51 protein-coding genes and 1 pseudogene (1 of these 52 running past the window's edge) are annotated in these 56500 nt (G+C 70.8%); 23 read left to right on the forward strand and 29 right to left on the reverse strand.

Features of this window, described 5'->3' with window-relative positions:
- Window positions 1-136: 136 nt before the first annotated feature.
- A complete protein-coding gene (locus tag ACZ5C2_RS16910) occupies window positions 137-2662 on the reverse strand; it encodes an ATP-dependent Clp protease ATP-binding subunit (RefSeq protein ID WP_360410015.1) in 2526 nt (841 codons plus the stop codon).
- Window positions 2663-3094: 432 nt separating this feature from the next.
- Here ACZ5C2_RS16910 and ACZ5C2_RS16915 point away from each other — a divergent pair, with 432 nt between their 5' ends.
- The gene (locus ACZ5C2_RS16915) at window positions 3095-3775 is read left to right on the forward strand and encodes an SCO3374 family protein (protein ID WP_468791103.1); all 681 of its coding nucleotides are present in this window, start codon (window positions 3095-3097) and stop codon (window positions 3773-3775) included.
- Here the strand turns inward: ACZ5C2_RS16915 and ACZ5C2_RS16920 are convergent.
- The 10 genes from ACZ5C2_RS16920 to ACZ5C2_RS16965 form a co-directional block, all read right to left on the reverse strand.
- On the reverse strand, window positions 3754-4089 hold the full coding sequence (locus ACZ5C2_RS16920) for a histone-like nucleoid-structuring protein Lsr2 (protein WP_468791105.1): 336 nt from the start codon (window positions 4087-4089) through the stop codon (window positions 3754-3756). The genes ACZ5C2_RS16915 and ACZ5C2_RS16920 overlap by 22 nt on opposite strands.
- A gap of 225 nt (window positions 4090-4314) precedes the next feature.
- Window positions 4315-4848 carry an amino-acid N-acetyltransferase gene (locus tag ACZ5C2_RS16925; RefSeq protein ID WP_468791107.1) on the reverse strand — a complete coding sequence of 178 codons (534 nt, stop codon included), beginning with the start codon at window positions 4846-4848 and terminating at the stop codon, window positions 4315-4317.
- Window positions 4849-4857: 9 nt separating this feature from the next.
- Entirely contained in the window at window positions 4858-5256 is a 399-nt protein-coding gene (locus tag ACZ5C2_RS16930) for a BlaI/MecI/CopY family transcriptional regulator (protein WP_468791109.1), read from the reverse strand.
- 147 nt (window positions 5257-5403) lie between these two features.
- Entirely contained in the window at window positions 5404-5595 is a 192-nt protein-coding gene (locus tag ACZ5C2_RS16935; RefSeq protein WP_468791111.1) for a hypothetical protein, read from the reverse strand.
- 26 nt (window positions 5596-5621) lie between these two features.
- A complete protein-coding gene (locus tag ACZ5C2_RS16940) occupies window positions 5622-6251 on the reverse strand; it encodes a hypothetical protein (RefSeq protein WP_468791113.1) in 630 nt (209 codons plus the stop codon).
- A 180-nt stretch (window positions 6252-6431) separates the two neighbouring features.
- Window positions 6432-7229 carry a type III pantothenate kinase gene (locus tag ACZ5C2_RS16945; protein WP_468791115.1) on the reverse strand — a complete coding sequence of 266 codons (798 nt, stop codon included), beginning with the start codon at window positions 7227-7229 and terminating at the stop codon, window positions 6432-6434.
- Between the two features lie 8 nt (window positions 7230-7237).
- On the reverse strand, window positions 7238-8212 hold the full coding sequence (nadC, locus tag ACZ5C2_RS16950) for a carboxylating nicotinate-nucleotide diphosphorylase (protein WP_468791117.1): 975 nt from the start codon (window positions 8210-8212) through the stop codon (window positions 7238-7240).
- 5 nt (window positions 8213-8217) lie between these two features.
- Window positions 8218-9963, reverse strand: coding sequence for an L-aspartate oxidase (locus ACZ5C2_RS16955; RefSeq protein WP_468791519.1), 1746 nt, complete (start codon window positions 9961-9963; stop codon window positions 8218-8220).
- 11 nt (window positions 9964-9974) lie between these two features.
- On the reverse strand, window positions 9975-10964 hold the full coding sequence (gene panC, locus ACZ5C2_RS16960; RefSeq protein WP_468791119.1) for a pantoate--beta-alanine ligase: 990 nt from the start codon (window positions 10962-10964) through the stop codon (window positions 9975-9977).
- Between the two features lie 70 nt (window positions 10965-11034).
- Window positions 11035-12009 carry a Rossmann-like and DUF2520 domain-containing protein gene (locus ACZ5C2_RS16965; protein ID WP_468791121.1) on the reverse strand — a complete coding sequence of 325 codons (975 nt, stop codon included), beginning with the start codon at window positions 12007-12009 and terminating at the stop codon, window positions 11035-11037.
- Window positions 12010-12179: 170 nt separating this feature from the next.
- On the opposite strand from ACZ5C2_RS16965, the gene ACZ5C2_RS16970 reads away from it, so the two are divergent.
- Both ACZ5C2_RS16970 and ACZ5C2_RS16975 read left to right on the forward strand, forming a co-directional pair.
- The gene (locus tag ACZ5C2_RS16970; protein ID WP_468791522.1) at window positions 12180-13397 is read left to right on the forward strand and encodes a threonine aldolase family protein; all 1218 of its coding nucleotides are present in this window, start codon (window positions 12180-12182) and stop codon (window positions 13395-13397) included.
- A gap of 149 nt (window positions 13398-13546) precedes the next feature.
- Window positions 13547-14653, forward strand: a complete 1107-nt coding sequence (locus tag ACZ5C2_RS16975) for a DUF5937 family protein (protein ID WP_468791123.1) — start codon at window positions 13547-13549, stop codon at window positions 14651-14653.
- 21 nt (window positions 14654-14674) lie between these two features.
- On the opposite strand, the pseudogene ACZ5C2_RS16980 reads toward ACZ5C2_RS16975, so the two are convergent.
- From ACZ5C2_RS16980 to ACZ5C2_RS16990, 3 genes and pseudogenes are all read right to left on the reverse strand, one after another.
- Window positions 14675-15312, reverse strand: a pseudogene (locus ACZ5C2_RS16980) (ATP-binding protein).
- Between the two features lie 40 nt (window positions 15313-15352).
- On the reverse strand, window positions 15353-16024 hold the full coding sequence (locus ACZ5C2_RS16985) for a response regulator transcription factor (protein ID WP_468791125.1): 672 nt from the start codon (window positions 16022-16024) through the stop codon (window positions 15353-15355).
- An 81-nt stretch (window positions 16025-16105) separates the two neighbouring features.
- Entirely contained in the window at window positions 16106-17308 is a 1203-nt protein-coding gene (locus ACZ5C2_RS16990; RefSeq protein ID WP_468791127.1) for a sensor histidine kinase, read from the reverse strand.
- A 150-nt stretch (window positions 17309-17458) separates the two neighbouring features.
- On the opposite strand from ACZ5C2_RS16990, the gene ACZ5C2_RS16995 reads away from it, so the two are divergent.
- Entirely contained in the window at window positions 17459-18466 is a 1008-nt protein-coding gene (locus tag ACZ5C2_RS16995) for an SAM-dependent methyltransferase (RefSeq protein WP_468791129.1), read from the forward strand.
- A gap of 12 nt (window positions 18467-18478) precedes the next feature.
- On the opposite strand, the gene ACZ5C2_RS17000 is transcribed toward ACZ5C2_RS16995, so the two are convergent.
- The gene (locus ACZ5C2_RS17000) at window positions 18479-19630 is read right to left on the reverse strand and encodes an NADH-quinone oxidoreductase subunit D (protein WP_468791131.1); all 1152 of its coding nucleotides are present in this window, start codon (window positions 19628-19630) and stop codon (window positions 18479-18481) included.
- 31 nt (window positions 19631-19661) lie between these two features.
- On the opposite strand from ACZ5C2_RS17000, the gene ACZ5C2_RS17005 reads away from it, so the two are divergent.
- Both ACZ5C2_RS17005 and ACZ5C2_RS17010 read left to right on the forward strand, forming a co-directional pair.
- On the forward strand, window positions 19662-20207 hold the full coding sequence (locus ACZ5C2_RS17005; RefSeq protein WP_468791133.1) for a PH domain-containing protein: 546 nt from the start codon (window positions 19662-19664) through the stop codon (window positions 20205-20207).
- The gene (locus ACZ5C2_RS17010; protein ID WP_468791135.1) at window positions 20204-21538 is read left to right on the forward strand and encodes a PH domain-containing protein; all 1335 of its coding nucleotides are present in this window, start codon (window positions 20204-20206) and stop codon (window positions 21536-21538) included. Before ACZ5C2_RS17005 ends, ACZ5C2_RS17010 begins: the two co-directional genes overlap by 4 nt.
- A gap of 134 nt (window positions 21539-21672) precedes the next feature.
- Here ACZ5C2_RS17010 and ACZ5C2_RS17015 read toward each other — a convergent pair whose 3' ends face one another.
- The gene (locus ACZ5C2_RS17015) at window positions 21673-23001 is read right to left on the reverse strand and encodes a hypothetical protein (RefSeq protein ID WP_468791137.1); all 1329 of its coding nucleotides are present in this window, start codon (window positions 22999-23001) and stop codon (window positions 21673-21675) included.
- Window positions 23002-23480: 479 nt separating this feature from the next.
- Between ACZ5C2_RS17015 and folP the strand changes: the two genes are divergently transcribed.
- From folP to ACZ5C2_RS17040, 5 genes are all read left to right on the forward strand, one after another.
- The gene (gene folP, locus ACZ5C2_RS17020) at window positions 23481-24392 is read left to right on the forward strand and encodes a dihydropteroate synthase (protein ID WP_468791139.1); all 912 of its coding nucleotides are present in this window, start codon (window positions 23481-23483) and stop codon (window positions 24390-24392) included.
- Window positions 24389-24907, forward strand: a complete 519-nt coding sequence (locus ACZ5C2_RS17025; RefSeq protein ID WP_468791141.1) for a nuclear transport factor 2 family protein — start codon at window positions 24389-24391, stop codon at window positions 24905-24907. The genes folP and ACZ5C2_RS17025 overlap by 4 nt, the downstream gene beginning before the upstream one ends.
- A 168-nt stretch (window positions 24908-25075) precedes the next feature.
- Complete coding sequence (folB, locus tag ACZ5C2_RS17030; protein WP_215207680.1) at window positions 25076-25435, forward strand: dihydroneopterin aldolase; 360 nt, start codon at window positions 25076-25078, stop codon at window positions 25433-25435.
- Entirely contained in the window at window positions 25432-26043 is a 612-nt protein-coding gene (folK, locus tag ACZ5C2_RS17035; RefSeq protein ID WP_468791143.1) for a 2-amino-4-hydroxy-6-hydroxymethyldihydropteridine diphosphokinase, read from the forward strand. The genes folB and folK overlap by 4 nt, the downstream gene beginning before the upstream one ends.
- A gap of 61 nt (window positions 26044-26104) precedes the next feature.
- Entirely contained in the window at window positions 26105-26593 is a 489-nt protein-coding gene (locus ACZ5C2_RS17040; RefSeq protein WP_468791145.1) for a DUF3180 domain-containing protein, read from the forward strand.
- A 331-nt stretch (window positions 26594-26924) separates the two neighbouring features.
- Here ACZ5C2_RS17040 and folE read toward each other — a convergent pair whose 3' ends face one another.
- The 6 genes from folE to dacB all read right to left on the reverse strand — a co-directional run bounded on the left by folE (window position 26925) and on the right by dacB (window position 34879).
- On the reverse strand, window positions 26925-27530 hold the full coding sequence (gene folE / locus ACZ5C2_RS17045; protein ID WP_468791147.1) for a GTP cyclohydrolase I FolE: 606 nt from the start codon (window positions 27528-27530) through the stop codon (window positions 26925-26927).
- A gap of 139 nt (window positions 27531-27669) precedes the next feature.
- Window positions 27670-29709, reverse strand: coding sequence for an ATP-dependent zinc metalloprotease FtsH (ftsH, locus tag ACZ5C2_RS17050; protein ID WP_468791149.1), 2040 nt, complete (start codon window positions 29707-29709; stop codon window positions 27670-27672).
- Between the two features lie 188 nt (window positions 29710-29897).
- Window positions 29898-30458 carry a hypoxanthine phosphoribosyltransferase gene (gene hpt / locus ACZ5C2_RS17055; protein WP_037933814.1) on the reverse strand — a complete coding sequence of 187 codons (561 nt, stop codon included), beginning with the start codon at window positions 30456-30458 and terminating at the stop codon, window positions 29898-29900.
- Between the two features lie 68 nt (window positions 30459-30526).
- The gene (gene tilS / locus ACZ5C2_RS17060; protein WP_468791151.1) at window positions 30527-31552 is read right to left on the reverse strand and encodes a tRNA lysidine(34) synthetase TilS; all 1026 of its coding nucleotides are present in this window, start codon (window positions 31550-31552) and stop codon (window positions 30527-30529) included.
- Window positions 31553-31744: 192 nt separating this feature from the next.
- Complete coding sequence (locus ACZ5C2_RS17065) at window positions 31745-32878, reverse strand: zinc-dependent metalloprotease (RefSeq protein WP_468791153.1); 1134 nt, start codon at window positions 32876-32878, stop codon at window positions 31745-31747.
- Window positions 32879-33253: 375 nt separating this feature from the next.
- Window positions 33254-34879: a D-alanyl-D-alanine carboxypeptidase/D-alanyl-D-alanine endopeptidase gene (dacB, locus tag ACZ5C2_RS17070; protein WP_468791155.1), complete on the reverse strand. Its 1626-nt coding sequence runs from the start codon at window positions 34877-34879 to the stop codon at window positions 33254-33256.
- Window positions 34880-34958: 79 nt separating this feature from the next.
- Between dacB and ACZ5C2_RS17075 the strand changes: the two genes are divergently transcribed.
- Both ACZ5C2_RS17075 and ACZ5C2_RS17080 read left to right on the forward strand, forming a co-directional pair.
- The gene (locus ACZ5C2_RS17075; RefSeq protein ID WP_468791525.1) at window positions 34959-35450 is read left to right on the forward strand and encodes an inorganic diphosphatase; all 492 of its coding nucleotides are present in this window, start codon (window positions 34959-34961) and stop codon (window positions 35448-35450) included.
- Between the two features lie 134 nt (window positions 35451-35584).
- The gene (locus ACZ5C2_RS17080) at window positions 35585-37279 is read left to right on the forward strand and encodes a threonine/serine exporter family protein (RefSeq protein WP_468791157.1); all 1695 of its coding nucleotides are present in this window, start codon (window positions 35585-35587) and stop codon (window positions 37277-37279) included.
- Between the two features lie 35 nt (window positions 37280-37314).
- On the opposite strand, the gene ACZ5C2_RS17085 is transcribed toward ACZ5C2_RS17080, so the two are convergent.
- Window positions 37315-38166: a DedA family protein gene (locus ACZ5C2_RS17085; protein WP_468791159.1), complete on the reverse strand. Its 852-nt coding sequence runs from the start codon at window positions 38164-38166 to the stop codon at window positions 37315-37317.
- 192 nt (window positions 38167-38358) lie between these two features.
- On the reverse strand, window positions 38359-39120 hold the full coding sequence (locus tag ACZ5C2_RS17090) for a MerR family transcriptional regulator (protein ID WP_468791161.1): 762 nt from the start codon (window positions 39118-39120) through the stop codon (window positions 38359-38361).
- Between the two features lie 225 nt (window positions 39121-39345).
- Between ACZ5C2_RS17090 and ACZ5C2_RS17095 the strand changes: the two genes are divergently transcribed.
- From ACZ5C2_RS17095 to ACZ5C2_RS17120, 6 genes are all read left to right on the forward strand, one after another.
- Entirely contained in the window at window positions 39346-40755 is a 1410-nt protein-coding gene (locus ACZ5C2_RS17095) for a glutamate decarboxylase (protein ID WP_468791163.1), read from the forward strand.
- A 390-nt stretch (window positions 40756-41145) separates the two neighbouring features.
- Entirely contained in the window at window positions 41146-41823 is a 678-nt protein-coding gene (locus ACZ5C2_RS17100) for a hypothetical protein (protein WP_468791165.1), read from the forward strand.
- A gap of 31 nt (window positions 41824-41854) precedes the next feature.
- Entirely contained in the window at window positions 41855-44113 is a 2259-nt protein-coding gene (locus ACZ5C2_RS17105; RefSeq protein ID WP_468791167.1) for a DNA methyltransferase family protein, read from the forward strand.
- A 101-nt stretch (window positions 44114-44214) separates the two neighbouring features.
- Entirely contained in the window at window positions 44215-45864 is a 1650-nt protein-coding gene (locus ACZ5C2_RS17110) for a class I SAM-dependent DNA methyltransferase (RefSeq protein WP_468791169.1), read from the forward strand.
- On the forward strand, window positions 45864-47084 hold the full coding sequence (locus ACZ5C2_RS17115; protein ID WP_468791171.1) for a restriction endonuclease subunit S: 1221 nt from the start codon (window positions 45864-45866) through the stop codon (window positions 47082-47084). Before ACZ5C2_RS17110 ends, ACZ5C2_RS17115 begins: the two co-directional genes overlap by 1 nt.
- Window positions 47081-50359, forward strand: coding sequence for a type I restriction endonuclease subunit R (locus ACZ5C2_RS17120; RefSeq protein ID WP_468791173.1), 3279 nt, complete (start codon window positions 47081-47083; stop codon window positions 50357-50359). Before ACZ5C2_RS17115 ends, ACZ5C2_RS17120 begins: the two co-directional genes overlap by 4 nt.
- A 12-nt stretch (window positions 50360-50371) precedes the next feature.
- Here ACZ5C2_RS17120 and ACZ5C2_RS17125 read toward each other — a convergent pair whose 3' ends face one another.
- Together ACZ5C2_RS17125 and ACZ5C2_RS17130 are read right to left on the reverse strand one after the other, a co-directional pair.
- Window positions 50372-50593 (reverse strand): DUF397 domain-containing protein, encoded by a 222-nt coding sequence (locus ACZ5C2_RS17125; protein WP_468791175.1) that lies wholly within the window; start codon window positions 50591-50593, stop codon window positions 50372-50374.
- The gene (locus tag ACZ5C2_RS17130; RefSeq protein ID WP_468791177.1) at window positions 50544-51380 is read right to left on the reverse strand and encodes a helix-turn-helix domain-containing protein; all 837 of its coding nucleotides are present in this window, start codon (window positions 51378-51380) and stop codon (window positions 50544-50546) included. The genes ACZ5C2_RS17125 and ACZ5C2_RS17130 overlap by 50 nt, the downstream gene beginning before the upstream one ends.
- Before the next feature lie 121 nt (window positions 51381-51501).
- Here ACZ5C2_RS17130 and ACZ5C2_RS17135 point away from each other — a divergent pair, with 121 nt between their 5' ends.
- The 4 genes from ACZ5C2_RS17135 (at window position 51502) to ACZ5C2_RS17150 (ending at window position 54404) form a co-directional block, all read left to right on the forward strand.
- Window positions 51502-51828 carry a hypothetical protein gene (locus ACZ5C2_RS17135; RefSeq protein WP_468791179.1) on the forward strand — a complete coding sequence of 109 codons (327 nt, stop codon included), beginning with the start codon at window positions 51502-51504 and terminating at the stop codon, window positions 51826-51828.
- Window positions 51825-52175 (forward strand): hypothetical protein, encoded by a 351-nt coding sequence (locus ACZ5C2_RS17140; RefSeq protein WP_468791181.1) that lies wholly within the window; start codon window positions 51825-51827, stop codon window positions 52173-52175. Before ACZ5C2_RS17135 ends, ACZ5C2_RS17140 begins: the two co-directional genes overlap by 4 nt.
- A gap of 118 nt (window positions 52176-52293) precedes the next feature.
- Window positions 52294-53598 (forward strand): AAA family ATPase, encoded by a 1305-nt coding sequence (locus ACZ5C2_RS17145; RefSeq protein WP_468791183.1) that lies wholly within the window; start codon window positions 52294-52296, stop codon window positions 53596-53598.
- Between the two features lie 47 nt (window positions 53599-53645).
- Window positions 53646-54404, forward strand: a complete 759-nt coding sequence (locus tag ACZ5C2_RS17150; RefSeq protein ID WP_468791185.1) for an HNH endonuclease family protein — start codon at window positions 53646-53648, stop codon at window positions 54402-54404.
- Between the two features lie 11 nt (window positions 54405-54415).
- Here ACZ5C2_RS17150 and ACZ5C2_RS17155 read toward each other — a convergent pair whose 3' ends face one another.
- From ACZ5C2_RS17155 to ACZ5C2_RS17165, 3 genes are all read right to left on the reverse strand, one after another.
- Window positions 54416-55144 (reverse strand): ABC transporter permease, encoded by a 729-nt coding sequence (locus tag ACZ5C2_RS17155; RefSeq protein ID WP_468791528.1) that lies wholly within the window; start codon window positions 55142-55144, stop codon window positions 54416-54418.
- Window positions 55145-55179: 35 nt separating this feature from the next.
- A complete protein-coding gene (locus tag ACZ5C2_RS17160) occupies window positions 55180-56145 on the reverse strand; it encodes an ATP-binding cassette domain-containing protein (protein ID WP_468791187.1) in 966 nt (321 codons plus the stop codon).
- 76 nt (window positions 56146-56221) lie between these two features.
- A protein-coding gene (locus ACZ5C2_RS17165) for a PadR family transcriptional regulator (protein ID WP_468791189.1) crosses the window boundary here: on the reverse strand, window positions 56222-56500 show its 3' end. Its footprint extends 363 nt past the window's final position; the window shows 279 of its 642 coding nt (coding positions 364-642); its start codon lies beyond the right edge, outside the window; the stop codon is at window positions 56222-56224.

Raw genomic sequence — 56500 nt, forward strand, 5'->3', positions numbered from 1 at the left:
AGAAAAGAGGAAGGGGAAGTAGTAGGAGCAAAAAAAAAAAGACCCCCCCCCCCCCCACCCCCGCCCCCCCCCCCCCCCCCTCCCCCCCCCCCCCCCCCCCAGACCCCTTCTTCGTTCAGGCCGAGCGCCGCAGCGGCTACGCGTCCTTGCTCAGGTTCGGGCCGGCCCCGCCGGCCGCCTGCTCGATCGGCGGGACGTCGGGCAGGGCCGACTTCTCCTCACCACGGAAGGTGAAGGTCTGGGACTCGCCCTCGCCCTCGATGTCCACGACCACGATGTGACCGGGACGCAGCTCGCCGAAGAGGATCTTCTCCGACAGCGAGTCCTCGATCTCGCGCTGGATGGTCCGGCGCAGCGGACGGGCGCCCAGCACGGGGTCGTAGCCCCTCTTGGACAGCAGTTCCTTGGCCGGCTGGGACAGCTCGATGCCCATGTCCCGGTCCTTCAGCCGCTCGTCCACCTTCTCGATCATCAGGTCGACGATCTGCAGGATGTCGTCCTGCGTGAGCTGCGGGAAGACCACCACGTCGTCGACACGGTTGAGGAACTCGGGACGGAAGTGCTGCTTGAGTTCGTCCGAGACCTTGTTCTTCATGCGGTCGTAGTTGGTCTTCGTGTCGCCCGCGGCGGCGAAGCCCAGGTTGAAGCCCTTGGAGATGTCCCGGGTGCCGAGGTTGGTCGTCATGATGATGACCGTGTTCTTGAAGTCCACGACCCGGCCCTGGGAGTCGGTCAGGCGACCGTCCTCCAGGATCTGCAGCAGCGAGTTGAAGATGTCCGGGTGGGCCTTCTCGACCTCGTCGAAGAGAACGACCGAGAACGGCTTGCGGCGCACCTTCTCCGTCAGCTGGCCGCCCTCCTCGTAGCCCACGTAGCCGGGGGGCGAACCGAAGAGGCGCGAGACCGTGTGCTTCTCGCTGAACTCCGACATGTCGAGGGAGATCAGCGCGTCCTCGTCACCGAAGAGGAACTCGGCGAGGGCCTTGGAGAGCTCGGTCTTACCGACACCGGAGGGGCCGGCGAAGATGAACGAGCCACCGGGACGCTTCGGGTCCTTCAGACCGGCCCGGGTGCGGCGGATCGCCTTGGACAGCGCCTTGACGGCGTCCTTCTGGCCGATGACCCGCTTGTGGAGCTCGTCCTCCATGCGCAGCAGGCGGGACGACTCCTCCTCCGTCAGCTTGAAGACCGGAATGCCGGTCGCCGTGGCGAGGACCTCGGCGATCAGGTCGCCGTCGACCTCCGCGACGACATCCATGTCGCCGGCCTTCCACTCCTTCTCCCGCTTCGCCTTGGCGGCCAGGAGCTGCTTCTCCTTGTCGCGCAGGGAGGCGGCCTTCTCGAAGTCCTGCGAGTCGATCGCGGACTCCTTGTCCCGGCGGACACCGGCGATCTTCTCGTCGAACTCGCGCAGGTCCGGCGGCGCGGTCATCCGGCGGATACGCATCCGCGAGCCGGCCTCGTCGATCAGGTCGATCGCCTTGTCCGGCAGGAAGCGGTCCGAGATGTAGCGGTCGGCCAGGGTGGCGGCCTGGACCAGGGCCTCGTCCGTGATGGAGACGCGGTGGTGCGCCTCGTAGCGGTCGCGGAGACCCTTGAGGATCTCGATCGTGTGCGGCAGGGAGGGTTCGGCGACCTGGATCGGCTGGAAGCGGCGCTCGAGGGCCGCGTCCTTCTCCAGGTGCTTGCGGTACTCGTCCAGCGTGGTCGCACCGATGGTCTGCAGCTCGCCGCGGGCCAGCATCGGCTTCAGGATGGAGGCGGCGTCGATGGCGCCCTCGGCGGCACCCGCACCGACCAGCGTGTGCAGCTCGTCGATGAACAGGATGATGTCGCCGCGGGTGCGGATCTCCTTGAGCACCTTCTTCAGGCGCTCCTCGAAGTCACCGCGGTAGCGGGAGCCGGCGACCAGGGCACCGAGGTCCAGGGTGTAGAGGTGCTTGTCCTTGAGGGTCTCGGGCACCTCGCCCTTGACGATGGCCTGGGCGAGGCCCTCCACGACGGCGGTCTTGCCGACGCCGGGCTCACCGATCAGTACCGGGTTGTTCTTGGTACGGCGGGACAGCACCTGCATGACCCGCTCGATCTCCTTCTCGCGCCCGATGACCGGGTCGAGCTTGGACTCACGAGCGGCCTGGGTGAGGTTCCGGCCGAACTGGTCGAGGACCAGGGACGTGGAAGGCGTGCCCTCCGCAGGACCGCCGGCGGTGGCGGTCTCCTTGCCCTGGTAACCGGAGAGCAGCTGGATCACCTGCTGCCGCACGCGGTTCAGATCAGCGCCCAGCTTGACCAGGACCTGGGCGGCGACGCCCTCGCCCTCACGGATCAGGCCGAGCAGGATGTGCTCCGTGCCGATGTAGTTGTGGCCCAGCTGAAGGGCCTCGCGGAGCGACAGCTCCAGAACCTTCTTGGCACGGGGGGTGAAGGGAATGTGACCCGACGGGGCCTGCTGGCCCTGCCCGATGATCTCCTCCACCTGCTGGCGGACCGCCTCGAGCGAAATCCCGAGGCTCTCAAGGGCCTTGGCGGCGACACCCTCACCCTCGTGGATCAGGCCCAGGAGGATGTGCTCGGTGCCGATGTAGTTGTGGTTGAGCATCCGGGCTTCTTCCTGAGCCAGGACGACAACCCGCCGCGCGCGGTCGGTGAACCTCTCGAACATCGTTAATCGCTCCTCAGAGCGGTCAGGCAGTGGGGGGAACTTCCCCTCCCTGTCCTTCCGCAGCTTAGTCCCGCAAGCGGGGACCGCTCATTCCAACTGCCGACACCGTCGATGGCCTCCTGACCCCGCTCACGCCGACATCTCCTCCAACCCGATGGTGCGAGACGATGTTCCCGCAGGCCAGGCAGTTACCCCCATCGCCAGTACGCCCGTGGCGAACGGGAGGCGTGCCGTCCTGCGTGTCGCCCCCTCCCACTAGGGATGTCTTACCCCCTGCTACGGACAGTCCATGCCGAGTGCACGGGTTCCCTCCGCTACGGGCGAACAACCTTGCGCCTGCCCGCATCCCCGCGCGCTCCCTCGTTCGCCACTCCCTGCATGCGCGTACACACCCAGCGTAACCTTCCCTGCCTTCGCACAGTTGCGCGGGGCATGGTTGGCATCCACTCCGCCGGCGTCCCGCGCCCCCGCCGGCCGCTCACACCGAGTGACGACGAGGTCAGGCACTGGTACGAGAACGTGCTGGACTGGCCCACGGTGCCCGGGGCTCCGGTGCGACTGGCGGTGGGGGTGCTGTTCGACGTGCTCGACGTGCCCGTCGAGGCGGGGTACCCGGCGCTGGAGCGCCTGGGGCGCTTCGGTCGGGGCTTCCCGGTGGCCCTCTCCGGCGGCCGGATGCGGCTGCTGGTGGCCGCGGGCAGTGCGGAGGAACTGCCGGGGCTGCTGGAGTGGCTGGACTGGGGCGCACCGCCGGAGCTGGACCTGACGGCGATCGGGGCCGGGGGTCTCATGGAGGCCCCCTGTCCCGTCGGCTCCGGCGCGGACGGCACCGGGGACGGGGCCCGGCCCCGCGGCACCCGCGCGCGCGTGGGGGACGGTTCGCAGGGGGCCGCCGTATGGCTGCGGCCCCCCGGGCCGGGACTCGAGGCCGAGGCCTCGCTGCCGACGCTGTCGGCGATGGGCACGAGGGGTGTCGGCGGGGCCTGTGCGGGCCCCCCGGATCTCGTGCGGCTGGTGAACACCGTGGCGACACAGGTCCACCGGGTTCGGCTGCGGCGCGCGTGTGCGGCCGCCGCCGCACGGACCGACGGTCAGCCGTTGGCCTTTTCGTAGGCCTCGCGGATGGATGCCGGAACACGACCGCGGTCGTTGACCTCGTAACCGTTCTCCTTCGCCCAGGCGCGGATGGCCGCGGTGTCCTGGCCGCCGCCGGAAGAAGCACGCGCCTTTCCACGCCCACCCGAAGCGCGGCCTCCGGTGCGACGACCGCCCTTCACGTAAGGCTCGAGAAGGCCGCGGAGCTTGTCCGCATTGGCGGTGGTGAGATCGATCTCGTACGTCTTGCCGTCCAACGCGAACGTCACGGTCTCGTCCGCCTCGCCGCCGTCGAGGTCGTCGACAAGAAGGACCTGAACCTTCTGTGCCACCGGATTTCCTTTCATCGATAACGTGAGGGGCGGGGTGTGCCGGCGTCCGCCGTATCGCCGCCCCTTGTTATATGCAGTACTGCAGCACTCCGGAAAGCAAACCGCTTTTGCCGTAAAAACACAAACCCCCGGCAGAGATCCGATGCCCGCAGCGGGTACGGAAACGTGCGCGTTTCGGACATAGGGCCCCTGCGGCAAGGGATCCTGTGCCGAATCGCCCGGTGATCACAGATGCAGAAGCATCCGGCTGTTGCCCAAGGTGTTCGGTTTCACGCGTTCGAGACCGAGGAACTCCGCGACGCCCTCGTCATAGGAACGCAGCAGCTCCGCGTACACATCGGTGTCGACGGGGGTCTCCCCGATCTCGACGAAGCCGTGCTTGCTGAAGAAGTCCACTTCGAAGGTCAGGCAGAATACGCGCCGAACACCGAGCCGGCGGGCCGTCTCCAGCAACTTCCCCAGCAACCGGTGTCCGACGCCGGCGCCCTTCAGACCCGGCTTCACGGCCAGAGTGCGGACTTCCGCGAGGTCTTCCCACATCACGTGCAGGGCGCCGCAGCCGACCACCTCCGCGTTGTCGTCCCGTTCCGCGACCCAGAACTCCTGGATGTCCTCGTAAAGCGTCACCGTCGCTTTGTCGAGCAGGATGCCGCCGCGGACGTAGGCGTCAAGGAGACGGCGCACGGCCTGCACATCGCTGGTGCGGGCCCGCCGGACCGTGAGGGCATTTGCGGTGACTTCGGGGCTGTCTGCTGACATGAACGGACGCTATCGTCCGCCGCGGTCCTCGGCGGAGCCGGGGTTCTCATCGGTGGTTTCCGCGGGCTGGACGATCCGTACCGCGTCGGTGAGAGCCCGGCGCTGTTCCTCGCTCATCATGCCGAAGAAGGCCACGAGAGCGGCGGCGGCGTTGTCGCTCTGCGACCACGCTTCGTTCATCAGTGCCGCGGCGTAGGCGGCGCGAGTGGAGACCGCCTCATATCGATAGGCCCGGCCTTCGACTTCTCGGCGTACCCAGCCCTTCTGATGGAGATTGTCCAGAACGGTCATCACTGTCGTGTACGCGATGGACCGTTCCTTCTGCAGGTCTTCCAGGACTTCCCGAACGGTCACCGGGCGGTTCCACTTCCACACCCGCGTCATGACCGCGTCTTCGAGTTCTCCCAAGGGGCGAGGCACAACTCAGAACAATAGTGGGAGATCCCGTCCATGGCGTGCCGGACGGGCACCATCAATGGCAAACATGCACAAAAAGGGCGTACGAATGGAGGTCGTACGCCCTGAGGGCGGTGTGGGCCGGGCCGTGCGCCGGGGTCAGGCCTCGGCCTTGGGGGAGGCGGCCCCGGGGGAAGGGTCGGCGGCCTCCGCCCTCGCGAGGGCCGCGTCGACGGCGGCGTCCTCCTTGGCCTTGTTGGCGCCGCCCTGAGTCTTCACGATCACTCGGATGACGCTGATGAAGAGGACGGCCATGACGACCGGAGGGAGGAGCGCGGAGACGTAGTCCATGACTCCAGGGTAGCCAGACGGAGCCGTCAGCCCACGGCCAGGTGCCGGCCGGACGGAGGGGGCGTGCGTTTGCGGCGGGGGAAGACCTCGCCCGGGGTGGGGACGGGACGGGTGGGCTTGGGGGTGCCGGGAGCGGGAGCGGGGGTGGGAGCGGGGGTGGGAGCGGGGTTCGGTGCGGGATGGGGCCGCGACGGCCTCTCCGCGGGCTTGTCCTTGTCCTTGCCCTTGTCCTTGTCCTTCTCCTGTTCTTCGGCGGCGGCCGCCCGACCTCCCGGAAGAACCGTGAGGCGGGCGCGTTCACAGTGGTGCAGGAGAGCGGCGGCGGCGGGGTTGCCGCGCAGGGCGCGGAGGGCGGCCAGATCATCGGGGTGGGGTGGGTATCCGGCGCCCAACGCCTCCTCAAGGAGCGTGAGGTAGCCGGCTGTGGTGCCGGGGAGGGCGGCGCGGTAGCGGCCGAGGTCGGCCAGGAGGAAGGCACGCAGCCGGGCACTCTCCCGCGCCGCCTCGTCGAGGGAGTCGGCGAGACTGAGGCAGTCCTGGACGTCGTCGGCCGTGGCGGGGGTGGGATGCAGGGCGAGGGCGAGGGCGCGGCGGAGCACGCGCAGCTCCTCCGCACCGAACACCATGCCGCCGCGGGATCCGTAGGGCGTGGGCATGCTGCGACGATACGCGCTAATCAGACAAACCACGCATATAGGGCTTTGGTGTGGCGCCGGCGCCACCCGGGTGGGCGGGACGCCCGACGTCACGGCTCCCGGACCCGTCGGCGCCCGGACACCGGGCCGGGCGGGCCGCGGAACCCGCCCCCGCCCGGCCCACCCCGGCACCGTGCAGCGCTACATGCGCGACACGTTCCGCTCGTACACCAGACGGAGGCCGACCAAGGTCAGCCACGGCTCGTGCTCGTCGATGACCGAGCTCTCGCCCAGCACCATCGGCGCCAGCCCACCTGTCGCGATCACCGTCACCTCGTCGGGATCGTCCGCCAGCTCCCGGGCCATACGGTTGACCACGCCGTCGACCTGGCCCGCGAAGCCGTAGATGATGCCGGACTGCATCGCCTCGACCGTGTTCTTCCCGATCACGCTCCGCGGCCGCGCCACCTCGATCTTGCGCAGCTGCGCGCCGCGGACGCCGAGTGCCTCGACGGAGATCTCGATGCCGGGCGCGATGACACCACCGACGTACTCCCCGCGCGCGCTGACCGCGTCGAACGTCGTCGCCGTGCCGAAGTCGACGACGACGGCCGGACCGCCGTAGAGGTCGACGGCCGCGACCGCGTTGATGATGCGGTCCGCGCCGACCTCCTTGGGGTTGTCGGTGAGGATCGGCACGCCCGTCTTCACGCCCGGCTCCACGAGGATCGCGGGGACGTCCCCGTAGTACCGACGGGTGACCTCGCGCAGTTCGTGCAGGACGGAGGGGACCGTCGCACAGATCGCGATGCCGTCGATGCCGTCGCCCAACTCGTCGCCGAGGAGCGGGTGCATGCCCATGAGGCCCTGGAGGAGGACCGCGAGCTCGTCCGCCGTGCGGCGCGCGTCCGTGGAGATGCGCCAGTGTTCGACGATGTCGTCGCCGTCGAAGAGGCCCAGGACGGTGTGCGTGTTGCCTACGTCGATCGTCAGCAGCATGACCGGTCCTACTCCGCCGCTCGCAGGTCGAGGCCGATGTCCAGGATCGGCGAGGAGTGGGTGAGGGCTCCCACCGCCAGGTAGTCGACGCCCGTGTCGGCGTACGCCTTGGCGCCTGTGAGGGTGAGGCGCCCGGAGGCCTCCAGGGCCGCGCGGCCCTGGACGAGGTCCACCGCCTCAGCACACTCCCCCGGGGTGAAGTTGTCCAGCAGGATCAGGTCGGCGCCGGCGTCCAGGACCTCGCGGAGCTGGTGCAGGGTGTCGACCTCGACCTCGATCGGGACGTCGGGGAAGCGCTCGCGGACCGCGTTGAAGGCCTCGGCGACGCCGCCGGCCGCCACCACGTGGTTGTCCTTCACCAGAGCCGCGTCCGAGAGGGACATGCGGTGGTTGACTCCGCCACCGCAGCGCACGGCGAACTTCTCCAGGCTGCGCAGGCCCGGAGTGGTCTTGCGGGTGTCGCGGACCTTGGCCTTGGTGCCGTCGAGGGCGTCCGCCCACGCGCGCGTGGCGGTGGCGATGCCCGACAGGCGGCACAGGAGGTTCAGGGCGCTGCGCTCCGCGGTGAGGATGTCGCGCGTCCGGGTCGTGACCGAGAGCAGGGTCTGGCCGGCTTCCACGCGGTCGCCGTCCTCCGCGTGGCGTTCGACCTCGAACTCCTCCGTGCAGACGATCGACATGACCGCCTCGGCGATCCTGAGGCCCGCCACCGTACCCGCCTCGCGCGCGGTGAAGTCGGCGGTGGCGACGGCGTCCTCCGGGATGGTCGCGACCGTGGTCACGTCCACGCCGTGGGCCAGGTCCTCCTGGAGAGCCACGTTGGCGATGTCCTCGACCTCCACGGGGTCGAGGCCCGCGTCGGCGAGGAGCTGGGCGAGCGCGGGGTCGAGGCCGCACTCCAGGTAGGTCTCCTCGTCGGCGCCGCAGGCACAGCCGTCGCCACAGCCGCCGGAGGAAACGAGGGGAAGGTCGGGGGTGGTCACTGCTGTCACTGCTCCTGGGGCTGGGGGAGGGTCGGGGGGAAGTCTGTGGTGCCGGTGGTGTGCGCCGCCAGCGAGCGGTCCGGATTCAGCCGTACGACGATGTGCCGGCGCCAGGTCGTGTCGTCGCGCTCCGGGTGGTCCTCGCGCCAGTGGCAGCCGCGGGTCTCCTCACGCCGCCGCGCCGCGGCGACCAGGACGCGGGCCACACACAGGAGGTTGGTGGCCTCCCAGGTGTCGACGCCCGGCTCGGCGGTCTTGCCGTCCTCGTCGAGGGCGTCGCGCGCGTCGGCGTGGAGGCGGTGGAGACGGTCGGCGGCCTCGGACAGGGACGCCTCGGAACGCAGTACGCCCGCTCCCCGGGTCATGGTCCGCTGGATGGTGAAGCGGGCCTCCGGGGGGAGGAGGGGGTGGGCGGGGCGCTCCGTGGGGGGCAGCGGCTGCGGCACGCGCGCGTGGAGGGTTCCGGTGCGTGCGATGTCGGCGGCGATGCTCTCGGCGTAGACCAGGCCTTCGAGGAGGGAGTTGGAGGCGAGGCGGTTGGCCCCGTGCACGCCGGTGCACGCGACCTCGCCGCACGCGTACAGGCCCGGCACGGTGGTGCGGCCGTGGGAGTCGGTGCGGACGCCGCCGGAGGCGTAGTGGGCGGCCGGGGCGACCGGGACGGGCTCGGTGACCGGGTCGATGCCGTGGGCGCGGCAGGCGGCGAGGATCGTGGGGAAGCGGTGCTCCCACATCTCCGCGCCGAAGTGGCGGGCGTCGAGGTACATGTGCTCGGCGTCCTGCTCCCGCATGCGCCGCATGATGCCCTTGGCGACGATGTCGCGGGGGGCCAGTTCGGCGAGTTCGTGCTGCCCCTGCATGAAGCGCACCCCGTCGGCGTCCACCAGGTGGGCGCCCTCGCCGCGTACCGCCTCGGAGACCAGGGGCTGCTGGCCTTCCGCGTCCGGGCCGAGGAAGAGGACCGTGGGGTGGAACTGGACGAACTCGAGGTCGCTCACCTCGGCGCCCGCGCGAAGGGCGAGGGCCACGCCGTCGCCGGTGGAGACGGAGGGGTTCGTGGTCGCCGAGAAGACCTGGCCCATGCCCCCGGTGGCCAGGACCACGGCGGGGGCGTGGACGGCCCCGACGCCGTCGTGCTGGCCCTCGCCCATGACGTGCAGGGTGACGCCGGCGGCGCGGCCGTCGGCGTCCGTGAGGAGGTCCAGGACGAGGGCGTTCTCGATGGTGCGCAGGCCCCGCGCGCGGACCGCCTCGACAAGGGCGCGGGAGATCTCCGCGCCGGTGGCGTCGCCGCCCGCGTGGGCGATGCGGCGGCGGTGGTGGCCGCCCTCACGGGTGAGGGCGAGGCCGCCCTCGGTGGACTCGTCGAAGTGCGCGCCGGTCGCGATGAGGCGGCGTACGGCGTCGGGGCCCTCGGTGACCAGGATGCGGACCGCTTCCTCGTCGCACAGGCCGGCGCCGGCGACCAGGGTGTCGTCCAGGTGCTGCTCGGGGGTGTCGCCGTCGCCGAGGGCGGCGGCGATACCGCCCTGGGCCCAGCGGGTGGAGCCGTCGTCGAGGCGGGCCTTGGTGACGACCACCGTGGTGAGGCCGGCTGCCTCGCACCGCAGTGCCGCGGTGAGGCCGGCGACGCCGGAGCCGACGACCACGACGTCCGCGTCGATGGACCACCCGGGCGCGGGCGCATGCAGACGGGGGCGAGCGCGAAGCGCTTTCGTTCGAGGGTGGTGGTGGGCGACGGGCGGGCGTATGCCTGTGCTGGTCACGAGGCGGCTCCGAAGGTCAGGGGGACGTTGTCGATCAGGCGGGTCCCGCCCACACGGGCGGCGAGGACGAGGACGGCCTCGCCGGTGAAGTCGTCGCCGATCTCGGTGAAGTCGGACGGATCGACCAGGGCCAGGTAGTCCAGTGCGAGGGGCGGGTCGAGCCGGGCGGCCTCGTCGAGGACCAGTCGGGCGGCGGCGCGGATCGCCGCCGTCCCGCCCGCGGTGGTGGCGACGGCGTGTGTGTCGGCCGCCGCGCGGGACTCCCCCATGGCGCTGAGCGCCTCGGCACGCGCGCGTGTGGCGGGCACTTCGCGCGCACGCGCGCGCAGCGCCTGCTGGGCCGCGTGCCGGTCCCGGCCCGCGAACAGGGCCTGGGACAGGGCGAGCGCGGTGCGCCGCTCGGCGGGCGAGAGGTAGCGGTTGCGGCTGGACAGGGCGAGCCCGTCCTCCTCGCGGACGGTGGGGACGCCGACGATCTCGACGCCGAAGTTCAGGTCCCGCACCATGCGGCGGATCAGGGCGAGCTGCTGGGCGTCCTTCTGGCCGTACAGCGCGATATCGGGGCGGGTGAGGTGGAGCAGCTTGGCGACAACGGTGAGCATGCCGTCGAAGTGGCCGGGGCGCGCGGCGCCCTCCAGGCGTCCCCCCATGGGGCCGGCGGTGACGCGGACCTGCGGTTCGCCGCCCGGGTACACCTCGTCCACGGCGGGGGCGAACACGGCGTCGGCGCCCGCCTGGCCGGCGAGCTCGAGGTCGGCGTCCAGAGTGCGCGGGTACCGGTCCAGGTCCTCACCCGCGCCGAACTGCAGCGGGTTGACGAAGACGGTGACCACCACCTCGCCGCCGGGGCCGGCGATCTCCCGCGCGGTGCGGATCAGCGTGGCGTGTCCCTCGTGCAGTGCGCCCATGGTCATCACGACGGCGCGGCAGCCGGTGCGCGCGCGTGCGTGCAGTTCGGCGGCGGTGCGCAGCAGGGCGGCGGTCATCGGGCGGCTCCGTTCGGGAACGCGCGCGTCGTCGTACGGCCGGGGCCGGCGGAGTGCCGTGCGGCGCCGCTCATCGGTCCTCCCCAGGGGTGCCGTCGGTGCCGTCGGTGCCATGGGCCCCGCCTGCTCCGGCGGCTCCGGCGGCTCCGTCGGCCAGCACGCCGAGCAGGTCCTCGGCGAGTTCCGGCTTGAGCAGGCCGTGGGCGAGGGCGCGGTCGGCGGTGGCGCGGGCCATGGCGAGGTAGCCGGCGACGGCCCCCGGGGAGTGCCTGCGCAGCTCGGCGACATGCGCGGCGACCGTGCCCGCGTCACCCCGCGCGACCGGGCCGGTGAGGGCCGCGTCGCCGGAGCGCAGGGCGTTGTCCAGGGCGGCGCCGAGCAGCGGGCCGAGCATCCGGTCCGGGGCCTCGACTCCGGCGGTGCGCAGCAGTTCCAGGGACTGGGCCACGAGGGTGACCAGGTGATTGGCGCCCAGGGCGAGCGCCGCGTGGTAGAGCGGGCGGTTCTCCTCGGCGATCCACTCCGGTTCGCCGCCCATCTCGATGACCAGGGCTCCGGCGGCCAGCCGCAACTCGTCGGGGGCGGTGACTCCGAAGGAGCAGCCGGCGAGGCGCTGCACGTCGACGGGGGTGCCGGTGAACGTCATCGCCGGGTGCAGGGCGATGGGCAGCGCACCGGCGCGCAGGGCGGGGTCGAGCACCTTCGCGCCGTACCGGCCCGAGGTGTGCACCAGCAGCTGGCCGGGCCGCACCGCACCGGTGTCGGCGAGTCCGGAGACCAACTCGGGCAGCGCGTCGTCCGGGACGGTCAGCAGCACCAGCTCGGACCGCTGGAGCACCTCGGCGGGCGGCAGCACCGGCACGTCCGGGAGCATCTGCTCGGCGCGCCTGCGGGAGGCGTCGGAGACGGCGGAGACGGCCACCGGGCGGTGCCCGGCGAGCTGGAGGGACACGGCCAGGGCGGGGCCCACGCGTCCGGCGCCGACGACGCCGACGGTGAGCCGCGCGGGGCGGTCCCTGGGATCGGGCTGTGGGGTTGTGTTCACGCGACGGTGGCCTTCCCGTTCCAGTCCGCTCGGGGTACCGGACGATTTCTCGTCATGTTAACGCGATCGGTTCCGGGGGCGGTCGGTTGTCCACAGGCTGTGGGTTTCCGTGCGGGGCGGTGACACTCGCGCGTGCGGAAATGTGGGTGCCCGCACGGGCGGGGCGCGGGATGATCGCGGGCATGAAGGGGACGGCACACGACGACGACAGCACGGCGGTGGAGGGCGGGCGGCTGCCCGGGGCGAAGGACGACGAGTCGCGGCCGTCGCTGCGCGAACGGCGGATCGCCGCCTGGCGCGGTGCCCCGCGCGTACTCGCGCGCCTCGGTTTCCTCGCTCCTCTCTCGGAGCGGCTGGCACTGCTGCAGGCGGCGGGGAACGTGTACGACCTCGACAAGGACTCCGACATCTACGGCAACGGTGTCGTGGAGGCCCTGGAGAAGCGGGTCGCCGCTCTGCTCGGCACCGAGACGGCCGCGTTCTTCCCGACCGGAACGATGGCCCAGCAGGTCGCGCTGCGCTGCTGGGCCGGCCGTACCGGCGACCCGGCGGTCGCCCTGCACCCGCTCAGCCACCCGGAGGTGTATGAGCGGAACGCGTTCAGCCGGGTCAGCGGGTTGCGGCCGGTGCGGATCACGAACGAGCCCCGACTGCCCACCGCCGCGGAGGTGCGCGACTTCGAGGAGCCCTTCGGGGCGCTGATGCTGGAACTGCCGCTCAGGGAGGCCGGTTTCGTGCTGCCCACGTGGGAGGAGCTGACCGAGGTGGTGGACGCCGCGCGGGAACGCGAGGCGGTCGTGCACTTCGACGGAGCCCGGCTGTGGGAGTGCACCGAGCACTTCGGCCGGCCGCTGGAGGAGATCGCGGGCCTCGCGGACAGCGTCTACGTGTCCTTCTACAAGTCCCTCGACGCCTACGGCGGAGCGGCCCTCGCCGGCCCCGCGACCCTGATCGAGGAGGCGAGGGCCTGGCGGCACCGGTACGGGGGCAACGTCTTCCAGCAGTTCCCGACCGCGCTGTCGGCGCTGATCGGCCTGGAGCGGGAGCTGCCCCGGCTGCCGGAGTACGTCAGGCACGCGCGCGTGGTGGCCGCCGCCTTGCGCGAAGGGCTCGAGGCGGGCGGGCTGCCCTGGTTCCGGGTCCACCCCGAGGTGCCGCACACCCACGACTTCCAGGTGTGGCTGCCGTACGAGGCCGACGTCGTGGCCGAGGTGGCGATCGGGGCGGCGGAGGAGACGGGGGCCGCGCTCTTCGCCGACCACTGGGATCCGAAGGGGCCGGGGGTGTCCTTCACGGAGGTGTACGTACGGGCGGCGGGGCTGGAGTGGACGGCCGGGGACGTACGGGCGGCGGCGGAGGAGTTCGCGCGGCGGCTGCTCCGCAGCTGATGTCGACCGAACGCCGGAAGGGCGGGCTCCAGCCCTTCCGGCGTTCGAGGATCGGGGTCTGGGGCGGAGCCCCGGGTGCGGGGCGGGAAGGGGCGGCGGGGCGGGAGGAATTCCTCACCGGACGGTGTGGCGGGGTGCACCATGTGGGCATGGGCGTGAGCATCGACATCGCGGGGCTGCGGCCGGAGGATGTCTCCGTCGTCCCCTCCCCCCTGGCCGAGCTCGGGATGGCCCTGCACGCGCTGTCCGAGCCGGGACACCACCCCGGCCTCCAGGGCTGGGTCACGGGCGTGACCTCGCGGCTGGACCCGCATCTGGCGGACCGCATGTGCGAGGCCGACTTCCTGTGGCGGACGACGTTCTCGGACCTGTTCCTGCCCAGCGCGGGCGTACCGGGCCGCCGGACGCTCCCGGGCGGGACGCTCGCCGAGGAGCTGGACCTGCTGGACAAGCTGTCCGACGAGCAGTTCGTGAACACCGCCCTGGAGTTCACCTGCGCCCTCCCCTACGGCCTGCCGGGCCCCGGCCCGCTCGCCGACGAGGTGCTGCGCCGGCGCTCGCTGGAACTGGCCGCCGCGCGGGGGCCGCAGCAGGTGCGCTTCACCGAGCGGCTGCTCGCCGAGCCGCCGCGGACCAGGGCCTGGCTGCGGCGGTTCCTCCAGGACTGCGACGAGGCGTTCTTCGCCGGCACCTGGGCCCGGCTGCGGCATCAGCTCGCCGCGGACACCCGCCTCAAGTCCGACCTGCTCCGGCACAAGGGGCTGGCCGAGACGCTGGCCTCGGTGTCCCCGGCGGTGACGCTCGACGAGAGCGCCGGCCGCATCACCGTCGACAAGCTGGGCGACGGCCGGACGGCCACGGGCGACGGCGGGCTGCTGCTGATCCCGACCAGCCTCGGCCGGCCGCACCTGATGGTGCTGCACCGGCACGGCTGGCAGCCGGTGCTGCACTACCCGGTCGGCTCCCCCGAACCGGCCGCCCCGCCGACGGTCGGCCAGCTCGCTCTGCGGATGACCGCGCTGTCCCATCCGGTCCGTATGCGTATGTGCCGTCATCTGGCCCGCAGCGAGTACACCACCAGCGAGCTGGCGCAGGTGCACGGCATGACGGCACCGGAGATATCCCGGCACCTGGGTGTGCTGAAGAAGGCCGGGCTGATCAGCACGCGCCGTCGGGGACGGTATGTGCTGCACCAACTGGATGTGACGGTCGTGGCCCGGCTCGGCAGTGACTTCCTGGAGGGGATCCTGCGCTGAGGGCACGCGCCGCGTGTGCGGTCAGTCCCAGCGGATGTGCCGGAGGCCGACCCCCGCCTGGCGCAGCCGCGTCCGCAGCCGGCCCCCGTGGTGGGGTCGCAGGGTCAGTCCGGCCAGTACGGCGATGCGGTCCGCCGTTTTCGGCACCGTGGTGTGGTCGGTCCACAGGTGCTCGGCGAACTCGGGCTCGCCGAGCCGCTCGAGGCAGTGGTCGAGCCGCTGTACCGCCCAGCTCTCCCGGCGAAGGGCGGCGTGGCCCATGACGGCCCCGAGGAGGTGTCCGAAGCCGCGCTCGCGAAGCCGCCGCAGCACTGTCGCCCGCTCCGCGAGGAGGGTGAAGTGGTGCACTTCGTGACCGAGTTCACGCAGCCGGCCGACGGTCTCCGCGAAGTGCCCGGGATCGGTGACGGTCATGGGGGCGATCACCACGCCGTCGTGCGCGGTCAGGACGAGGTCGAGGACCTCGACCACGCTCCGCCGCCAGGACTCCAGGTCCCGGAAGTCCCCGCGGAGTTCGCGCGGAAGCATGCGGTGCAGGCCGAACCCGGGTTGTTCCGGGTCGCAGACGACGCTGCCCGGCAGACGGCGTCGTATCTCGTGTGCCGGCAGCCGTCGGACGGATCGCCGCCCCCGAAGGGGCCGTTGATCCACAGGAGCATGGGCAGACCCTACCGACGCCGCCTGCGCGCGCGGGGCCGTTCAGCCGTGTCCGCCGGCCCGGACCAGCCCGGTCTCGTAGGCGAGGACGACCACCTGCACCCGGTCGCGCAGGCCCACCTTGGTGAGGATGCGGCCCACGTGGGTCTTCACGGTCGCTTCGGAGAGCACCAGCCGGGCCGCGATCTCACCGTTGGACAGGCCCTGCGCGACGAGCACCATGACCTCCCGTTCCCGCTCGGTGAGCCGTTCCAGCTCCTTGTGCGCGGGCTGCTTGCCGGAGCTGGGCAGCATCGGGGCGAAGCGGTCCAGGAGCCGCCGGGTGGTGGAGGGGGCGACCACGGCGTCGCCGCTGTGCACCGCGCGGATCGCGGTGAGCAGTTCCCCCGGCGGCACGTCTTTGAGCATGAAGCCGGAGGCGCCCGCCTTCAGCCCGGAGAAGGCGTATTCGTCGAGGTCGAAGGTGGTGAGGATCAGTACCTTGGGCGGGTCGGTGTCCGCGCAGATCCGGCGCGTCGTCTCCACGCCGTCGAGTTTGGGCATACGGACGTCCATCAGCACCACGTCGACGGCGGTGGAGCGCAGCACCTGGAGGGCCTCGACGCCGTCGCCCGCCTCCGCCACGACGTCCATGTCCGGCTGGGCGTCCAGCACCATCCGGAACCCGGTGCGCAGCAGCACCTGGTCGTCGACGAGCATCACGCGGATCGTCATCGGGCCTCTTCCGTTCGGTCGTCAGGTCGTCAGGTCGTCACAAGGGTTGTGACAGGCGTCAACAGGGGGCGTGCGCGGACGTCAATGCGCGGGTTTGAGCGGCAGCAACACACTGATGCGGAATCCTCCGCCCGGACGCGGTCCCGCGTCCAGGGTTCCGCCGACCATGCCGACCCGTTCACGCATGCCGATCAGGCCGTGGCCCTGGCCGTCGAAGCCGCCCTCCTCGTACAGCTCGTGGGGAGCGCCCTTGCCGTCGTCCTCCACGAGCAGTCCCAGCCCGTCGTCGAAGTACACCAGGCGCACGCTGGCGCCCACGTTGGGGCCGCCGTGCTTGCGGGTGTTGGTGAGCGCCTCCTGCACGATGCGGTAGGCGGTGAGCTCGACACCGCTGGGCAGCGCGCGCGGGGTGCCCTCGACCTTGAAGTCCACGGGCAGTCCGGACTCCCGGCACTGCCCGACCAGGTCCTCGATCTGCTGTACGTCGGGCTGCGGCACGTACTCCCCGGCCTCCTCGTGCTCGCCGGTGCGCAGCACGCCCAGCAGGCGGCGCATCTCGGCCAGCGCCTGGCGGCCGGTGGAGGAGATGGTCTCCAGGGCCTTTTTCGCCTGGTCGGGTGCGGCGTCGAGGACGTAGGCGGCGCCGTCGGCCTGCACGACCATCACCGACACGTTGTGAGCGACGACGTCGTGCAGCTCGCGGGCTATCCGGGCGCGTTCGGCGGCGACGGCGACCTTGGCCTGCGCCGCGCGTTCCTTCTCCAGCCGGGCGGCCCGCTCCTCCAGCTGCGCGAAGTACGCGCGGCGGGTGCGGATCGAGTCGCCGAGCACCCAGGCGAGCGCGAAGGGCACGGTCTGGAAGATCATTATGGCGAGATTGCCCGCCGGGCCCGTGTCCTCGCTCGGCCAGCGCAGCTGCGCGAGCGGGGCCGCGCACAGGCCGGCGGTCAGCGCGAGGCGGGAGGACCAGCGCGCCCCGACCGCCGCGACCGTGTACACGATCACCAGCAGGGCGAAGTCGGCGGGTACTGTCGCCACGTCCGCGATCAGCTGTCCCACGCCCACGGCGAGGGCGAGGACCAGCATCCGCTCGGGCATCCGGCGGCGCAGTGCGACGACCAGCGACAACAGCAGCATGACCGGCACGGTGAGGGCCCGCAGGTCCGTCCCCCGGGCCTCCTCGAGGTTCTCTCCACCGATCAGCGAAATACCGAACAGGACCACGGCCCAGAAGCCGTCGACCCAGGTCGGGTGTCTGCGGAGGAAGTCATAGAGGCGTTGCACGTAACCCAGCGTAGGGAAGTGAAATGCGTGCAGGGGTCAACCGGAGGGCCGATCCCCGGTCGGTACGTGTACTCCGCAAGGTGGAGGCGGGGCATATCCGCGCGCTTAACCTGGGCCGGTGACGAGGGCGTGGGCGGGTGGGGGAAACCGGTGACGGCAGGGACGGGAGAGGGCGGCCGGCGGGGCTGGCGGGCGGCGGCCCAGGACGCCCTGTACGGGCCGTGCGGCTTCTACCGCGGGCCGGGGAAGGGCCCGGCCGGGCACTTCCGTACGTCGGTGCACGCCTCCCCGCTGTTCGCCGCGGCCGTGGCGCGGCTGCTGTGCCGGGTCGACGAGGCGCTGGGACGTCCGGCGGTGCTCGACTTCGTGGACATGGCGGCCGGGCGGGGCGAGCTGGTCACCGGGGTGGTCGCCGCGTTGCCCGCCGACGTGGCGGCACGCACGCGCGCCTACGCCGTCGAGCTGGCCGAGCGGCCCGCCGGGCTCGATCACCGCATCGCGTGGCGGGCGGAGCCCCCGGAGCGGATCACGGGACTGCTCTTCGCCAACGAGTGGCTGGACAACGTACCCGTGGACGTCGTCGAGGTGGACGCGGCGGGCGTACCGCGGCTGGTGCTGGTACGGGAGGACGGGACCGAACGGCTCGGTGAGCCGGTCTCCGGCGCGGAGGCCGAGTGGCTGGCGCGCTGGTGGCCGCTGGGCGCGGAGGAAGGGCTCCGCGCGGAGATCGGGCTGCCCCGGGACCAGGCCTGGGCGGCGTCGGCCGGAACGGTCGTGCGCGGGCTCGCCGTCGCCGTGGACTACGCGCACACGGTCGCCGCGCGGCCGCCGTTCGGGACGCTGACGGCCTTCCGGGAGGGACGGGAGACGGTGCCCGTGCCGGACGGCTCGTGCGACATCACCGCGCATGTCGCCCTGGACGCGTGCGCCGCCGCCGCGCGCCCCGGCGCTCGCCTGCTGCCGCAGCGGGACGCCCTGCACGCGCTGGGGCTGAGCGGCGCACGCCCCCCGCTGGCCCTGGCGTCCACCGACCCCGCCGGGTACGTACGCGCCCTCGCGAGCGCCGGGGAGGCCGCCGAGCTCACCGCGCCGGGCGGTCTCGGGGACTTCGGGTGGCTGGTGCTGCCGGCGGGGATCGAGGAGGTACTCGACGGCTGACGCCCGCCCGGGTCACTTGTCGATGTCGCCCACCACGAAGAACAACGACCCGAGGATCGCCACCATGTCCGCGACCAGCGTCCCCGGCAGCAGCTCGGTGAGCGCCTGGATGTTGTTGTACGACGCCGAGCGCAGCTTCAGCCGGTACGGGGTCTTCTCGCCCTTGCTGACCAGGTAGTAGCCGTTGATGCCGAGGGGGTTCTCGGTCCACGCGTACGTGTGACCCTCGGGCGCCTTGAGGACCTTCGGGAGCCGCTGGTTGACCGGGCCCGGCGGCAGCTCGGCGAGCCGGTCGAGGCAGGCGTCGGCGAGATCGAGGGCGTTGTGGGTCTGTGCCAGGAGGCACTCGAAGCGCGCCAGGCAGTCGCCCTCCTCACGGGTCACCACCTTCAGGACGTCGCCCAGTTCGCCGTAGGCGAGGTACGGCTCGTCACGGCGCAGGTCGAAGTCCACGCCCGAGGCGCGCCCGATCGGCCCGCTCACGCCGTACGCGTGCACGGCCTGCGGGGACAGCACGCCGACGCCGCGCGTGCGGCCGCGGAAGATCTCGTTGCCGAGCACCAGGTCGTCGAAGCGGTCCATGCGGGAGCGCACGTCGGCGACGGCGACGCGGGCGCGCGTCGTCCATCCTGCGGGGAGGTCCTCCTTGAGGCCGCCCACGCGGTTGAACATGTAGTGCATCCGCCCGCCGGAGACCTCCTCCATGACGTGCTGGAGCTCCTCGCGCTCGCGGAAGGCGTAGAAGATCGGGGTGATGCCGCCGAGTTCCAGCGGATAGGAGCCGAGGAACATCAGGTGGTTGAGCACCCGGTTCAGCTCCGCGAGCAGCGTGCGCAGCCACACCGCGCGCTCGGGGACCTCCATGCCGAGCATCCGCTCCACGGCGAGGACCACGCCCAGCTCGTTGGAGAAGGCCGACAGCCAGTCATGCCGGTTGGCCAGCATGATGATCTGTCGGTAGTCACGGGCCTCGAACAGCTTCTCCGCGCCCCGGTGCATATAGCCGATCACGGGCTCCGCGCGGACGATGCGTTCGCCGTCCAGGACGAGCTTCAGCCGTAGCACGCCGTGTGTGGAGGGATGCTGGGGTCCGATGTTGAGCACCATGTCGGTGCTCTCCGCCGCGCCGCCGATGCCGACCATGGTCTCCGTCGTTGGAGTCATGGACACAGTCTCCCCTACGTACGCTGGGCCCATGGAGACGGGGAGCCCGCACGACATGGGGCCGGCGGAAATGGGCAGGACGGCGCGGGCAGCCGGACCGGTGGGCGGGGCAGACGGGCCCGTGTGGATCGCGCTGCCGCCCGGGCTGTTGAAGATGCGACGGTTGTTGCTGGTGGTGTGGCTGGGGTTGCTGGCCCTGGCCGCCGGGCTGCTACCGGGGCTGCTGGCCGGGCCGGGCTGGGCCGCCTTGGCGGCACTGCCGCTGGCCGTACTGGCCTGGGGCTGGGTGATGCTGGAGCGGAACTGGCGTTCCTGGCGGTACGCGGAGCGCGCCGACGACCTGTTGCTCAGCCGGGGCGTCCTGTGGCGCCAGGAGACGATCGTGCCGTACGGGCGGATGCAGCTGGTCGAGGTCACCTCCGGGCCCGTCGAGCGGCACTTCGGGCTGGCCAGCGTGCAACTGCACACGGCGGCCGCGGCGACCGACGCCACCATCCCCGGCCTCGACCCGGCCGAGGCCGAACGGCTGCGCGACCGGCTCACGGAGCTCGGCGAGGCCCGATCGGCGGGGCTGTGACGGCCCCGGACGTCCACGAGGACGTACGCGACCGACCGCCCGTGGCCGAGAGGCGGCTGCACCCCATCACGCCCTTCAGGCGGGCGTGGGCACCCGTCGCCGTGCTGATCGGGTGGGCGTTGCACGACCCCGACCAGGCACAGCGCCAGCTGACCCGGCTGACGACCACCACCCTGTTGGCCGGGCTCGCCGTGCTCCTCCCGGCCGCCGCCCTCTACGGCTTCCTGACCTGGTGGTTCACCCACTTCGCGGTGACGGAGAGCGAGCTGCGCATCCGCACCGGTCTGCTGTTCCGCCGCACCGCGCACATCCGGCTGGAGCGGATCCAGGCCATCGACATCACCCAGCCGCTGCTCGCGCGGGTCGCGGGCGTGGCGAAACTCAGACTCGACGTCATAGGCACCGACAAGAAGGACGAACTCGCCTTCCTCGGCGCCGACGAGGCACGCGTTCTGCGTGCCGAGTTGCTCGCGCGGGCGGCGGGATTCGCGCCGGAGACCGCACACGAGGTGGGCGAGGCACCGTCCCGGCAGATGCTGCGGGTGCCGCCGGGTGTACTCGCCGTCTCGCTGCTGCTGACCGGCGCGACCTGGGGCTGGCTCATGGTCGCCGCTGTCGCGCTGCCGTTGCTCTGGACGGCCACCCACAGCCTGTGGACCGTGCTCGCCGCCGCCGTTCCGATGCTGGGCGCGGTGGGCGCGAGCAGCGTGGGGCGGTTCGTCACCGAGTACGACTGGACGCTGGGCGAGTCGCCGGACGGGCTGCGCATCGACCACGGGCTGCTGGACCGGGCGCACGAGACGGTACCGCCGGGGCGCGTGCAGACGGTACGCCTCGTCGAGCCGCTGCTGTGGCGGCGGCGGGGGTGGGTGCGCGTGGAGCTCGACGTGGCGGGGTCCTCGAACTCCCTGCTGTTGCCGGTCGCCCCGCGCGAGCTCGCCGAGTCGGTCGTCGCGCGGGTGCTGCCCGGGGTGAGCGTTCCCCCGCGCGAGGCGCTCGTCCGGCCGCCGCGCCGCGCGCGGTGGTGCGTGCCGGTGTGGTGGCGCGGCTACGGGCTCACCGTCACCGACGCGGTGTTCGCCGCGCGGCACGGGCTGCTGCGGCGCAGCCTGTCCCTGGTACCGCACGCCAAGGTGCAGAGCGTACGGCTCGTTCAGGGCCCCTGGCAGCGCGCCAGGGGCGTCGCCGACGTCGTGGTGGACACCGGTGCCAACAAGTCGGTCACGGCCCGCCTCAGGGACGCCTCGGAGGCGGCGTCCCTGCTGCGGGCCCAGGCGGAACGCTCCCGCACCGGCCGCAGGGACGCCCGCCCGGACCGCTGGATGGCCTGATCGGCCCGCACCAGGGCTCCCGCGACGGCCTCGGAAACGCTGCCGCGGAACGGCGGACGGCACGCACACGCGAGGCGGCACGCCGACGGGGCCCGTCCTTGGAAGGTGCGGGCCCCGTCGGTGTGGCCGGTGGTTCAGGAGACCGCGCTGCGCAGGCCCTGGACGTCGATGTGTTCTGTCTCGTCGTGTTCCGTCAGGTCGATGACCTGGCCGACACCACGGGCCTGCTCGTCGGCGGGCTTGTACCGCGCCTCGGCCTCGGCCTTGTGCAGGGCGAGCGCCTCCTGGCCGACGACATCGGCGAGGTCCTCGTTCTGCACGGCGTCCAGCGCGGACTCGTCCGTGTCCTTCTTCGTCCCGAAGAAGTCGAAACCGCCCTGGGACACGGGACGCCGTACGGGCTCCCTCGGCGGTACGACCGCCACCGCGGTCGGCACGGTGAAGTGTCCGGAGGGCCGGCGCACGGGCTGGGCGGGAGGAGCCGCCGGCGTGGCGGAGGCGGCCGCGCGCTCGTGGTCGCCGGCCGCCTCGGGCTGCCCCTCGGCCTCGTCCTCCTGCGCCGGCTCGGGCCTGGGCTTCTTGGTGGGCCCGGGACCGTCGTCCTCGGGCGTGCCGTCGCCCTTCGGGGAATCGTTCCGCTCCGGGGACGCTGCGGCCCCCGGCGTGCCACCGGCGGGCCGGGCGGCCGCACCGTCCTCCGCTGCCGTGCCGGCATCGGCATCGGCGCCGACATCGGCATCGGCTCGCTCCTCCGGAGCGTCCACCTCGGCCGCACCCTCCTCGGCGTCCTCGGCTTTTCCGGCGAACCGCGACAGCGCCGCGTCGGCACGCAGGAACAGCTTGGACCCCTCCGGCGAGAAGGCCGCGGGGGCGGTTGCCTCCGTCTCCTCGGCGCCCGTCCCGTCGTCCGTCGACGACGTCTCGGACACCGCCTCCCCCGGCGTCTCCGCCGACCCCGGCACGACGGATACCGCGGACGGTCCCGCCGGCAGCGCGCGGGCCGGAACCGCGGCCTCTATCTCGAGCACCCGCCGCTCTTCCAGAACGCTTGCCCGTTCGACCTCCGCCGCCGCGTACCTTCGCAGCAGCGATGCGTGCTCGTTGCGCAGCCCGGCCAGTTCCGCGCGCTTGGCGCGCAGCCGCTGCTCCAGCTTCATCCGCAGCTCACGCGACTCCTCGAGGTCGGACTCGAGTTCGGCGACCCGTTCCTCGAAACGCCACTCGTCACTCGCACGCGCGCGCGTGAGATCGGCGACGCGTTTACCCGCCTGGGCGTCCCAGTGCCGCATGACGACGGCGCCGACAATCGCGGTGACCGCGGCGGCCGCGGCCAGAACGCGAAGCATCAGCGGTTGCGTGAACACCCAGGGCCCCAGGGCACAGACGACGGAGACGCCTGCGATCGCCGACGGGGGCAGCATCCTGTGCAGGGGCGGGGAATGACGGTGACGTCCACGTGGCATGGCCAGAAACTTACCGCGCGTAGGCGAATCGTGGTGCCCCGCCCCGTAAAAACAAAGCCACAACGAGGGTTTCACAGGACATCAGGGAACTCGGACGGAACGTGAATAGACACATTGACCAAATTCATCAAGATCGCCTGCCGCCCGGAAGGCGGTGAAGTCACTGCCGGCGCATTCCCCTTCGCGTATGCCCGCACCACCGACCGCACCACCGACCGCACCGCCGGCCCCGTCCGAACATCCGCCCGCGCGGAGTGAACCTCGCCCCCGAAGACACCGCCCCAGAGGGCGCAATGTCGCCGAATGCTCGAATTGTCACCCGGATCCACGACCTCCCGCGCCACACACCGGACGCGATGTCCGTCAGGACGGGTGAGGACATGTCGGGCGACGGAGCGCACCACAGTGGTCCGCGCGCCCCGCCCCGGCCGCCCGGGCCGAGGCACACCCCGGCCGCTCTCTGGGCCTACGCTGAACATATGAGCAACCACAGCGGACGCCGCCAGGTCGCGGGCCTTCCTCACTGGGACCGGTGCGCGGTCATGGGAGTCGTCAACGTCACCCCCGACTCCTTCTCCGACGGCGGCCGCTGGTTCGACACGACGACCGCCGTCAAGCACGGCCTCGACCTGGTCGCCCAGGGTGCCGACCTGGTCGACGTCGGCGGCGAGTCCACCCGGCCCGGCGCCACCCGGGTCGACGAGGCCGAGGAGCTCAAGCGCGTCATCCCCGTGGTGCGCGGCCTCGCCTCCGAGGGCATCACCGTCTCCGTCGACACCATGCGCGCCTCGGTGGCCGAGCGGTCCCTCGCGGCCGGCGCCGCCCTCGTCAACGACGTCAGCGGCGGCCTCGCCGACCCCGCCATGATCTCCGTCGTGGCCGCCGCCGGAGCGCCGTTCGTCGTCATGCACTGGCGCGGCTTCCTGGAGGGCGGCAACGTCGAGGGCGTCTACGCCGACGTGGTCACCGAGGTCGCCGACGAACTGCGCGCACGTGTGGAGGCCGTTCTGGAGGGCGGCATCACGGCCGACCGCGTGATCATCGACCCCGGCCTGGGCTTCTCCAAGGACGCCGGCCACGACCTGGCCCTGATCGCCCGCCTCGACCGTCTGCTGGGCCTCGGACACCCCGTGCTCGTCGCCGCCTCCCGCAAGCGGTTCCTCGGCCGCGTCCTGGCCGGCCCGGACGCCTCTCCCCCGCCCGCCCGCGAACGCGACGCGGCCACCGCCGCCGTCTCCGCACTCGCGGCCGGGGCCGGCGCCTGGGCCGTCCGCGTGCACGAGGTACGCGCGAGCGCGGACGCCGTACGGGTCACACACGCGATAGAACAGGCACGCACGGAGCGCCCCACCCCGGCACCCGGCGCGCGCGGCGCAGAAGGAGCCCGGTGACGGCGCCCCACACCGATGTCGAGCAGGTCGAAGCCGCCAACACCGGCTTCTACGAGGCGCTGGAGAGGGGCGACTTCGAAGAGGTCGCGTCGCTCTGGCTCACGCCGGCCGACCTCGGCGTCGACGAGACGTACCACGACCCGGCGGACAGCGGCGTGGTTTCCTGCGTCCACCCCGGCTGGCCGGTGCTCACCGGACGCGGCGAGGTCCTGAGGTCGTACGCCCTGATCATGGCGAACACCGACTACATCCAGTTCTTCCTCACCGATGTGCATGTGTCCGTGACCGGCGACACCGCCCTGGTGACCTGTACCGAGAACATCCTCAGCGGCGGCCCCGCCCCCGAGGCGGGCGAGGAGCTGGGGCCCCTGGTCGGCCAGCTCGTCGTCGCCACCAACGTGTTCCGGCGCACCCCGGCCGGCTGGAAGCTCTGGTCGCACCACGCCTCCCCGGTCCTCGCCGAGGAGGACGAGACCGAGGACGACGACGTCCCCGGACCGGACACCCCGGACTAGGCCCGCCGTCCCCGGGGCGAACGAACGGTGAAACCTTCGGACACCGGCCCGCGGCGGCACCCCGGGGCACCGGCACTGTCGGTGGCCGCGGGTAGATTCAAGTGCAGGCCGGTGTGCCGTCCGTACAGGCACCGACCGGCCGGACCGACGACTGCAGGAGTGATTCGCGTGGATCGTGTCGCGCTGCGCGGCCTGAAGGCCCGTGGGCATCACGGTGTGTTTCCGAAGGAACGCGAGGAGGGCCAGACCTTCATCGTGGACCTCGTCCTCGGCCTGGACATCCGGCCGGCCGCGGCCGACGACGACCTGACGAAGACGGTGCACTACGGCATCGTGGCGGAGGAGGTCGTGGCCGTCGTCCAGGGCGAGCCGGTCAACCTCATCGAGACGCTCGCCGAGCACATCGCGCAGGTCTGTCTGAAGCACGACGTGGTGCGGGAGGTCGAGGTGTGCGTCCACAAGCCGGACGCGCCGATCACCGTGCCCTTCGACGACGTGACCGTCACCATCACCCGGAGCCGCGTATGACCAGGCCGTCCACCACGGGCCACACCGACCCGACCGTCCAGCCCGTCCCCGCCTCCGTGGTCGAGCGGGTTGACGCCGCCGACACGACCCTGCAGAACCCGAAGCGGGCCGTGGTCTCCCTCGGCGCCAACCTGGGCAACCGCCTGGAGACCCTCCAGGGCGCCGTGGACGCCCTGGAGGACACTCCGGGCGTCCGGGTCGGGGCCGTCTCCCCCGTGTACGAGACGGAGCCGTGGGGCGTCGAGCCCGGCAGCCAGCCCTCGTATTTCAACGCGGTCGTGGTCCTGAAGACCACCCTGCCCCCGTCCTCCTTGCTGGAGCGGGCGCACGCGGTCGAGGAGGCCTTCCACCGGGTCCGGGACGAGCACTGGGGCCCGCGCACCCTGGACGTGGACATCGTCGCCTACGCGGACCACCACTCCGACGACCCCCAGCTCACCCTTCCGCATCCGCGCGCCCACGAGCGGGCCTTCGTGCTCGCCCCCTGGCACGACGTCGACCCCGGGGCGGAACTCCCCGGGCGCGGACGGGTCGCCGATCTGCTCGGCGCGCTCACCCGGGACGGCGTCACACCCCGCGCGGACCTGGAACTCCGGCTGCCCGAGTAGCCGTTAAGGTCGGGACGACCACTTTCCGGGGCACCGGTCCGGGGGAACACGAAGGGACACCGTGAAAGAGCTGCGCATCAGGGTGCTGGCCGGCGTCTTCGTCGTCGCCGGCATCCTGTCCTGGGCCGGCGCCCGCCTGTGGAACTCCTTGGGGACCCTCCCGAGCGTGCCCGTGGCCGCGCCCATCGTCCTCGCCCTGATCGCCGTGGTCCTCACGGCCACCGCGCTCTCCCTCCGCGCCCGCCTCAAGGCCCAGCGCGAGCGGCAGCCCGACGCCAAGGGGGTCGACCCGCTGATGGCGGCCCGCGCGGTCGTGTTCGGTCAGGCCAGCGCCCTGGTCGCGGCCCTGGTCGCCGGTATGTACGGCGGCGCGGCCGTCTTCCTGCTGGAATCCCTGGACATCCCCGCCCGCCGCGACCAGGCCATCTACGCCGGCTTCTCGGTCCTGGCGGGCATCGGCGTCATAGCGGCGGCCGCTTTCCTGGAGCGCGTCTGCAAGCTGCCGGAGGACGACGACAACGGCGGTCCTGGCGCGGCGCCCGCGTCATGACCCTCGGCCCGTGACGGCCTGCACCCGCGGCCCGCAGCGCGGCACGCCACACACGGCGCGGGACGACTCGCGGCCCCAGGCCCCAGGACACGCGCCCAACGGCCCTGAGAGGCGGCCCCCGAGGCCGGAAGCACGGCACACGCGGCCCTGATGAACGCGGCCCGGAGCACGGCGCGCACGGCCCGGGACCGGTTGGATCGGCGCGACGGCGTGCCGCCCGCACCGGCTCGTGTCGCGTGGCGGCCGTGCCCGGCATCAGTTCCTCAGCCCTTGGCACCCGGCCCGCGTCTCGTGCGCGCGTCAGCGCCCGTCCCGTGGCCCCCTGCCCGCGTCAGCGCGCCATGATCAGGCTCATCGCCTCGTTGCGCGTCGTCGCGTCCCGCAGCTGACCGCGCACGGCCGAGGTGAGGGTCTTCGCACCGGGCTTGCGGATGCCCCGCATCGACATGCACATGTGCTCGCACTCCACGACGACGATCACCCCGCGCGGCTCCAGGATGTCCATCAGGGAGTCCGCGATCTGGGTGGTGAGCCGCTCCTGCACCTGCGGGCGCCGGGCGTAGACGTCCACGAGCCGGGCCAGCTTCGACAGTCCCGTGATCTTCCCGCTGGCGGCCGGGATGTACCCGACGTGCGCCACGCCCCGGAACGGCACCAGATGATGCTCACAGGTCGAGTACACCTCGATGTCCTTCACGAGCACCATCTCGTCGTGGCCGAGGTCGAAGGTCGTGGTCAGCACGTCCTCGGGCTTCTGCCAGAGCCCTGCGAAGATCTCCCGGTACGCCCGTGCCACCCGCGCCGGAGTCTCCAGCAGACCCTCCCGGTCCGGGTCCTCGCCGACCGCGATCAGCAGCTCACGTACGGCGTTCCGCGCCCGCTTCTCGTCGAACTCGCCGATGGGGGCTATGCCGTCCAGCGTCACGGGGTCGGTCATGGAGTGCCTCGTTCCTGTGCCTTCACGCGTGAGGGGCACGCGTCTCAACTGCGGGTACACAAAATGCCGCGCCCCCCAGGCTAGAACCAGGGGGGCGCGGCATCCATTCCGGGCCAGGTGGGGCGCCGTGAGCCTCGGGTCAGCCCTCGGGGCGTTCCTCCGGGGTCCGTTCGGGTGCCGGGGCGGGCTCCGCCGCGGTGCTCTTCACGGTGGTGATGGCCGGCGTCGCGCCGTTCGCCCCGTTCGTCAGTGCCAGCTCCTTGGGGGAGAGGACCGGCGGGCGGGTGGACGGCGTACGGTGCGAGGAGCCGGTCCAGGCGGGCCTGGGCGGACGCTTGACGATCGGCGCGAAGACCTCGGCGATCTCCTCCTTGCCCAGCGTCTCCCGCTCCAGGAGGGCCAGGACCAGGTTGTCGAGGACGTCGCGGTTCTCGACCAGGATCTCCCACGCCTCGTTGTGCGCGGTCTCGATGAGCTTCTTGACCTCTTCGTCGACCAGCGCGGCGACCTCTTCCGAGTAGTCCCGCTGGTGAGCCATCTCACGGCCGAGGAACGGCTCGGTGTTGTCACCGCCGAACTTGATCGCGCCGAGCCGCTCGGTCATGCCGTACTGCGTGACCATCGCGCGGGCCAGGCCGGTGGCCTTCTCGATGTCGTTGGCCGCACCGGTGGTCGGGTCGTGGAAGACGAGCTCCTCCGCCGCGCGGCCGCCGAGCATGTAGGCCAGCTGGTCCAGCATCTCGTTGCGCGTGGTGGAGTACCTGTCCTCGTCCGGCAGGACCATGGTGTAGCCGAGGGCGCGGCCTCTCGACAGGATGGTGATCTTGTGGACCGGGTCGGAGTTCGGTGAGGCCGCCGCGACCAGGGCGTGACCGCCCTCGTGGTACGCGGTGATCTTCTTCTCCTTGTCCGACATGATCCGGGTCCGCTTCTGCGGGCCCGCCACCACACGGTCGATCGCCTCGTCCAGCATGTGGTTGTCGATCAGCTTCTGATCACTGCGCGCGGTCAGCAGCGCGGCCTCGTTCAGCACGTTGGCCAGGTCGGCACCGGTCATGCCGGGGGTGCGGCGGGCGACGGCCGACAGGTCGACGTCCGGGGCGACCGGCTTGCCCTTCTGGTGCACCTTGAGGATTTCCAGCCGGCCCTGCATGTCCGGGCGGTCGACCGCGATCTGGCGGTCGAAACGGCCGGGGCGCAGAAGGGCCGGGTCGAGGATGTCGGGCCGGTTCGTCGCGGCGATGAGGATCACGCCGCCCTTGACGTCGAAGCCGTCCATCTCGACGAGGAGCTGGTTCAGGGTCTGCTCGCGCTCGTCGTGACCACCGCCGAGGCCGGCGCCGCGGTGGCGGCCGACCGCGTCGATCTCGTCGACGAAGACGATCGCGGGAGCGTTGGCCTTGGCCTGCTCGAACAGGTCACGGACCCGGGAGGCACCGACACCGACGAACATCTCGACGAAGTCGGAACCGGAGATCGAGTAGAACGGCACACCGGCCTCGCCCGCGACGGCACGCGCGAGCAGGGTCTTGCCGGTTCCGGGCGGGCCGTAGAGCAGCACGCCCTTGGGGATCTTGGCGCCGACGGCCTGGAACTTCGCCGGCTCCTGCAGGAACTCCTTGATCTCGTGGAGTTCCTCGACGGCTTCCTCGGATCCCGCGACGTCGGAGAACGTCGTCTTCGGGGTGTCCTTGGTGATGAGCTTCGCCTTGGACTTGCCGAACTGCATGACGCGGGAGCCGCCGCCCTGCATCTGATTCATCAGGAACAGGAAGACGACCACGATGAGGACGAACGGCAGCAACGACAGCAGAATGCTCACGAACGGGTTCTGCTTCGACGGCGAGACCGTGTAGCCGTCCGGAATCTGCTTGTTCTGGAACTTGTCCTGCAGCGTATTGGCGATGGTGACGCCCTGGTCGCCGATGTAGCTCGCCTGGATCTTCGAGCTGCCCTCGACCTTCTGGTCATCCTTGAGCTGGACCTTGATGATCTGCTCGTCGCCGGTGGTCAGCTTGGCCTGTTCGACCTTGTTCTCATTGATCGCCTGGACGACCTGGCCTGTGTCCACCGTCTTGTAGCCGCCGGACGAGCCGACGACCTGCATCAACACGACCACGGCAAGGACGGCCAGCACGATCCACATGACCGGCCCACGGAAGTATCGCTTCACGTCCATCCATACGGAGCGGTGCCGCCCCGTCCCTCCTGCCATAGTGAGTTTGATAAAGGCTGTTCCTCGGACGGTACCCCAGCATGGTCCCCCGAAGCTGCGGGGGACAGCCGGTATTCGCGTCCACGCATGCTCCAACGCCGCGGAGCCCGCCGGGGTTCCCGATCACCGTACGGCGGGCCGGGCCCTGGGGTTCAGCCGCCGTAGACGTGAGGGGCGAGCGTACCGACGAACGGGAGGTTGCGGTACTTCTCGGCGTAGTCGAGGCCATACCCGACGACGAACTCGTTGGGAATGTCGAAGCCGACCCATTCCACGTCGATGGCGACCTTGGCGGCCTCGGGCTTGCGCAGCAGCGTGCACACCTTCAGGGATGCGGGCTCGCGCGAGCCGAGGTTGGAGATCAGCCAGGACAGGGTCAGTCCGGAGTCGATGATGTCCTCGACGATCAGGACGTGCCGGCCCTTGATGTCGGTGTCGAGGTCCTTGAGGATCCGCACCACACCGGAGGACTGGGTGCCCGCCCCGTACGACGACACGGCCATCCAGTCCATGGTGACCGGGGTGGACAGTGCCCGCGCGAGGTCGGCCATCACCATCACCGCGCCCTTGAGCACACCGACGATCAGCAGATCCTTGCCCGCGTACTCCGCGTCGATCTTCGCGGCCAGCTCCACCAGCTTGGCGTCGATCTCTTCCTTGGTGATGAGCACCTTCTCGAGGTCGGCACCCATGTCTTTCGCGTCCACCCGCATCACTTTCGGTCGTCCCACCGGCCGGTCCGGTCCGCCCCGCGACTCGTACGGGTCGGTGGGGTCCGGATTCAGCCCTGCCGAATCACCAGTCTGCCACCCTGCCGGCGGGCGACGACCCGGCCGGGGAGATTGATGGCCCCCTGGCCACGCCAGCCGGTGATCAGCCGGTCCACCTCCTCGATGTGGCGGGCGAACAGCGAACCGGCCGGGGCCCCGGCCCCGATGGCGGCGCGGCGCAGCACACGGCGGCGTACGGCGGGCGGCAGGGCGTGCAACGCGGCGCACTCCAGGCGGCCGTCGGCGTCCCGGACGCCGGCCTCGGCCCGGCCGGCCCACGCGTCCAGTGCGTCGGCGTCGTCGCGGGAGAGCTGGGCCGTACGGGCGAGGGCCTCGACGACCCCCTTGCCGAGGGCCTTCTCCAACGCGGGCAGGCCCTCGTGACGGAGCCGGGAGCGGGTGTAGGCGGGGTCGGCGTTGTGCGGGTCGTCCCAGACGGGGAGGGACTGGACCATGCAGGCCGTGCGGGCGGTCTGCCGGTCGAGCCGGAGGAAGGGGCGCCGGTAACGGCCGTCGGCCCCCGAGACCGCGGCCATTCCGGACAGGGAGCGGATGCCGGAGCCGCGGGCGAGGCCGAGCAGGACGGTTTCGGCCTGGTCGTCGCGGGTGTGGCCGAGCAGGACGGCGGCGGCGCCGTACCGCTCGGCGGCGGTGTCCAGGGCGGCGTAGCGGGCGTCCCGGGCGGCTGCCTCCGGACCGCCACCGCGGCCGACGGTGACCGTGACGGACTCCACGGGGTTCAGGCCGAGTTCGTGCAGGCGCACGACGACGTCGGCGGCGCGCAGGTCGGAGCCGGCCTGGAGGCCGTGGTCGACGGTGACGCCGCCGGCGCGCAGACCGAGCCGGGGGGCTTCGAAGGCGAGGGCGGAGGCGAGCGCCATGGAGTCGGCGCCGCCGGAGCAGGCCACGAGCACGAGCGGGGAAGAGGGCTGCCCGTGCGGAGGATTGCCGGGGGTTCGGCCGTGGTCGTCGAGGATGTCGGTCAGGACGCGGCGGACCGCCAGGCGTATCGCCGCGACCGCAGGATGGGGACCCATGTCCGGTTCCCTTCATGAAGTTTTCGGGGGTGAACCCGAGGTTCGGTCACTCAGAGTGTGTAGATGGTGACAGAACCGGGCCGTTCCCCGAGCATTGCACGCCTACCCAGAGCCCACGGTCCCTCGGACGGGTGATTGGAGGGGCGTCCGTCTGCCAGCGGCCTGATACGTCGCATGGCGGAGACGCGGGGCTTACGCCTCCGGTTTGCGGTGCACCCGAGTGATCCAGTCCGCCGGTTTGGCGATTTCCGCCTTGGTGGGGAGCGTGTTGGGCGACGTCCACACCCGGTTGAAGCCGTCCATGCCGACCTCCTCGACGACGGCGCGCACGAAGCGTTCGCCGTCGCGGTACTGCCGGAGCTTGGCGTCCAGGCCGAGCAGCTTGCGCAGGGCCATGTCCAGGCGGGAGGCGCCCTTGGCGCGGCGCTGCTGGAACTTCTCGCGGATCTCGGCGACGCTCGGTACGACCTGGGGGCCGACACCGTCCATCACGAAGTCGGCGTGGCCCTCCAGCAGCGACATCACGGCGGTGAGCCGGCCGAGGATCTCGCGCTGCGCGGGCGTCTGCACGACCTCGACGAAGGAGCGCCCCTCGTCCCCCTCCTCACCTTCGGGACGGCCGCCGGCGAGCGACTGCGCGGCCTCGCGGACACGCTCCAGGACGGTCATGGGGTCGACGTCGGTCTCCCCCAGGAACGACTGGATTTCGCCCTCCAGGTGGTCCCGCAGCCAGGGCACGGCGGTGAACTGGGTGCGGTGGGTCTCCTCGTGGAGGGTCACCCAGAGGCGGAAGTCGTGCGGTTCGACGTCGAGTTCGCGTTCGACATGGACGATGTTGGGGGCGACGAGCAGCAGCCGCCCGCCGCCGTTCGCTCCGGCCGGGAGGTCGCGGGTGGCGGGCGCGAAGGTCTCGTACTGGCCGAGGACGCGGGACGCGAGGAAGGACAGCAGCATGCCCAGTTCCACGCCGGTGACCTTGCCCCCGACGGCGCCGAGGACCGCGTTGCCGGGGCCGGTGCCGCGGCGTTCCTGCATCTTGTCGAGGAGCGGCTTGAGCAGTTCACGGAAGCCGGCGACGTTGGCCCGGACCCAGCCGGGACGGTCGACGACGAGAAGGGGGGTGTCGTGGGTCTCCTCGGTGCCCAGACGAGTGAAGCCCCGGACATGTTCCTCCGAGGCCTTCGCGTGCCGGCGCAGTTCCGCGACGACCGCCCGGGCCTCGTCACGGCTCACGTCGGGGCCCGGCCGCATGAGCCGGGTCGCGGTCGCGACCGCGAGATTCCAGTCGACCATCCCGGAAGAGGCAGCGCCACCGATGCTCGTCATGCGTCAACGGTACGTGAGTGCCCCGGCTTGGGGCAGGGCGGCGAGGTGACGGGGGTGACGGGGGGTGACGGGAGGGCTGGGGCCGGCGGGGGGCCGGCTCGGCGCGGGGTGCCCTGGGGGGACGCTCGGCCGCCGGGGGTCGAACCCGTGCTCGCCGGCGCCACCGACACGGTGAGCCCGCGGTCGGGGCGGGGCGGTTCGTCGTGGCTTTGGTTCCTCGCCCCCGCCGCCCTTTCCCGTCCCGTCCCTGGGGCTGTGCCCCAGACCCCCTTCGCGCAGTTCCCCGCGCCCCTTTCGGCTCGGGGGACCCGGAGCGCGCCCACGCAGCGGAGCCGCACATCGGCACAGCCCCGCGCCCCGCGCCCTCTTCGGCGGTCAGCGGCAGCCGCACGCCGCCAGTGCTGTGGCCGCCCCGTCGAGGGCGGACTGGGCCGCCGTCGGGCCCGTGGTGCCGTTCGCCAGGAAGGCGAAGGCCAGCAGTCGGCCGTCCTTGTCGACGACGGTGCCCGCCAGCGTGTTCACGCCGGTGAGCGTTCCGGTCTTGGCCCGTACGACACCGGCCGCACCGTCGGTGTAGCGGCCGGCGAGGGTGCCGGTGAAGCCGGCGACGGGCAGGCCGGTGAGGGCGGGGCGCAGCTCGGGACGGGCCGGGTCGCCGGCCTCGACGAGCAGAGCGGTGAGCAGATCGGCGGTGAGTCTGTCACGCCGATCGAGGCCGCTGCCGTCCCTGACGTCGGCGCCCTTCAGGGGGAGGCCGAGGTCCTTCAGGCGGGCGGTGATCGCCGCGCCGCCGCCGGCGAAGTCGGGGGTCTTGCCGGTGGCGAGGGCGGTGTGCCGGGCGAGGGCCTCGGCGACGTCGTTGTCGCTGTTGGTCAGCATCCGTTCGACGAGGGCGGCGAGCGGGGGCGAGGAGACCGTGGCGAGGGTGGTGGCGCGGGTGGTGGACTTCGACGGGCCGGGCGGCGTGGCCTTGATGCCGTGTTCCTTCAGCAGGTCGCCGAACTTCCGCGCGGCGTCGGCCGCCGGGTCCGCGACACGCGGGGCGGGGCCGCTGGTGGAGTCGTCGGTGCGGGCCTCGTCGACCATCAGCGGGGTGACGGCGGCGAGATTGGAGTTGACCCCGATCGGGTGCGTCGTGGCGCCCTTGTAGAGGGTCGTGTCGTACGACAACGTCACCTCGCGCACACCGCGTTTGGCCAGGGCCGCGGCGGACCGCTCGGCGAGCTCCCGCAGACTTGCGAATCCGCGGGCGTCCTTGCGGGCGGTGAGCGTGGGGTCCCCGCCACCGACCAGGACGACCTCCTTCGTATCGGGTTCGTACACCGCGCGGGTGGTGAGGCGGTGGTCGGCACCCATCGCGGAGAGCGCGGCGACGGCGGTGGCGATCTTCGTGGTCGAGGCGGGGGTCAGCGCGTCCGCCGAGCCGGTGCCGTACAGCCGTTCGCCGGTGGTCACGTCGACGACGGCGGCGGAGCGTCGGCCGAGCGCCGGGAGCTTCAGCAGCGGGTCGAGGACGCCGGCGAGGCTCTTGGCGGCGGGCGCCGACCGCGCGGCGGTGGCGGTACCGCCGATGCCGGTGAGCACGGAGGCGGCCGGTGGGGCGGCCTCCGGTCCACGGGGTGGCGTACCGGCGCGGGCGCGGCCGCCACCGTGATCTGTGCCACGCGATGCTTCCAGGGCCACGGCCCGGTCCCGCTCGGCCGTACGCTGACCCGAGGAGTCCCAGGGACCGGCGGCGGTCACCACACCTGCGGCCAGCGCCAGACCGGCGGTGGCGGCGGTAGCGGTGAACTGCCAGGTCTTCGGCCGCGCGACCCGCGGGACCTGCGGTGATCCCGGCCGGTCCGGCCGCGCGGGCCGTGGCCCGGCGGCCGCGGCGACGCGCGCCGGCCATGACCGTACGGTCACCGCGGCCCGGGCGAGACGCGGCCGTACGGTGCCCGCGAACCGCACGACATGCGGTCTCGCGGCCCGCCAAGGCCTCAGCTCTGGCACGACCACCAGCCCCTTTCGCGATCACACACGTGCGTGAGGGACACTTAACCACCAGAACTATGTGCTGATCATGGAGGAGCGTCCGGTGGAGTTCGACGTCACGATCGAGATCCCGAAGGGTTCGCGGAACAAGTACGAGGTGGACCACGAGACGGGTCGGATCCGCCTGGACCGTCGGCTCTTCACCTCGACCGCCTACCCGACCGACTACGGCTTCGTCGAGAACACCCTCGGCGAGGACGGCGACCCGCTGGACGCGCTGGTCATCCTGGACGAGCCGACGTTCCCGGGCTGTCTGATCCGCTGCCGCGCGATCGGCATGTTCCGTATGACGGACGAGGCGGGTGGCGACGACAAGCTGCTGTGCGTCCCGTCGACGGACCCGCGCGTGGAGCACCTGCGCGACATCCACCACGTGTCGGAGTTCGACCGCCTGGAGATCCAGCACTTCTTCGAGGTCTACAAGGACCTGGAGCCGGGCAAGTCGGTCGAGGGCGCCAACTGGGTGGGCCGGGTGGACGCCGAGATCGAGATCGAGCGGTCCTACAAGCGTTTCAAGGAGACGGGCGGCCACTGAGTTCCCCGCTGCGAGACGCAGAACGGGCCGCACGCGCGCGTGCGGCCCGTTCTGCTGTGCCTGCGCATACTGGGGCTTTACGGGGCAGGCTTAGAAACGATCTTTCGGACGGTGTCGTACAGGGAGCGAAGGGCGTGACGGAGGCGGAGGACCGCAAGCCGCAGTCGGACGAGGCCAGGAGCGCGTTTGTGCCTCCGGTCCCTCTCGCGACGACAGCCGAGGCCGACTCGTCGACGACGTCCGAGTTCGCCGTTCCCGACGGGCTGGCCGTCTCGAGGACGGGTACGGAGTCGGAGACGACCTCCGAGTTCTCGGTGCCGGACGGCCTGGACGTGTCGCCGCCGCAGCCGGCCGAGTCCGAGGGGTCGGCGTTCAACCGGCCCAGCACCTACGGCTCGAAGCAGCTGCCGGCCTTCACCCCGCCGAACGGGGTACCGGTCGTCAGCCTCACCCGGGACGTGCCGTGGCAGGACCGGATGCGCACGATGCTGCGGATGCCGGTGACGGAGCGGCCGGCCCCGGAGGCCGTGCAGCGGCACGACGAGGCGGGGCCCGCCGTGCCGCGCGTGCTCGACCTGACCCTGCGTATCGGGGAGCTGCTGCTGGCGGGCGGTGAGGGCGCCGAGGACGTGGAGGCGGCGATGTTCGCCGTGTGCCGCTCCTATGGCCTGGACCGCTGCGAGCCCAACGTCACCTTCACCCTGCTGTCGATCTCGTACCAGCCGTCCCTGGTCGACGACCCCGTGACCGCGTCCCGTACGGTGCGCCGCCGCAGCCCCGACTACACCCGGCTGGCCGCGGTGTACCAGCTGGTGGACGACCTCAGTGACGACGAGACGCAGGTCTCCCTGGAGGAGGCCTACCGGCGGCTGGCGGACATCCGGCGCAATCGGCATCCGTACTCCGGCTGGGCGCTGACCGTGGCGAGCGGACTGCTCGCGGGTTCGGCGTCGGTGCTGGTCGGCGGTGGTTTCCTGGTCTTCGTGGCCGCCGCGCTCGGTGCGATGCTCGGCGACCGGCTCGCCTGGCTGTGCGCGGGGCGCGGGCTGCCGGAGTTCTACCAGTTCACGGTGGCCGCCACGCCTCCGGCCGCGATCGGGGTGGCGCTCACCGTGGCGCACGTGGACGTGAAGGCGTCCGCGGTGATCACCGGTGGGCTGTTCGCGCTGCTGCCCGGGCGGGCGCTGGTGGCAGGCGTGCAGGACGGCCTGACCGGCTTCTACATCACGGCGTCCGCGCGTCTGCTGGAGGTCCTGTACTTCTTCGTCGGCATCGTGGCAGGGGTGCTGACGGTGCTGTACTTCGGCGTGCAGCTGGGGGCGGCGCTGAACCCGGACGCCGCGCTCGGCGGTGAGCCGCGGCCGCTGCTGCAGATGGCCGCGTCGATGGCACTGTCCCTGGCCTTCGCGGTGCTGCTCCAGCAGGAACGGTCGACCGTGCTGATGGCGACCCTGAACGGCGGGATCGCCTGGGTGGTGTACGGGGCGATGCACGTCACGGGTGACATTTCGCCCGTGGCGTCCACGGCGGTGGCGGCCGGTGTGGTGGGCCTGTTCGGGCAGTTGCTGGCCCGCTACCGCTTCGCGTCCGCGCTGCCGTACACCACGGCGGCGATCGGTCCGCTGCTGCCGGGTTCCGCCACGTACTTCGGTCTGCTGGGCATCGCACAGAACGAGGTCACGGACGGGCTGGCGTCCCTCACGAAGGCCGTGGCCCTGGCCATGGCCATCGCGATCGGAGTGAACTTCGGGTCGGAGATCTCCCGGCTGTTCCTGCGGATCGGCTCCGCGGAGAAGCGCCGGGCGGCGAAACGGACGCGAGGCTTCTGACCGCCGGGCGCCGTCCGTCGGCCCCTCAGGGTGTCTCAGTAACCGCGGTTGTAGGGCTGCTGCTCGTTCTGGCCGTAGTACTGGTCGTTGCCGTACGGCTGCTGGGGCGCCTGGGGCTGCTGCTGGGGGTAGCCCTGGTCGCCGTACTGCTGGGGAGCCTGCCGCTGCGGGGCGGCCGGGGGGATGCGGCGCAGCTGGGTCGTGGCGTCGTCCATGACGGGGATCTGCCGGTACTCGGGGGCGGCGGCCGGGGGCTCGGCGGCGGCCCGCTTCTTCTTCCCGCGCTCGCGCAGGTACTCGATGATGATCGGCACCACGGAGAGGAGGACGATCAGGACGAGGATCGCCTCGACGTTGGCCGCAATGAACGCGATCTGTCCGAGCCAGTAGCCCGCGAGGGTGACACCGCTGCCCCAGGCGACACCGCCGATGACGTTGTACGTGAGGAAGGTGCGGTACTTCATGCGGCCGGCGCCGGCCACGATGGGGGCGAAGGTGCGCACGATCGGCACGAAGCGGGCCAGGACGATCGCCTTGGGGCCGTACTTCTCCATGAAGTCGTGGGCCTTCTCCAGGTTCTCCTGCTTGAAGAGCTTGGAGTTCGGCCGGCTGAACAGCTTGGGTCCGAAGAACTTGCCGATCATGTAACCGACCTGGTCGCCGATGACGGCGGCCAGCACGATCAGCGTGCACACCAGCCACAGCGGCTGGCTGATGTAAGTGCCCTCGGCCACGAAGAGGCCCGCCGTGAACAGCAGGGAGTCACCGGGCAGGAACGCGAAGAGTCCGGACTCGGCGAAGACGATCAGCAGGATGCCGGGAAGGCTGAAGGTCTCGATCAGGTAGTCCGGGCTCAGCCACTCAGGGCCGAGCGCAAGGGTGGTCACGGGGATGTGGCTCCTGCAGCTGGGGGTTACGGGCTGGGCTGGCTGCCCAAATTATGAACGCAGCCGTTGAGGCCCAGGTTCCGCGGGGTACTCCAGCATGCACCGTCCTGCGCCCCGGAGAAAGCCGCGAGCGGCGGTCGTACGCGATCACCGCTGGTCGTGGCCCGGGAACGGGCCCGGGCCACGACGCGCTCAGGCGGTGTGCCGTGCCGCGTTGGCGACGATCGCGTCGCGCAGGTAGACGGCCAGGCCCGTGCGGATGTTCTCGTACATCGCGGTGAAGCGCGGGTCGGCGACGTACATCTCGCCCAGGCAGGTGTGCATCTCGTGCCCGCAGTCGTAGTACGCGCCGGTGATGAACCGCCGGTGATCCTCCGCGATGTCCATGGCCTCCACCGAGTCGGCCGGGTGCCCGGCGTCCATCAGGTCGGCCATGCGCCGGTGGATGGCGTCGAGTTCCCGGGTGACGCGTTTCCAGTCCTCCTTGGTGTACGAAGCGGTCCGCTCCTTCGACTGCCGGTAGGCGTCGGTGTCGCCCCAGCGCTCGCGCACCTCGTCCTCGTACTGGTCCGGGTCGTGGTCCCCGAACACCTCGAACTTCTCCTCGGGCGTCAGATCGATTCCCATCCTGCGTGCCTCCATCGCGTGTTCCACGGCCGTCGCCATCTTCCGCAGCTTCTCGATCCGGGCGGTCAGCAGTTCGTGCTGCCGGCGCAGATGCGCGCGCGGGTCCGCGTCCGGGTCGTCGAGCAGCACGGCGACCTCCTCGAGCGGGAAACCGAGCTCGCGGTAGAACAGGATCTGCTGCAGCCGGTCGAGGTCGGCGTCGCTGTAGCGCCGGTGTCCCGCGTGGCTGCGCTCGCCGGGCGCGAGCAGGCCGATGCCGTCGTAGTGGTGCAGGGTGCGCACCGTGACGCCGGCGAAGCCGGCCACCTGTCCCACGGAGTAGCTCACTTCCGCTCCCTTCCGGTTCCGCGCTCCAGCCTGGGTCCTCACGCCACGTGAGGTGCAAGCAGCTTCCCGATTTGCTCTCTTTGTCCCCTTATCGTGTGCGCGTGGCTCCGGACAGTCCGGTCGGGGCGGAGGCATCCTCCACCGCCCCGGACCGGACGGCACCGCGACGACCGCCACTCCTCCCTCCTCCCCACCCACCGCACCCGACCGGATCAGGAGTCACCCATGCCGCTCCACAACGGCCACCGGCACGACGAACGCCCCCTGTCCGTCAACCCCTTTCTGGGGCCGGCCAATCCGGTCGGTGACATGACCGAGGCGCCGCCCAAGCACCGGATGCCCACCGCGCCCATGGCGCCCTCCACGGCGTATCAGCTCGTGCACGACGAGCTGATGCTGGACGGCAACGCGCGGCTGAACCTGGCCACCTTCGTCACCACCTGGATGGAGCCCCAGGCCGGGATCCTGATGGCGGAGTGCCGGGACAAGAACATGATCGACAAGGACGAGTACCCGCGCACGGCCGAGCTGGAGCGGCGCTGTGTGGCCATGCTCGCCGACCTGTGGAACGCGCCCGATCCGGTGGCGGCCGTGGGCTGTTCGACGACCGGTTCGAGCGAGGCGTGCATGCTCGCCGGGATGGCGATGAAGCGGCGCTGGATGCACCGCAACGCCGACCGCCATCCGTCGCGGGACACCCGGCCGAACCTCGTCATGGGCGTCAACGTCCAGGTCTGCTGGGACAAGTTCTGCACCTTCTGGGAGGTGGAGCCCCGTCAGGTGCCCATGGAGGGCGAGCGGTTCCACCTCGACCCGCGGGCCGCTGCCGAGCTGTGCGACGAGAACACCATCGGGGTCGTCGGCGTCCTGGGCTCCACCTTCGACGGTTCCTACGAGCCGATCGCGGACCTGTGCGCGGCGCTGGACGAGCTCCAGGAGCGCACCGGCCTCGACATCCCGGTGCACGTCGACGGGGCGTCCGGCGCGATGATCGCGCCCTTCCTCGACGAGGACCTTGTGTGGGACTTCCGTCTCCCGCGCGTGGCGTCGATCAACACCTCGGGGCACAAGTACGGGCTGGTGTACCCGGGCGTCGGCTGGGCGCTGTGGCGGGACACGGACGCGCTGCCGGAGGAGCTGGTCTTCCGGGTGAACTACCTGGGCGGCGACATGCCGACCTTCGCGCTGAACTTCTCCCGGCCGGGCGCGCAGGTCGTGGCGCAGTACTACACGTTCCTGCGGCTGGGCCGGGAGGGCTACCGCGCGGTGCAGCAGGCCGCGCGCGATGTCGCGGGACGGCTCGCGGAGCGCATCGAGGCCCTCGGCGACTTCCGGCTGCTCACCCGGGGCGACCAGCTCCCGGTGTTCGCGTTCACGACCGCGCCCGGGGTGGCGGCGTACGACGTCTTCGACGTGTCACGGCGCATGCGCGAGAGCGGCTGGCTGGTGCCCGCGTACACCTTCCCGGCGAACCGCCAGGATCTCTCCGTGCTCCGCGTGGTGTGCCGCAACGGTTTCTCCGAGGACCTCGCGGACCTGTTCGCCGAGGACCTGGCCCGGCTGCTGCCGGACCTGCGCCGGCAGCAGCGCCCCCTCAGCGGGGACAGGAACGCGGCCACCGGGTTCCACCACTGAGAGCCGCTTCCCGGGCCGGAGCACCGCACTGCGCAGGACAACTTCTCAATAGGGGCCTCACCCTGCGTAATTGAGGCCCTTATCCAGAAGCGCTAACCAAGGTGAGCTGATCCGAGTGTTACTGGACTGAGAATTGGTCAGGACGCTAAGAACTTAGACACCCCTGAGAACCCCCCTTCTCAGCAACCGCTAGACATCTACTATCCATCGTCGTAGGGTTGCGTCTGCCGAGAGGTAGAAGGTCACCCCGGACGGCGGCGGTACTCCCGTTCTCCCGGGCGCCTTCACAGGTCCGGACATAGCTGTGCCCCGGGCTGTGTGCAAAGCAGTGACAGGACTCCGGGGCTCACGCTTCCGAAGGTAACACGAAACCGTTCAGGGGGCGCAGTGGTGACGGAGGAAGAGGTCAAGCGGATCGCGGACGCGATCTCGGCGGAAAGGTTCCAGCCGTATCTCGACGAGTGCGGTGGGGACCCTCTCGTCGCCTTGCGGCTCTACTGCTGGGACGGCGAGGCGTCGCGTGCGTTCCTGAGCGCGCTGCGTGATTTCGAGGTCTCGATGCGCAATGCCTTCCACTCCAGGCTGGCTGGGCGCTACGGCCGGTCCGACTGGTGGGACTCTCCGCGCGTCAGGTTGACGACCAAGGGATTCCAGCAGGTCCGCAGTGCCCGGCTGACCCTCGAACAGGAACTGGGAGCGGCCAACGTCACCGCCGACGACATGGTCGCCAAGCTCACGCTCGGTTTCTGGGTCGGCCTGACCGGTCGTGGCCAGAACTACGAGATGCAGTTCTGGAACCCCGCCCTCCGTCACGCCTTCCACGGCTACCGGGGCAGGCGGGGCGCGCTCCAGCAGCAACTGGACCACGTGCGCCGGTTCCGCAACCGCATCGGCCACCACGAACGCATCTGCCACCGCCACCTGGAGAAGGACTACGAGACACTGCTCCGGCTCCTCGATCACGTGTCACCCGAGAAGGCGTCGCTGCACCGGCAGTTCAGCCAGATTCCCGACGTGCTCGCCCGCAAGCCGCTCGTGCTGGCCGGCACCGAGCCGATCAGGTTGTGAGGTCGTCGTGTCCCGGCCGAAGCCCACGTTCATGTCCTGGGAACCCTCCACCGCCCCCGAGCCCGAGTCCGCGCCGCCCCCGTCCCACGCCCCCGTCTCGCTCGGTGAGATCAAAGAACTTGCCAGGGTGGGCCGCCCCACCGTCAGCAACTGGCGGCGGCGGTTCGCCCGCGAGGTCGTGGGCGGCAACCGCCACCCGTTCCCCGAGCCCCTCGCCGGGGTGGGCAGCGAGAGCAAGCCTCTCTTCGACGCGTCCGAGATCGCGGACTGGCTCGACCTGCGCCCCATCCCTGACGCCGAGCCCGAGGCCGACGGCCGCCTCGAAACGTACGGCGACCGCTTCCGCCGTGCCCTACGGCTGCGTGGTCTGGTCGCGCTCAAGCACCGGCTGGGCTCGGCGGAGACGCTGATCTCGCAGGCGCTCGCGGTCATCGCGATGTCCGCAGAGGGCCAGGGCTGGATCACCGACGCGCTACCCGCGGAACTCCTCGCGGAGTACGAGGCCGCCGACCCCGAGGTCGTCCGCGCCGCTCATGAACTCATAAACGAGATCGGCGCGCCCGGCTGGGCCACCGACGCGCTGCTCGGCCTCGACGACGAGGGTCTGGACATCGCCGGACGGCTCGAATCCGACCTGGTCATGGACATCACGCCACGGGAGGTCGTCGCCCTGGTCGCCGCGCTGATCGGCCCCAATGAGGGCGGCCCCGACCAGCGCTCGACGATCAGTCTGTGCGCGGGGCTGGGCGAGCTGCTGCTCGGAATGAGCGGTGGGCCGTACGAGGGTCTCCGGGGGCACGGCGAACTCGTGGCCGTGGAGCCCGATCCGCTGCTGCGCAAGCTGCTGTTCTACCGGCTCCTCAGCTACGAGGCAGGAGCCGTCGACGTCTGTGCCTCCCCCTCGGACCTCGACACCCCGCGCGCTTGGAACCAGGCACCAGTCGACCCGTGGGATTTCTCGGCCGCCGACCTGGTGCTGGCCGATCCGCCCTACGTGTCGGGTGAGCGGGAGCGGGACACCGAGGGCCCGCTGTGGTGGGCGCGGGAAGCCGTACGTCGGCTGCGGCCGGAGGGCCGTGCCTACGTCGTCGTCCCCACGTGGACACTGGCCCGCACCACCGGCACCGGCCCGGCGTCCGTGCGCACGCCGACGATCAGCACGCGCGAGGCCCTGCTGGAAGAGGGGTGTGTGGAGACGATCGTCCAGCTTCCGCGCCGTATCCACCCGTTCCGCACGGGAGCGGAGTACGCGCTGCTGGTACTGCGCCCGCCATCGTCGGAACCCCGTTCGGTCCTCCTCGTCGACGCCGACCGGATCGCCCAGCGGGCGGGGGGGATGCCCGGGACGTGGATCGATCGGGTGGTGGGACTGACCCGCCCCGGCGTGGTTCCCGAGCCCGGTGAGGATCGACCCGAGGACGACGACTCCTACGATCCTCAGGACGCGCAGCGCGTCCCTGTACGGGCGTCCGGCCCCGGTCGCGAGCAACTGCTGGACAACCGCTCGGTCCTGCCCGCGCACCGGCTCGCAGCGCCCGAGACGCGCGTCGACCACTTCGAGGAAACGCTCACCGCACGCCGCGCCGTCGCAGCCGCCCTTCCCCATCTGCGGTCCTGGGTGGGCGACATGAACGTCGGCCGACGGGACCCGCACACGCCGATACGGCACCGGAAGCTCGATGTCCTTCTGAGGGCGGGCCAGTTGAGGCTGCTGGGAGGGCATCGCGTGAAGGCGGACGACATCGGCGAGGCGGGTCTGCCGGTCGTCGGGCGTGAGGAGATGCTCGGCGAACTGCCGATGGGGGCACGGTGTGTCGCCCTGGAGGACCTCGCGGCGTACCCGTCGGCCAAGGTCACCGAGCCGGGTGACGTGCTGCTGCTCGCCGAGCACGGGGTGCGCTGCCAGGTCGACACGGCCGGCGGATGTGTTCTGCTGTCGCCCGTGCAGGGGTTGCGGATCACTGCTTACCGGGAGCATGTACGGGAGGTCGCCCGGGGCGGGCCGGGGCATTCCGCCGAACTGTGGATGCGTCCGCACTCCCTGGCCCGTCTCCTCCAGGCGCCACGCAACCAGCATCGCGGCAGTGGGTCGCTCGTCCGACGGGTGAGCGTGCGCGACATGGATCTGCCGCAGCTGCCGCCGGAGGAGATCGCCGAGCTGGAGGCGATCCTGACCGAGATGGAACGGCTGCGGGCCGACGTGCGCAGGCAGTTGGATGCCTTGGACCGGCTCGCCGAGCGGGTGTCGGCGGGGGCCGCCGACGGGGTGCTGGCATTGCGGAGACGGTGAGGGGAGCGGGGGTCCGTCCGGCCCGGCCGGAGCCGGTGTCGGGTGCGCAGCGTCGTTGTGCAGTGAGTGTTTCGCAGTGAGTCGAGAGAAGTGAGGGTTCCGTGCCGCCACGGAAGAAGAAGGAAGCCAAGCCGGAGGACATGAAGTCCATCCTCTGGAAGTCCGCCGACAAGCTGCGCGGAAGCCTGGACGCCGCCGAGTACAAGCACTTCGTGCTGGGGCTGGTGTTCCTGAAGTACGTGTCGGCCGCCATGGAGGAGAAGCGGGCGCATCTGGAAGAGGGGCTGCGGCCCGGGGGCTGGCTGCTGGAGGAACTCGGCTTCGAAGGGGAGCCTCCGGCCTCCGCGATCCCGCAGATCCTGGAGGACCGTGAGCTCTACACCGGCGCCGGCATCTTCTACGTCCCGCCGACGGCCCGTTGGGAAACCGTCCTGGAGCGGGCCAAGGGCACCCTGGACGATCCGACCCTCGGCAAGGTCATCGACACGGCCATGGAGACGATCGAGAAGTTCAACACCTCGTTGAAGAAGGGCACGCTGCCCCAGCAGTACAACAGCGGCCGCGTCGACGAGACGACCCTCGCCGGCCTGGTGAAGCTGCTCGACCGGCTCACCTTCCAGGCCCAAGTGGGCGAGGACGGGCAGCGGGTCGGTGCGCGGGACCTCATGGGTGAGGTGTACGAGTACTTCCTGGAGCAGTTCGCGCTCCAGGAGGGCCGCAAGGGCGGCGAGTACTTCACCCCGCCGAGTGTGGTGCAGCTCCTCGTGGAGATGCTGGAACCGGAGGAGGGCGAACGGGTTCTCGACCCGGCGTGCGGCTCCGGCGGCATGTTCGTGCAGGCGGAGCGGTTCGTGGAGACGCACGGCGGCGACCGCATGAACGTCGGAGTGTACGGCCAGGAACGCAACCTCACGACCTGGCGCCTGGCCCACATGAACCTCGCGATCCACGGCATCGAGGCCGACCTCGGCGAGGGCCCGGCCGACTCCTTCCGCGACGACCAGCACGGCGAGCTGCGGGCCGACGTGGTCATGGCCAACCCGCCGTTCAACATCTCCGACTGGGGCGGGGAGCTGCTGGGCGTGGACGACCGGTGGACGTACGGCACCCCGCCGGTCGGCAACGCGAACTTCGCGTGGATCCAGCACATGGTCAGCCACCTCGCGCCGGGCGGCCGTGCGGGCATCGTCCTCGCCAACGGTTCCATGAGCAGCAAGTCGGGCGGCGAGGGCGACATCCGGCGCGCGATGGTCGAGGACGACCTGGTGGCGTGCATGGTGGCGCTGCCGGGCCAGCTGTTCCGGTCGACCCAGATCCCGGCGTGCCTGTGGTTCCTCGGGGAGGGCAAGGGACGGCACTCGAAGTGGGTGCGGGGCCGGAAGGGCGAGGTGCTGTTCATCGACGCCCGTGAGATGGGCGTGATGGCCTCACGCACGGAGCGGGTGCTGACGGACGAGGAACTGGCCCGGATCGCGGGGACGTTCAGGGCGTGGCGGGGCGCGGAGGGTTCGGACGCCGGGGCGTACGAGGACGTTCCCGGGTTCTGCCGGAGCGTGCCGCTGGAGGAACTGCGCGAGCACGAGTTCGTGTTGACGCCGGGGCGGTATGTGGGGGTCGCGGAAGCGGAGGAGGATCCGGACGCGGAGCCGGTGGAGGAACGGGTGGCCCGGTTGAGCAAGGAGCTGTTCGGGCTGTTCGAGGAGTCGGGACGGCTGGAGGCTGCGGTGCGTGAGCAGTTGGGGAGGATTTGATGCAGCACATTCCATCGCGCCCACTCAAGGAATTCTCTGCACACAAAGGGCTTGTTGGAGGTCCTTTCGGATCCAACCTTGGGAAGTCCGACTACACACAGTTCGGCGTTCCCGTAATCCGAGGGCAGAACCTGTCCGGTACGGGATACTTCTCACACCGGGACTATGTTTACGTCTCCGAGGAAAAAGCAGATAGGGATCTCGCGCGAAACCAGGCTCTTCCGGGTGACGTCGTATTCACCCAACGAGGAACTCTCGGACAGGTCGGCATCGTGCCAAATATTCCGTACGAACGCTACATCATCTCACAAAGCCAAATGAGGCTACGAGTCGACCGCAGCCGGGCCGACGCGCGCTACATCTATTATTGCTTCCGAGACCCAAACATGATCTCACTGATCCATGCGCGCGCTATCACAACCGGAGTCCCGCATATTAATTTGGGAATCCTCGCTGAGCTGCCGATCCCTTGTCATCCCCTACATGTTCAGCGAGCCATCAGTGAGGTGCTTGGTGCGCTGGATGACAAGATCGCCGTCAACGAGCGAATCGCCGAGACCGCAATGGACCTGGCCCAGGCTCGCTACGCGCTCACGCCCGCCACAGCGCAGACACGCATCGGAGATATCGCCGCGGTCTTCGACGGCCCGCACGCCACACCACAAAAGACGCCGCACGGACCGTGGTTCCTGAGCATCAGCAGTTTGAAGGGAGGTGTGCTGGAGCTGGCAGAGTCCGCACATCTCTCTGAGGAAGACTTCCCTCGCTGGACGAAGCGTGTGCAGCCACAGGAGGGCGATGTGCTGTTCTCCTACGAGACCCGGCTCGGAGAGGCCGCCCTTATGCCTGCCGGGGTCCGGGCATGCCTCGGTCGCCGCATGGGGCTTCTGCGTCCGCGGAGCACGTCGGTAAGCGGCACGCTGCTGCTGCACGCCTACCTGAGCCGCGAATTTCAAGAAGAAATCAGGCGACGCACTGTCCATGGTGCCACTGTCGACCGCATTCCACTCAAAGAGATGCCTTCGTGGTCTATTTCGCTGCCTGCTGAAAACGGCCGGAAGGATCTGACCTCGACTCTCGACGCACTACACGCCAAGATCACGCACACCGCAGAAGAGAACCGCGCCCTCACCGACCTCCGCGACACCCTCCTCCCCCAGTTGGTGACCGGCAAGCTCCGTATCAAGGACGCCGAACGAGTCGTGGAGGACGCCGTATGAGCGTGGACCCCGGCGAGCAGCCGCACGCCGACTCCGAAGCCGCCGCCTCCCACACCGAAGCGCTCACCTTCTCCGAGAGGGACTGGGAGCACATCGCGCTGGAGCAGCTCGCGGAATTCGGATGGCTGCATGTCGACGGGAAGGACCTCGGCCCCGCCCACGGGCACCGCAAGTCCTGGGACGACCTGGTCCTCTACCCCCGCCTGCGCACCGCCATCGTCACCCGCTACCCCCACCTGCCCGAAACAGCGGTCACCGCCGCCATCGACGAGTTGCTGAAGCCGTCCCCCGGCTCCGACGTCCGCCAGAACTGGCTGTTCTACCGCCGCCTCACCATGGACGCGGTGAAGGTCTCCTACCGGGACCCGCTCACCGACACCGACCGGCACGAGACCGTCCGCGTCGTCGACTTCGCGAACCCCCACGGCAACGACCTCGTCGCCGCCTCCCAGGTCCGCGTACGCAGCAACTCCCGCGGCCGGGAGTTCGTCTTCGACATCGTCCTGTACGTCAACGGACTCCCCCTCGGCATTATCGAGTTGAAGAAGGCCAGCGGCCCCGACGACTCCCGCAAGGCCTACGACCAGATCCAGAACTACCGGCGGGAGCTGCGCAACGACGGCATTTTCAGGACGCTGCTCCTGGCCGTGGCCAGCGACGGCATAACCGCCCGCCTCGGCACCCCCTTCACGTCCTGGCAGCACATGGCCCCCTGGCACGCCGACGAGGACGGGACCCTGCTCCGGAAGAAGGAGTGGCAGGACGGACGCGCCCTCGAGCGCATGATCCAGGGCCCCCTCGAACCCGACCGCTTCCTCGACCTGATCGGCTCCTACCTCTCCTACTCCGCCGGAGGCACCGGCGCCGACGTCGACACCGTCAAGCTCGCCAAGGCCCACCAGTACTTCGCCGTGCGCGAGGCCGTGACTGCCACCGAGTCGGCCTCCGCCACGGACGGCAGGGCGGGTGTCGTCTGGCACACGCAGGGCGCCGGCAAGAGCGAGGAGATGCTGTTCTACACCGGCAGAGTGGTCCGCACTCCCAAGCTGTCGACCCCGACGGTCCTGCTCCTCACCGACCGCATCGACCTCGACACCCAACTCTTCGACACCTTTGCCAAGAGCCACAGCCTGCACCGGATCATCGGCGGCGAGCCCGAGAAGGCCCACAACGCCAAAGAGGTCAAGGATCTCCTCACCCGGGACACCAGCAGCGGCGGTGTCGTCTTCAGCACCCTCCAGAAGTTCCGCGTGAGCCCGGCCGAGCGGAAGGCCGGCGCCCGGCACCCCGTCATCTCGCCCCGCCGCGACATCATCGTCATCGTCGACGAGGCCCATCGCAGTCACTACGACTTCGAGGACGGCTTCGCCCGCAATCTCCGCGACGCCCTCCCCAACGCCACCTTCATCGCCTTCACCGGCACCCCCATCGACAACACCACCGGCAGTACCGAGCGTGTCTTCGGCCCGACCATCCACACGTACGACCTCACCCAGGCCGTGGACGACGGCGCCACCGTCCCTGTCTACTACGAAGCGATCCTCCACAAGGTCAAGCTGAAGGGTTCTCTTCCCGACGACGTCGACCTCGACGACCTCGACGCCCAGGCGGAGGGCTTGGTGGAGGGGCTGACGGAGGCGGAGCAGAAACGCGCCCGCCGCCGGTTCGGCGCCTTCGAGGACCTCATCGGTGCCCCCGAGCGGATAGAGGAGCTTTCGAAGACGATCCTCGATCACTGGGACACCCGCCGCAAGGAGATGATCAAGCTCACCGGCCGCCCCGGCAAGGGCATGATCGTGTGCTCCTCCCGCGCCATCGCCGCCCGCCTCTTCGAGGCCATCGCCCGCCGCCGCCCGGAGTGGGCCGGCGAACGAAACCCGGCCAGCGGCCTCTACCCGGACGACACCGGCAAGGTACGCGTCGTCTTCACCGGTAACCCCGGCCACGAGGACGACGACGTCGCCGACTACGTCCGAACCCCCATCCAGCTCAAGCGCATCCAGAAGCGGGTGGTGGACAAGGAGGAGAACGACGAACTCGAACTCGTCATCGTCCAGTCCCTCTGGCTGACCGGCTTCGACGCTCCGCCCCTCCACACCCTCTACCTGGACCGCCGGATGCGCGGCGCGGCCCTCATGCAGGCCATCGCCCGCGTCAACCGCACCTGGGGTGAGAAGCCCTCGGGTCTCGTCGTCGACTTCCTCGGCGTCGCCCAGGAACTCACCGACGCCCTGCGCGAGTACTCCGCCCCCGACCAGGAGAACCGGACCATCGGCGCCCCGGTCGAAGAGGCGTGCGCGGCCGTACGGCGCACCCACCAGCGGATCGGCGAGGTACTGCGCCCCTGCCCCTGGCGCGCGACCCTGGACGCCCACGGCTACAAGGAAGCCCTCTACGACGTCCTCGAATTCCTCAAGGAAGCCGAACCGGACCTGGAGCCGGGCAAGCCCACCCGGCACCAACTGTTCATGCACCACGCACAGCTACTGTCCCGGTCCTTCTCCCTCTGCTCCACCCACCCGGACGTCCAGGACCTCCTGCCCGACATCCGGTTCTACTCCTCCGTCCGCATGTCCCGCCAGAAGCTCACCGTCGACGACCGCCGCGTCGACGGACTCGCCACCGAGGCCGACGTCAACCGCCTCGTCAGGCAGCTCAACGCCGAGGTCGTCGCAGCCGACGGTGTCGTCGACATCTACGACGCCGCCGGGCTCACCAAGCCCGACCTGTCCCACCTGGGTGAGGACTTCGTCCAGCAGATGCGGGCCAGCCGACACCCCAACCTCGCCATCGAGGCCCTGCGGCGCGCCATCAAGAAGGAGATCAGGGACGCCCACCCCGGCAACGTCGTACGCCAGCGGACCTTCACCGAGAAGATGCAGGAGGTCATGAACCGCTACCACAACGGTCTCCTCACCTCCGCCGAGGTCATGGACCTGCTCGTCGATCTGGCCCGTACGATCTCCGCCGACCGTTCCCGGGCCAAGGAACTCGGGCTGACGGAGGACGAGTTGGCCTTCTACGACGCCGTCGCCGACAACCCCTCCGCCCTGGAGCTGGGCCAGGGTGTCCTCGCCGAGATCGCCCACAAGCTGTGCGAACTCGTCCGCAAGGACGTCACCGTCGACTGGCGCGTCAAGGGCCAGGCACGCGACCGTATCCGGGGCAAGGTGAAACTCCTGCTCCGCCTCTACGGGTACCCGCCGGACCAGGCCCCGGACGCGATCGACCGCGTACTGAAGCAGACGGAGGTCAAGGCGGACGAGTGGACGTGAGTCAGCGGGCGGTCAGGAGGGGAAGCCGCCATTCCTGACCGCCGTGACGAACGCCGACCAGGCGGACACGGGCACAATCACTGCCGGGCCGTGGGGGTTCTTCGAGTCGCGTACGGGAACGCCCCGGCGGTGGCAGTCGAGGACTTCGAGACAGCTGCCGCCCTGGTCGTTGCTGTAGGAGGACTTACGCCACCCCTCCAGGCCCGCCGTGCTCGGTATGACTCGGTCGGTCATGGCGTTCGCAGTCCCTTGCTGTCGCCCTGAGCAGAGCCAGGGATTCCTTCAGAGGCAGGGCGTTGCCCAGTGCGAAATCGTAGCGATGCTGGATTTCCTGGACGATGGACGGGGAGTCATGGACCCGTCCCATCCACAGACCCTCACCGTAGGCCACCGGTGGCTGGTCCTCGAACCACATCAGCGTGAGCATGTTGCTCAGGAGCGGATGAGTCCCCAGGGCGAACGGCAAGACGTGAACCTGAATTCGGCCGGTCTCGGCAAGACGCACGAGGTGGTAGAGCTGCTCCGCCATGACACCTGGTCCGCCGATTCGGCGCCGCAGCACCGCCTCGTCCAGCAGCGCCCACACTACGGGCGTGACCGGATCCTCCAGTACCTTCGCCCGCTCCAAGCGTGTGACAACGAGCCTGTCACATTCCTCTTCACCCACAGGAGGGAACGACGTGCTCAGAACCGCACGCGCGTACCTTTCCGTCTGGAGGATGCCCGGAACGAACGACAGGGCGAACTCCCGGATCATCACCGCCTGTTGTTCGAGCAGCCGGGCCGCCTCGAAGTAGTCGGCGACCGCTACTTCCTCCTGCGGCAGGAAGCGACTCAGCACATTCCCCGTGTTCAGCGCGTTGTCCAGCCGCCGCGCATCCTCCCGTGACGGCACCCGGCGCCCCGCCTCGATGTGCGCGATGTGCGTTCGAGTCATGACCGCCGCCTCGGCCAGCTGCTGTTGCGTCAGCCCGGCCGCCTCGCGCTGTTCCTTGAGCCAGTCGCCGTAGTTGGTGCCCACGAGATCAACTCCTCTGTGACAAATGATCTGTCACCTCTCACCCCCTGGCGAGCCTAATACGGGCCGTTTCACTCTGTACGTCGATCGCTACAGAACGCGACATCGATCACGGAGTCACCTCATGCTCGGCCTCATCGCCCTCTTCTTCGAACCGCTGCTTCGCCTCGTCGCCCCGGGTACCGGACGACGTCGGCTCGACGCACGGGACGGCTACGACGACCCCGCGCCCCCTCCCACCGAGGGGCCGCCCCCGCACCGGTTCGGCGCACGCCCCCTCCGCGGCGAGGACCACGACCTCGTACGCCCCTACGTCATCGCGCACGAGCGCCGTGAACAGGAACGGCTCCGACAAGTCCGGCGCCGCTCCCTGCTGATCGCCCCATGGGGCATCCGCATCCACCTGCCCCCGCACCGACACCCGACGCACCACCTGGGACTGACCGCATGACACACCACGCCCTCACCCCCGCCCGCCTCCTGCCCTGGGCGAGCCCCGAAGGCAAGCCCTGCTATCTCCTGACCGACGGCAGCGGTCGCCTCTCCCGGGCGGCCGACACCGTCGAGAGCGTCCAGCTCGACATGGCCGGCGAACTGCTCGCCCACCTCTCCGACATGCTCGAGGACGAGCACGTGACCGCCGTCCAGCTCCGCTACCTCCTCGCCCGCACGAGCGAGGCCCTGACCGACGTGTGCCGCATCGCGGAGAGCAGGGGCGCCCGTCTTCTCGTATACACGGACGTCAAGGCGGGCTCCGGCCCGGACAGCGTCCCCTCCCCCGATGTCGGCTCGCCGTGAGAGGGTGGCCAAGCTCCGGGGTAGAGGGCTGAGGGGAGGACAGGTGTACGTATCCGGAATCGACTTATCCCATGTCAGAGGCTTCACCGGCGCGCGTGCCGTGGAGCACCGTCTCCCCTTGACCGCACCCCGGGACGGTGGCGGCTGGACCGTGATCGCCGGGCGCAACGGCTCGGGCAAGTCCACGTTGCTGCGCGCCCTGGCCCTTTCTCTGGCGGGCCCGCAGGTGGCGCGGTCGCTGGTGCAGGACTTCGGCGGCTGGATCAGCACCGGCGAGGGGTCCGCACGGGCCCGGGCGTACGTGCAGCCCGATCTCTCCGTCGACCGGTTCACCGGACGTGACACGGTGCCGGACCACGGCCCCCTCGCCCTCGGGCTCCGTTGGACGGTGCTCGAGGACGCCCCGGACCTGCCGCGCTACGGAGCTCCGCCGCAGCCGCACCTGGCGTCCGACTGCGGTGGGGAGGACGTGACCAGGACCGCCGCACGCGGTCCCTGGGCCCACAGTCCTCAGGGCTGGTTCTGCGCCGCCTACGGCCCCTTCCGGCGGATGACGGGCGGCAGCGGGCAGGCACAGCAACTGATGCTCGCGCCCGGCCCCGCGGGCCGGATGGCCTCCCTCTTCCATGAGGAGGCGTCGCTCGCCGAGGGTGTCTCCTGGCTGCGGGAGCTCAGACACCGGAGCCTGGAGGAACAACAGGACGCCGGCGAACTGCTCGACACGGTGATGCAGTTACTGTCCGACGGACTGCTCCCGGACGGCTACCGCGCCCTGCGGGTGACCGCCGACGGATTATGGGTCGCCCCTGCCGGAGATCGAGAACGTGCCTACCCGCTGCGGGAGATGAGCGACGGCTTCCGGGTCGTGGCCTCGCTCGTCCTGGACATCGTGCGGCAGGTGCAGAACGCGTACGGCACCCTGGACGCCGGCCTGGACGACGACGGGCACCCCGTGGTGCGGATGCCCGGGGTGGTGATCATCGACGAGGTGGACGCCCACCTCCATGTGACGTGGCAGCGTCGTATAGGCGACTGGCTGCGCGCGCACTTCCCGCGGATCCAGTTCATCGTCACCAGTCACAGTCCGTACATCTGCCAGTCCGCCGACCCCGGCGGGCTCATCCGACTGCCCGGCCCGGAGGAGCAGGGCGGTCCGGAGGTCGTGGACGACGCGCTGTACCGGAGGGTCGTGTACGGCAGTGGCGAGGACGCGGTGCTCTCCGAGCTGTTCGGGCTGGAGACGCCGTACTCGAACCGGGCGGAGGAGGAGCGCCGCAGACTCGTGCGCCTGGAGGAGAAGGTCTTCTCGGGTGAGGCCAGCGAGCAGGAGGCCCTGGCCTACCGCGAGCTGGCCGCCCGGCTCAACAGCAGCCGTTCGGCCCGGGTGCAGGAAGTGGCGGCCCGGCTGGGGAGCGGCCAGTGATTCCGTTACGACGGCCGGAGGCCGACGACGACCTCTTGAGACAGTGCGTGGACCGCACGAAGCGGATCCGGAAGCTGGGGGCGACCAGCAAGGCCGCCCAGAACCAGTGGAGCGCCGGGACCGTCGAGAAGGACGGCATCCGGGCGCTCCTGCTCCGCATGGCGCCGGGGGTGGAGCGGTGCATGTACTGCCTGAACAGCACCGGCACGGACATCGACCACTTCGAGCCCAAGTCCCGGCGGCCGCTGCGCACCTTCTGCTGGCACAACCACCTGCTGGCGTGCTCCCGCTGCAACAGCAACTACAAACGCACGGAGTACCCCTGCGACGACTTCGGGCAGTGCCTGCTGATCGACCCGAGCGTGGACGATCCCTTCGACCACCTCACGCTCCTCCCGGCCAGCGGGACCTTCAAGGCGAAGACCCGCAAGGGCCGGGAGACGCTGCGGGTCTTCGGTCTCAACGACCGCTTCGAGCTGGTCTCCGGCCGTCAGGACGCGTACGTCAGGTGCTGCGATGTGTTGATCGGCTGGCACCAGTGCCTGGTGAACGGAGACCTCGCCGGGGCGGAGCGCCGGGTCCACGCGCTGCACCGTGAGCCCTTCGCCGACGTGCTGCGGGCCATCGAGGGCATGGCCCACCTGCCGCACGCGTCGCTGCTCCTCGGCTCCGGTGAACTCGCCACAGCCCTGGAAGCCTGGTCGACCACCTCACGGGGCACGGTGCCGGGAGGGCGCCTCCTCACCACCGTGCCTCCCTCCCGAACGGAGTCATCAGCCACCCTTCCGTCATCCACGGACGGCTGAGATTTTGCCCTCTACCGGCTGAGCCGCGCGAACCTCCGTACCGCCAGCGGGAAGAACAGCGCGAGCAGCGCCACGGGCCACAGGACGGCGGCACCCACGTGCCCCGGTTCCCCGCCGGGGCTGCCGAACAGGTCGCGTACGGCCGTGGCGGTCTGGGACATGGGGTTCCACTGGACGACGGTGCCCAGCCAGCCGGGCATGGAGCCGGGGTCGGCGAAGGCGTTGGACAGGAAGCCGACCGGCCAGACCAGGATCTGCACGGCCTGGACCATCTCGGGTTTCCCGGCCACCAGCGCCAGGTGGATGCCGATCCACAGCATCGCGAACCGGAACAGCAGGAGCAGCCCCACGGCGCCCAGGAAGCCGGCCGGGCCGCCCTGTGTGCGCCAGCCGAGCGCGGCAGCGACGGCGAGCAGTACCGCCAGGCCGAGCGCGGACTGGAGCATGTCGGCGGCGGAACGGCCCACCAGGACCGCGCCGTTCGCCATGGGCATGGAGCGGAAGCGGTCGATGACGCCCTTGTTGAGATCCTGGGTGACGGCGACCATGGTGCCCTCCAGGCCGAAGGCCATGGTGAGCGCGAGCATGCCGGGAACCAGGAAGTCGAGGTACTCGCCGCTCACACCCCGGCCGCCGCCGACCAGGTAGCCGAACATCAGCAGCAGCATCACCGGGAAGACCAGGTTCACCACCACCGCCACCGGCTGCCGCCCCCAGCGGGCGAGCTCGCGGCGGGTCATGGTCCAGGAGTCGGTCAGGGCGTACGTGGTGCCGGTCACGCGGCCTCCTTCACTCGGTCGTCGCGTCCGGTCATCCGCAGGAACACCTCGTCGAGCGTGGGCCTGCGCAGGGCGATGTCCTCGGCCTCGATGCCGGCCTCCTCCAGCGCGCGGACGATCCCGGCCAGGGCCGCCATGCGATCGGTGACCGGTGCGCTGAGCAGCCGCCGGTCGGTGTCCACGGTGACCGTGTCCTCCGGTACGGGCAGCAGGGCGACGGCCGCGCCCAGGTGACCGGCGTCGCGCAGGACGACGTCGATGCGGTCGCCGCCGATCGCCGCCTTGAGCTCGTCCGCGGTGCCGTCGGCGATGACCCGCCCGGCGTCCACGACCGAGATGCGGTCGGCGAGCTGGTCGGCCTCCTCCAGGTACTGGGTGGTGAGCAGGACCGTCGTACCGCCGCCGGCCAGCGTGCGGACCGACTGCCACACCTCCGCGCGGCCGCGCGGATCGAGGCCGGTGGTCGGTTCGTCCAGGAAGAGCACCTCCGGTTCGGTGATCAGGGAGGCGGCGAGGTCGAGGCGGCGGCGCATCCCGCCGCTGTACTGCTTGACCGCCTTGTGTCCGGTTCCGGAGAGGTCGAAGCGCTCCAGGAGTTCGCCGGCACGCGCGCGTGCCCGTCGTGCGCCCAGGTGGTGCAGGCGGCCGAACAGTTCCAGGTTCTGCCGGCCGCCCAGTTCCTCGTCGAGCGCCGCGTGCTGGCCGAGCAGGCCGATGCGCAGCCGTACCGCGTAGGCCTCGCGCACCACGTCGTGGCCCGCCACCTCGACCCGGCCCGCGTCGGGGCGCAGCAGGGTGGCCAGGATCCTCACCAGGGTCGTCTTTCCCGCGCCGTTCGGCCCGAGCACTCCGTGCACCGTGCCGCGCGCGACCGTGAGGTCGAGCCCGTCCAGTGCGGGGCCACCGCTGCCGCCCCCGTATGTCTTGTGTGCTTCCTCGACGGTGATCGCCGCGTCGGACACAGAAACTCCCCTCGCTAGTCAAACTTGACCACCAGCCCGGAACCCTATACCCGCTCCCCTCTTTGGTCAAACTTGATTAGCAGGAGTCCCCGGGATGCCGCTCCCCCGTCGCGTACGGGTTCTCCTCACCCTCGGCGAGGACGCCGACGAACGGCTCCCCCTCCCCGGCGAAGGTGTAGGCGCCGCCCCGGATGCGTTCGATGAGGCCACGGGTCCACTCGGCGCCGGTGTCGGCCGAGTGGACCCAGAAATCCATGATCTCGCCGATGTGCCCCAGCCGGCCGGGCCCGTCCTCGGGCGTGTAGTACTCGGTGACGGCCTTGCGCCACTCCCCGATGGCACGCAGCCGCTGCTC

The sequence above is a fragment of the Streptomyces sp. NPDC031365 genome (genome assembly GCF_055569765.1).

What these genes read in the sequence shown, in the direction of transcription:
- ACZ5C2_RS16910 (WP_360410015.1), bottom strand. Translation starts at nt 2,662, where the DNA reads ATGTTCGAGAGGTTCACCGACCGCGCGCGGCGGGTTGTCGTCCTGGCT.
- ACZ5C2_RS16915 (WP_468791103.1), top strand. Translation starts at nt 3,095, where the DNA reads ATGGTTGGCATCCACTCCGCCGGCGTCCCGCGCCCCCGCCGGCCGCTC.
- ACZ5C2_RS16925 (WP_468791107.1), bottom strand. Translation starts at nt 4,848, where the DNA reads ATGTCAGCAGACAGCCCCGAAGTCACCGCAAATGCCCTCACGGTCCGG.
- ACZ5C2_RS16935 (WP_468791111.1), bottom strand. Translation starts at nt 5,595, where the DNA reads ATGGACTACGTCTCCGCGCTCCTCCCTCCGGTCGTCATGGCCGTCCTC.
- ACZ5C2_RS16940 (WP_468791113.1), bottom strand. Translation starts at nt 6,251, where the DNA reads ATGCCCACGCCCTACGGATCCCGCGGCGGCATGGTGTTCGGTGCGGAG.
- ACZ5C2_RS16945 (WP_468791115.1), bottom strand. Translation starts at nt 7,229, where the DNA reads ATGCTGCTGACGATCGACGTAGGCAACACGCACACCGTCCTGGGCCTC.
- panC (WP_468791119.1), bottom strand. Translation starts at nt 10,964, where the DNA reads ATGACCGCCGCCCTGCTGCGCACCGCCGCCGAACTGCACGCACGCGCG.
- ACZ5C2_RS16970 (WP_468791522.1), top strand. Translation starts at nt 12,180, where the DNA reads ATGATCGCGGGCATGAAGGGGACGGCACACGACGACGACAGCACGGCG.
- ACZ5C2_RS16975 (WP_468791123.1), top strand. Translation starts at nt 13,547, where the DNA reads ATGGGCGTGAGCATCGACATCGCGGGGCTGCGGCCGGAGGATGTCTCC.
- ACZ5C2_RS16985 (WP_468791125.1), bottom strand. Translation starts at nt 16,024, where the DNA reads ATGACGATCCGCGTGATGCTCGTCGACGACCAGGTGCTGCTGCGCACC.
- ACZ5C2_RS17000 (WP_468791131.1), bottom strand. Translation starts at nt 19,630, where the DNA reads ATGACTCCAACGACGGAGACCATGGTCGGCATCGGCGGCGCGGCGGAG.
- ACZ5C2_RS17005 (WP_468791133.1), top strand. Translation starts at nt 19,662, where the DNA reads ATGGAGACGGGGAGCCCGCACGACATGGGGCCGGCGGAAATGGGCAGG.
- ACZ5C2_RS17015 (WP_468791137.1), bottom strand. Translation starts at nt 23,001, where the DNA reads ATGCCACGTGGACGTCACCGTCATTCCCCGCCCCTGCACAGGATGCTG.
- folP (WP_468791139.1), top strand. Translation starts at nt 23,481, where the DNA reads ATGAGCAACCACAGCGGACGCCGCCAGGTCGCGGGCCTTCCTCACTGG.
- folK (WP_468791143.1), top strand. Translation starts at nt 25,432, where the DNA reads ATGACCAGGCCGTCCACCACGGGCCACACCGACCCGACCGTCCAGCCC.
- folE (WP_468791147.1), bottom strand. Translation starts at nt 27,530, where the DNA reads ATGACCGACCCCGTGACGCTGGACGGCATAGCCCCCATCGGCGAGTTC.
- ftsH (WP_468791149.1), bottom strand. Translation starts at nt 29,709, where the DNA reads ATGGACGTGAAGCGATACTTCCGTGGGCCGGTCATGTGGATCGTGCTG.
- hpt (WP_037933814.1), bottom strand. Translation starts at nt 30,458, where the DNA reads ATGCGGGTGGACGCGAAAGACATGGGTGCCGACCTCGAGAAGGTGCTC.
- tilS (WP_468791151.1), bottom strand. Translation starts at nt 31,552, where the DNA reads ATGGGTCCCCATCCTGCGGTCGCGGCGATACGCCTGGCGGTCCGCCGC.
- ACZ5C2_RS17065 (WP_468791153.1), bottom strand. Translation starts at nt 32,878, where the DNA reads ATGACGAGCATCGGTGGCGCTGCCTCTTCCGGGATGGTCGACTGGAAT.
- ACZ5C2_RS17095 (WP_468791163.1), top strand. Translation starts at nt 39,346, where the DNA reads ATGCCGCTCCACAACGGCCACCGGCACGACGAACGCCCCCTGTCCGTC.
- ACZ5C2_RS17105 (WP_468791167.1), top strand. Translation starts at nt 41,855, where the DNA reads ATGTCCTGGGAACCCTCCACCGCCCCCGAGCCCGAGTCCGCGCCGCCC.
- ACZ5C2_RS17115 (WP_468791171.1), top strand. Translation starts at nt 45,864, where the DNA reads ATGCAGCACATTCCATCGCGCCCACTCAAGGAATTCTCTGCACACAAA.
- ACZ5C2_RS17120 (WP_468791173.1), top strand. Translation starts at nt 47,081, where the DNA reads ATGAGCGTGGACCCCGGCGAGCAGCCGCACGCCGACTCCGAAGCCGCC.
- ACZ5C2_RS17125 (WP_468791175.1), bottom strand. Translation starts at nt 50,593, where the DNA reads ATGACCGACCGAGTCATACCGAGCACGGCGGGCCTGGAGGGGTGGCGT.
- ACZ5C2_RS17135 (WP_468791179.1), top strand. Translation starts at nt 51,502, where the DNA reads ATGCTCGGCCTCATCGCCCTCTTCTTCGAACCGCTGCTTCGCCTCGTC.
- ACZ5C2_RS17140 (WP_468791181.1), top strand. Translation starts at nt 51,825, where the DNA reads ATGACACACCACGCCCTCACCCCCGCCCGCCTCCTGCCCTGGGCGAGC.
- ACZ5C2_RS17155 (WP_468791528.1), bottom strand. Translation starts at nt 55,144, where the DNA reads ATGACCCGCCGCGAGCTCGCCCGCTGGGGGCGGCAGCCGGTGGCGGTG.